The 54,857-nt window shown below is 61.9% G+C and carries 57 protein-coding genes and 4 tRNA genes (2 of these 61 running past the window's edge); 25 read left to right on the top strand and 36 right to left on the bottom strand.

Going from position 1 to position 54,857, the window contains the following annotated elements; genetic code table 11:
* Positions 1–24, bottom strand: partial view of a recombination-associated protein RdgC gene (gene rdgC, locus J4P02_RS13810; RefSeq protein ID WP_426191069.1) — the start only. Its footprint begins 897 nt before the window's first position; 24 of the gene's 921 nt are visible here — the first part of the coding sequence; the start codon lies at positions 22–24; the stop codon falls past the left edge of the window.
* Positions 25–184: 160 nt separating this feature from the next.
* Here rdgC and J4P02_RS13805 point away from each other — a divergent pair.
* From J4P02_RS13805 to J4P02_RS13790, 4 genes are all read left to right on the top strand, one after another.
* Positions 185–260, top strand: a tRNA-Val gene (locus J4P02_RS13805).
* Positions 261–279: 19 nt separating this feature from the next.
* A tRNA-Asp gene (locus tag J4P02_RS13800) sits at positions 280–356 on the top strand.
* Between the two features lie 188 nt (positions 357–544).
* A tRNA-Val gene (locus J4P02_RS13795) sits at positions 545–620 on the top strand.
* 19 nt (positions 621–639) lie between these two features.
* Positions 640–716 (top strand) — tRNA-Asp (locus J4P02_RS13790).
* Positions 717–859: 143 nt separating this feature from the next.
* On the opposite strand, the gene J4P02_RS13785 is transcribed toward J4P02_RS13790, so the two are convergent.
* Complete coding sequence (locus J4P02_RS13785) at positions 860–2,029, bottom strand: catalase family protein (RefSeq protein WP_426191067.1); 1,170 nt, start codon at positions 2,027–2,029, stop codon at positions 860–862.
* Positions 2,026–3,834: a di-heme-cytochrome C peroxidase gene (locus tag J4P02_RS13780; RefSeq protein ID WP_426191065.1), complete on the bottom strand. Its 1,809-nt coding sequence runs from the start codon at positions 3,832–3,834 to the stop codon at positions 2,026–2,028. Before J4P02_RS13780 ends, J4P02_RS13785 begins: the two co-directional genes overlap by 4 nt.
* Before the next feature lie 257 nt (positions 3,835–4,091).
* On the opposite strand from J4P02_RS13780, the gene J4P02_RS13775 reads away from it, so the two are divergent.
* From J4P02_RS13775 to J4P02_RS13755, 5 genes are all read left to right on the top strand, one after another.
* Positions 4,092–4,805, top strand: a complete 714-nt coding sequence (locus J4P02_RS13775; RefSeq protein ID WP_426191063.1) for an FKBP-type peptidyl-prolyl cis-trans isomerase — start codon at positions 4,092–4,094, stop codon at positions 4,803–4,805.
* Positions 4,806–5,096: 291 nt separating this feature from the next.
* Positions 5,097–5,561, top strand: coding sequence for a YkvA family protein (locus J4P02_RS13770; protein WP_426191061.1), 465 nt, complete (start codon positions 5,097–5,099; stop codon positions 5,559–5,561).
* Positions 5,562–5,666: 105 nt separating this feature from the next.
* Positions 5,667–6,008, top strand: a complete 342-nt coding sequence (locus J4P02_RS13765) for a helix-turn-helix domain-containing protein (protein WP_426191059.1) — start codon at positions 5,667–5,669, stop codon at positions 6,006–6,008.
* Positions 6,005–6,376, top strand: coding sequence for a hypothetical protein (locus tag J4P02_RS13760; protein ID WP_043228691.1), 372 nt, complete (start codon positions 6,005–6,007; stop codon positions 6,374–6,376). The genes J4P02_RS13765 and J4P02_RS13760 overlap by 4 nt, the downstream gene beginning before the upstream one ends.
* The gene (locus J4P02_RS13755) at positions 6,377–6,799 is read left to right on the top strand and encodes a sel1 repeat family protein (RefSeq protein WP_426191057.1); all 423 of its coding nucleotides are present in this window, start codon (positions 6,377–6,379) and stop codon (positions 6,797–6,799) included.
* On the opposite strand, the gene J4P02_RS13750 is transcribed toward J4P02_RS13755, so the two are convergent.
* Together J4P02_RS13750 and J4P02_RS13745 are read right to left on the bottom strand one after the other, a co-directional pair.
* The gene (locus J4P02_RS13750; RefSeq protein ID WP_426191055.1) at positions 6,744–8,576 is read right to left on the bottom strand and encodes a bifunctional diguanylate cyclase/phosphodiesterase; all 1,833 of its coding nucleotides are present in this window, start codon (positions 8,574–8,576) and stop codon (positions 6,744–6,746) included. The two genes, J4P02_RS13755 and J4P02_RS13750, sit on opposite strands and share 56 nt — an antisense overlap.
* A gap of 132 nt (positions 8,577–8,708) precedes the next feature.
* Complete coding sequence (locus tag J4P02_RS13745; protein ID WP_426191053.1) at positions 8,709–10,793, bottom strand: carboxy terminal-processing peptidase; 2,085 nt, start codon at positions 10,791–10,793, stop codon at positions 8,709–8,711.
* Between the two features lie 138 nt (positions 10,794–10,931).
* On the opposite strand from J4P02_RS13745, the gene J4P02_RS13740 reads away from it, so the two are divergent.
* Positions 10,932–11,894, top strand: a complete 963-nt coding sequence (locus J4P02_RS13740; protein ID WP_426191051.1) for a zinc-binding dehydrogenase — start codon at positions 10,932–10,934, stop codon at positions 11,892–11,894.
* 76 nt (positions 11,895–11,970) lie between these two features.
* Here the strand turns inward: J4P02_RS13740 and J4P02_RS13735 are convergent, their stop codons facing one another.
* The 6 genes from J4P02_RS13735 to J4P02_RS13710 all read right to left on the bottom strand — a co-directional run bounded on the left by J4P02_RS13735 (position 11,971) and on the right by J4P02_RS13710 (position 17,277).
* Positions 11,971–12,624, bottom strand: coding sequence for an HAD family hydrolase (locus tag J4P02_RS13735; protein WP_426191049.1), 654 nt, complete (start codon positions 12,622–12,624; stop codon positions 11,971–11,973).
* A 40-nt stretch (positions 12,625–12,664) separates the two neighbouring features.
* Positions 12,665–13,654 carry an ABC transporter ATP-binding protein gene (locus J4P02_RS13730; protein ID WP_426191047.1) on the bottom strand — a complete coding sequence of 330 codons (990 nt, stop codon included), beginning with the start codon at positions 13,652–13,654 and terminating at the stop codon, positions 12,665–12,667.
* Positions 13,651–14,451 (bottom strand): ABC transporter permease, encoded by an 801-nt coding sequence (locus J4P02_RS13725; RefSeq protein ID WP_426191045.1) that lies wholly within the window; start codon positions 14,449–14,451, stop codon positions 13,651–13,653. Before J4P02_RS13725 ends, J4P02_RS13730 begins: the two co-directional genes overlap by 4 nt.
* The gene (locus tag J4P02_RS13720) at positions 14,438–15,283 is read right to left on the bottom strand and encodes an ABC transporter permease (protein WP_426191043.1); all 846 of its coding nucleotides are present in this window, start codon (positions 15,281–15,283) and stop codon (positions 14,438–14,440) included. The genes J4P02_RS13725 and J4P02_RS13720 overlap by 14 nt, the downstream gene beginning before the upstream one ends.
* Positions 15,280–16,086 (bottom strand): alkaline phosphatase family protein, encoded by an 807-nt coding sequence (locus tag J4P02_RS13715; protein WP_426191041.1) that lies wholly within the window; start codon positions 16,084–16,086, stop codon positions 15,280–15,282. Before J4P02_RS13715 ends, J4P02_RS13720 begins: the two co-directional genes overlap by 4 nt.
* 123 nt (positions 16,087–16,209) lie before the next feature.
* A complete protein-coding gene (locus tag J4P02_RS13710) occupies positions 16,210–17,277 on the bottom strand; it encodes an ABC transporter substrate-binding protein (RefSeq protein ID WP_426191039.1) in 1,068 nt (355 codons plus the stop codon).
* 363 nt (positions 17,278–17,640) lie between these two features.
* On the opposite strand from J4P02_RS13710, the gene J4P02_RS13705 reads away from it, so the two are divergent.
* Complete coding sequence (locus J4P02_RS13705) at positions 17,641–18,354, top strand: UTRA domain-containing protein (protein WP_426191037.1); 714 nt, start codon at positions 17,641–17,643, stop codon at positions 18,352–18,354.
* A gap of 76 nt (positions 18,355–18,430) precedes the next feature.
* Here the strand turns inward: J4P02_RS13705 and J4P02_RS13700 are convergent, their stop codons facing one another.
* From J4P02_RS13700 to minC, 7 genes are all read right to left on the bottom strand, one after another.
* Entirely contained in the window at positions 18,431–20,587 is a 2,157-nt protein-coding gene (locus J4P02_RS13700; RefSeq protein ID WP_426191035.1) for a mechanosensitive ion channel family protein, read from the bottom strand.
* A gap of 77 nt (positions 20,588–20,664) precedes the next feature.
* On the bottom strand, positions 20,665–20,871 hold the full coding sequence (locus tag J4P02_RS13695) for a hypothetical protein (protein ID WP_426191104.1): 207 nt from the start codon (positions 20,869–20,871) through the stop codon (positions 20,665–20,667).
* Between the two features lie 108 nt (positions 20,872–20,979).
* Entirely contained in the window at positions 20,980–22,269 is a 1,290-nt protein-coding gene (locus J4P02_RS13690; protein ID WP_426191033.1) for a M18 family aminopeptidase, read from the bottom strand.
* Positions 22,270–22,410: 141 nt separating this feature from the next.
* Positions 22,411–23,046 carry an RluA family pseudouridine synthase gene (locus J4P02_RS13685; protein WP_426191031.1) on the bottom strand — a complete coding sequence of 212 codons (636 nt, stop codon included), beginning with the start codon at positions 23,044–23,046 and terminating at the stop codon, positions 22,411–22,413.
* Positions 23,047–23,138: 92 nt separating this feature from the next.
* Positions 23,139–23,393, bottom strand: coding sequence for a cell division topological specificity factor MinE (gene minE, locus J4P02_RS13680; RefSeq protein WP_019693048.1), 255 nt, complete (start codon positions 23,391–23,393; stop codon positions 23,139–23,141).
* Positions 23,393–24,205: a septum site-determining protein MinD gene (minD, locus tag J4P02_RS13675; RefSeq protein ID WP_011062650.1), complete on the bottom strand. Its 813-nt coding sequence runs from the start codon at positions 24,203–24,205 to the stop codon at positions 23,393–23,395. The genes minE and minD overlap by 1 nt, the downstream gene beginning before the upstream one ends.
* A 200-nt stretch (positions 24,206–24,405) precedes the next feature.
* Positions 24,406–25,143, bottom strand: coding sequence for a septum site-determining protein MinC (gene minC, locus J4P02_RS13670; RefSeq protein ID WP_426191028.1), 738 nt, complete (start codon positions 25,141–25,143; stop codon positions 24,406–24,408).
* 122 nt (positions 25,144–25,265) lie between these two features.
* On the opposite strand from minC, the gene J4P02_RS13665 reads away from it, so the two are divergent.
* Both J4P02_RS13665 and J4P02_RS13660 read left to right on the top strand, forming a co-directional pair.
* On the top strand, positions 25,266–26,198 hold the full coding sequence (locus J4P02_RS13665) for a lipid A biosynthesis lauroyl acyltransferase (RefSeq protein WP_426191026.1): 933 nt from the start codon (positions 25,266–25,268) through the stop codon (positions 26,196–26,198).
* Between the two features lie 50 nt (positions 26,199–26,248).
* The gene (locus J4P02_RS13660; RefSeq protein WP_426191024.1) at positions 26,249–27,418 is read left to right on the top strand and encodes a patatin-like phospholipase family protein; all 1,170 of its coding nucleotides are present in this window, start codon (positions 26,249–26,251) and stop codon (positions 27,416–27,418) included.
* A gap of 91 nt (positions 27,419–27,509) precedes the next feature.
* Here the strand turns inward: J4P02_RS13660 and denD are convergent, their stop codons facing one another.
* Positions 27,510–28,508 (bottom strand): D-erythronate dehydrogenase, encoded by a 999-nt coding sequence (denD, locus tag J4P02_RS13655; protein WP_426191022.1) that lies wholly within the window; start codon positions 28,506–28,508, stop codon positions 27,510–27,512.
* 15 nt (positions 28,509–28,523) lie between these two features.
* Entirely contained in the window at positions 28,524–29,834 is a 1,311-nt protein-coding gene (locus J4P02_RS13650) for an MFS transporter (protein ID WP_426191020.1), read from the bottom strand.
* 161 nt (positions 29,835–29,995) lie between these two features.
* Between J4P02_RS13650 and J4P02_RS13645 the strand changes: the two genes are divergently transcribed.
* On the top strand, positions 29,996–30,781 hold the full coding sequence (locus J4P02_RS13645; RefSeq protein WP_426191018.1) for a FadR/GntR family transcriptional regulator: 786 nt from the start codon (positions 29,996–29,998) through the stop codon (positions 30,779–30,781).
* Between the two features lie 56 nt (positions 30,782–30,837).
* On the opposite strand, the gene J4P02_RS13640 is transcribed toward J4P02_RS13645, so the two are convergent.
* The 6 genes from J4P02_RS13640 to puuE all read right to left on the bottom strand — a co-directional run bounded on the left by J4P02_RS13640 (position 30,838) and on the right by puuE (position 37,208).
* The gene (locus J4P02_RS13640; RefSeq protein ID WP_426191016.1) at positions 30,838–31,623 is read right to left on the bottom strand and encodes an outer membrane protein OmpK; all 786 of its coding nucleotides are present in this window, start codon (positions 31,621–31,623) and stop codon (positions 30,838–30,840) included.
* Positions 31,624–32,259: 636 nt separating this feature from the next.
* Positions 32,260–33,618 (bottom strand): nucleobase:cation symporter-2 family protein, encoded by a 1,359-nt coding sequence (locus J4P02_RS13635; protein ID WP_426191014.1) that lies wholly within the window; start codon positions 33,616–33,618, stop codon positions 32,260–32,262.
* 172 nt (positions 33,619–33,790) lie between these two features.
* Positions 33,791–35,104 (bottom strand): urate hydroxylase PuuD, encoded by a 1,314-nt coding sequence (locus J4P02_RS13630; protein WP_426191012.1) that lies wholly within the window; start codon positions 35,102–35,104, stop codon positions 33,791–33,793.
* A gap of 50 nt (positions 35,105–35,154) precedes the next feature.
* Positions 35,155–35,658 (bottom strand): ureidoglycolate lyase, encoded by a 504-nt coding sequence (locus J4P02_RS13625; RefSeq protein ID WP_426191010.1) that lies wholly within the window; start codon positions 35,656–35,658, stop codon positions 35,155–35,157.
* Positions 35,659–35,769: 111 nt separating this feature from the next.
* On the bottom strand, positions 35,770–36,285 hold the full coding sequence (gene uraD / locus J4P02_RS13620; protein ID WP_426191008.1) for a 2-oxo-4-hydroxy-4-carboxy-5-ureidoimidazoline decarboxylase: 516 nt from the start codon (positions 36,283–36,285) through the stop codon (positions 35,770–35,772).
* Positions 36,282–37,208, bottom strand: coding sequence for an allantoinase PuuE (gene puuE / locus J4P02_RS13615; RefSeq protein ID WP_426191006.1), 927 nt, complete (start codon positions 37,206–37,208; stop codon positions 36,282–36,284). Before puuE ends, uraD begins: the two co-directional genes overlap by 4 nt.
* A gap of 427 nt (positions 37,209–37,635) precedes the next feature.
* On the opposite strand from puuE, the gene uraH reads away from it, so the two are divergent.
* The gene (gene uraH / locus J4P02_RS13610; RefSeq protein ID WP_426191004.1) at positions 37,636–37,989 is read left to right on the top strand and encodes a hydroxyisourate hydrolase; all 354 of its coding nucleotides are present in this window, start codon (positions 37,636–37,638) and stop codon (positions 37,987–37,989) included.
* Positions 37,990–38,161: 172 nt separating this feature from the next.
* Here uraH and J4P02_RS13605 read toward each other — a convergent pair whose 3' ends face one another.
* Complete coding sequence (locus tag J4P02_RS13605) at positions 38,162–39,511, bottom strand: NCS2 family permease (protein ID WP_426191002.1); 1,350 nt, start codon at positions 39,509–39,511, stop codon at positions 38,162–38,164.
* Between the two features lie 283 nt (positions 39,512–39,794).
* Positions 39,795–40,238 carry a MarR family transcriptional regulator gene (locus J4P02_RS13600; RefSeq protein ID WP_426191000.1) on the bottom strand — a complete coding sequence of 148 codons (444 nt, stop codon included), beginning with the start codon at positions 40,236–40,238 and terminating at the stop codon, positions 39,795–39,797.
* Between the two features lie 82 nt (positions 40,239–40,320).
* Between J4P02_RS13600 and J4P02_RS13595 the strand changes: the two genes are divergently transcribed.
* The gene (locus J4P02_RS13595; RefSeq protein WP_426190998.1) at positions 40,321–41,487 is read left to right on the top strand and encodes a PLP-dependent aminotransferase family protein; all 1,167 of its coding nucleotides are present in this window, start codon (positions 40,321–40,323) and stop codon (positions 41,485–41,487) included.
* A 10-nt stretch (positions 41,488–41,497) separates the two neighbouring features.
* Positions 41,498–42,100: a glutathione S-transferase family protein gene (locus J4P02_RS13590; RefSeq protein ID WP_426190996.1), complete on the top strand. Its 603-nt coding sequence runs from the start codon at positions 41,498–41,500 to the stop codon at positions 42,098–42,100.
* A 53-nt stretch (positions 42,101–42,153) separates the two neighbouring features.
* On the opposite strand, the gene J4P02_RS13585 is transcribed toward J4P02_RS13590, so the two are convergent.
* The 5 genes from J4P02_RS13585 to J4P02_RS13565 all read right to left on the bottom strand — a co-directional run bounded on the left by J4P02_RS13585 (position 42,154) and on the right by J4P02_RS13565 (position 44,933).
* Positions 42,154–42,525, bottom strand: coding sequence for a glutathione S-transferase N-terminal domain-containing protein (locus J4P02_RS13585; protein ID WP_426190994.1), 372 nt, complete (start codon positions 42,523–42,525; stop codon positions 42,154–42,156).
* Positions 42,526–42,639: 114 nt separating this feature from the next.
* Entirely contained in the window at positions 42,640–43,185 is a 546-nt protein-coding gene (gene folE, locus J4P02_RS13580; RefSeq protein WP_011062625.1) for a GTP cyclohydrolase I FolE, read from the bottom strand.
* Positions 43,186–43,262: 77 nt separating this feature from the next.
* Positions 43,263–43,820 (bottom strand): Smr/MutS family protein, encoded by a 558-nt coding sequence (locus tag J4P02_RS13575; RefSeq protein ID WP_426190992.1) that lies wholly within the window; start codon positions 43,818–43,820, stop codon positions 43,263–43,265.
* Between the two features lie 72 nt (positions 43,821–43,892).
* A complete protein-coding gene (locus J4P02_RS13570) occupies positions 43,893–44,213 on the bottom strand; it encodes a hypothetical protein (protein ID WP_426190990.1) in 321 nt (106 codons plus the stop codon).
* Between the two features lie 129 nt (positions 44,214–44,342).
* Positions 44,343–44,933: a cysteine hydrolase family protein gene (locus tag J4P02_RS13565; RefSeq protein WP_426190988.1), complete on the bottom strand. Its 591-nt coding sequence runs from the start codon at positions 44,931–44,933 to the stop codon at positions 44,343–44,345.
* A 240-nt stretch (positions 44,934–45,173) separates the two neighbouring features.
* Here J4P02_RS13565 and prmB point away from each other — a divergent pair, with 240 nt between their 5' ends.
* On the top strand, positions 45,174–46,082 hold the full coding sequence (gene prmB / locus J4P02_RS13560) for a 50S ribosomal protein L3 N(5)-glutamine methyltransferase (protein ID WP_426190986.1): 909 nt from the start codon (positions 45,174–45,176) through the stop codon (positions 46,080–46,082).
* Between the two features lie 51 nt (positions 46,083–46,133).
* Here the strand turns inward: prmB and J4P02_RS13555 are convergent, their stop codons facing one another.
* Both J4P02_RS13555 and J4P02_RS13550 read right to left on the bottom strand, forming a co-directional pair.
* Positions 46,134–46,925, bottom strand: coding sequence for a hypothetical protein (locus J4P02_RS13555; protein WP_426190984.1), 792 nt, complete (start codon positions 46,923–46,925; stop codon positions 46,134–46,136).
* 98 nt (positions 46,926–47,023) lie between these two features.
* Positions 47,024–47,977, bottom strand: coding sequence for an alpha/beta hydrolase (locus J4P02_RS13550; protein WP_426190982.1), 954 nt, complete (start codon positions 47,975–47,977; stop codon positions 47,024–47,026).
* Positions 47,978–48,118: 141 nt separating this feature from the next.
* Between J4P02_RS13550 and aroC the strand changes: the two genes are divergently transcribed.
* From aroC to J4P02_RS13535, 3 genes are read left to right on the top strand one after another with little or no spacing between them, the layout of a single operon-like run.
* A complete protein-coding gene (gene aroC, locus J4P02_RS13545) occupies positions 48,119–49,210 on the top strand; it encodes a chorismate synthase (protein ID WP_426190980.1) in 1,092 nt (363 codons plus the stop codon).
* Positions 49,211–49,244: 34 nt separating this feature from the next.
* The gene (locus tag J4P02_RS13540) at positions 49,245–50,396 is read left to right on the top strand and encodes an MFS transporter (RefSeq protein ID WP_426190978.1); all 1,152 of its coding nucleotides are present in this window, start codon (positions 49,245–49,247) and stop codon (positions 50,394–50,396) included.
* Positions 50,393–50,938 carry a 1,2-dihydroxy-3-keto-5-methylthiopentene dioxygenase gene (locus tag J4P02_RS13535; RefSeq protein WP_426190976.1) on the top strand — a complete coding sequence of 182 codons (546 nt, stop codon included), beginning with the start codon at positions 50,393–50,395 and terminating at the stop codon, positions 50,936–50,938. The genes J4P02_RS13540 and J4P02_RS13535 overlap by 4 nt, the downstream gene beginning before the upstream one ends.
* 75 nt (positions 50,939–51,013) lie before the next feature.
* Here J4P02_RS13535 and J4P02_RS13530 read toward each other — a convergent pair whose 3' ends face one another.
* Entirely contained in the window at positions 51,014–51,292 is a 279-nt protein-coding gene (locus J4P02_RS13530) for a DUF3509 domain-containing protein (RefSeq protein ID WP_426190974.1), read from the bottom strand.
* A 457-nt stretch (positions 51,293–51,749) separates the two neighbouring features.
* On the opposite strand from J4P02_RS13530, the gene J4P02_RS13525 reads away from it, so the two are divergent.
* The 4 genes from J4P02_RS13525 to J4P02_RS13510 all read left to right on the top strand — a co-directional run.
* Positions 51,750–51,875: a hypothetical protein gene (locus tag J4P02_RS13525; protein WP_426190972.1), complete on the top strand. Its 126-nt coding sequence runs from the start codon at positions 51,750–51,752 to the stop codon at positions 51,873–51,875.
* Between the two features lie 74 nt (positions 51,876–51,949).
* Positions 51,950–53,788 carry a long-chain-acyl-CoA synthetase gene (locus J4P02_RS13520; RefSeq protein WP_426190970.1) on the top strand — a complete coding sequence of 613 codons (1,839 nt, stop codon included), beginning with the start codon at positions 51,950–51,952 and terminating at the stop codon, positions 53,786–53,788.
* 97 nt (positions 53,789–53,885) lie between these two features.
* Positions 53,886–54,404: an ankyrin repeat domain-containing protein gene (locus J4P02_RS13515; protein WP_426190968.1), complete on the top strand. Its 519-nt coding sequence runs from the start codon at positions 53,886–53,888 to the stop codon at positions 54,402–54,404.
* A gap of 97 nt (positions 54,405–54,501) precedes the next feature.
* On the top strand, positions 54,502–54,857 hold the 5' portion of the coding sequence (locus tag J4P02_RS13510) for a hypothetical protein (RefSeq protein WP_426190966.1). 175 nt of this gene lie beyond the right edge of the window; 356 of the gene's 531 nt are visible here — the first part of the coding sequence; it begins with the start codon at positions 54,502–54,504; the stop codon falls past the right edge of the window.

The following is a 54,857-nucleotide window of genomic DNA, read 5'->3' as shown; positions in this document are numbered from 1 at the left end:
GATCAGCAGGTTTTTGAACCACATGGGGTGAATCTCTCCTTTATACAAAGGAGGGCATTATTCTCTGCGCTGCTGTCCAGGCCAACCCTTAGCTAAGCCTTTGGAAGGGCTGAAAAAATTATTATAAAAAGTGCTTGCCAGAGTGTGAGCTGCTCCGTAGAATGCGCGCCACACCGAACGTGAAGGGTGATTAGCTCAGCTGGGAGAGCGTCTGCCTTACAAGCAGAATGTCGGCGGTTCGATCCCGTCATCACCCACCATTCGCATTCAGTGTTACGCGCAGCGGTAGTTCAGTCGGTTAGAATACCGGCCTGTCACGCCGGGGGTCGCGGGTTCGAGTCCCGTCCGCTGCGCCATATTCGGTAACCTGGAATACTGAACGCCAGGTCACCACAGAAAGCCCGCTAGCGCGGGCTTTTTGTTGTAAAGAGTTACGTGGGTTGTGTTGCTTGTCATGGGGATTCAGATTTTTTTGATAAAATTATCAATTAAATCAACATTTTAAGAATTTCTGTGGCATAATGCGCCCCGCAACGAAGGTAAAGGGTGATTAGCTCAGCTGGGAGAGCGTCTGCCTTACAAGCAGAATGTCGGCGGTTCGATCCCGTCATCACCCACCACTTACTTTCAACGCTACGCGCAGCGGTAGTTCAGTCGGTTAGAATACCGGCCTGTCACGCCGGGGGTCGCGGGTTCGAGTCCCGTCCGCTGCGCCATATTCGGTAACCTGGAACACTGAACGCCAGGTCACCACAGAAAGCCCGCAAACGCGGGCTTTTTGCTGTCTGCGATCTGGCTTGCTACAGATCCTGCATCCCTCTTAGAAAGCGGCCCGCAAGCCGCTTTTTTCGTTTCTGTCCTACTGCTCGCCGTTGCGGCTGTGACGATAGTCGCTGACCGCTTCGTACACCGCCTTGCGCAGGCGGTTGATGCCACCGATGGGGCGATGCTCCTCCAGGCCGAACCAAGGGTTGAAGGACTGGTTGTCACAGGCCAGGTTCTGCGCCGGGGTGTCGAAGTCCTGGGCGGGAATCACCACCCTGGCCACAGTGGCAAAGGGGGCGTCGCTTTCTTTCCACTCGATGCTGGTGTCTTCGATCGGCATGAAGCGGTTCGGGTCCTGGCGCTGGATCTGCAGCACGAAACACGCCGGCACCCGGTCCGTGGACAGTTGCTGGCTCAGGGCGCTGCGCAGGAAGTTCGGCAGGTCCTGGTTCTGCGGCGGCAGGCTGTAGGCCGGGCAGCTGTCGGGGTCGGGCATGACCCGGAACTTGGCGTTGGCCTGGCCGAACTTGTAGGGCGACACCGAGAAATAGGTGGTCTGGGTCGGGCTGGCCGGTGCTGGTGCCAGGGTCGACAGGGCGATCAATAGATGGCGAGCCTGCCAGTTGCGCGGGTCCCAGCCGGGAAAGAACGCGCCGACTTTCTTGCCGTCCGCCTGGGCGGCGAAGTTCTGCTGGTATTCGGCGACATCGCTGACGAAGAAATTCGCATGGTTGAACATCACAAAGTCCTGTTCGCGGCGTGCCGACTCTGCCGGTATCAGCTGTTTACCGGGTACATCCAGCAGCTTGATGGCCATGCCGCGGGCGTCACGAATGCGGTCGAACTGCGGATAGGCATTGCCGTTGGACAGGCGCACCAGCGCCTGCCAGGTCTGCCCGGGGCTGGCGAACACGCCCTGGCGCAGCTCTGGCGGCAGGTCCTTGAGCACCTGGACTTGCGCCTTGACGCAGCCGTGGGCCTTGGCATGGGCGTCGCGCAGGTAGCGAGTGCCCTCGCGGTGCTGGTCGACGATGCGAATGGCGGTCTGGATGATGTCCTGGGTGCGCGCCGCTTCATCGGCAGGAATCTGCTCCTGTACCGCCACCGGGCCGCGATGCTGCCAGGCGAACCACGCGCTGCCCAGTGCCCAGCTCGCCAGGCCGATGGCCAGCAGCCAGAGCAGAAGCTTGCCCAGCCAGGCGCCGAGGCGCAGCCAGAGCCTGGCCAGCAGGGAAGGTCGTTTGCTTGCGAGATCGAGTTTCATGGCAGTTGCGACTCCAGCGGTCCGCCCAAGACTTTCAGGTATTCCAGCAGCGCCCAGCGTTCTTGCGGTTGCAGCAAGGGGCCGATCACCCCGTTGCCGCGTTGGCCGGCGCGGAATTCATGGCCGCTGTTGTGGTTGCCGCTGATGCGGGTATCGAATTCAAAGCCATTCTTGAACGCCTCCGGGCGATAGCCCAGGTGCTTGGGGTCGTACTCGAAGGTGCCGCGGTAGAAGGTAATGGCGCGTTCCGACTGGGGGGACAGCAACTGATACAGGTTGGGCACCGAACCGTTATGCAGATAAGGCGGTGTGGCCCACACCCCGGCCAGCGGGCGGGCCTTGTAGGCGCGCAATTCGCGCACGCCGATCGGCAGGCCGTAGCCGTCCAGGCGCGGGCGTTCCTCGGGGCTGACCTTGGCATCGCGGTAGGCGCGCTCTTCGACGAAGGCGGTGATGTAGGCCAGGCCCTTGGCGGCCGAAAGCTGGCGCAGATCCAGTGGTTCGGTGGGGGTCGGGTGCAGCTCGACATTGGACGTGGCCAGCTCGGCGGTATCCCACTTGAGGGCGCTCAAGTCATAGCGCAAGTCGGCGATATTGCTCGCGGAGTTGGGATCGGTACCGATCACCGGTACCGGCAACATTTTCAGTTGCTGCACCGGCCGGCCATTGCTCTGGCTGACCGCAGGCACATGGCAGCCGGCGCAGTGGTTGGCGAACAGCGTGCGTCCCTGGGCGGCCAGGGGCTTGTCGATGGCCCCCAGGAGTTCTTCCGGCCAGGCAGGTGGCTTGAGCCTTTGCAGGGTTTCCTCGATGCGATTGAGGTCGCGAACCCTGACGCTGGAGGGGTAGCGGGCGTCGCCGGTGAGCGGCTGGCCGTTGCCGTCGAACAGATTCAGGGTGGCGCCGACGCCCAGGGCTTCGCCGATATTGCGCGCCATGGGCTGTTGCGCGGAGCCGTTCCACTGCACCCAGTCGAAGGTCCAGATGTCCCACAGCTGCGGGTAGTCCACCGGGGCGTTGGCGATACGGTAGTTCTCTGGGGAAATCGCATCGCCGAAGCTGGCGTTGGCGATGCGCCCGAAGGCATCGGTGCGTCCCGGGCCTTCTTCGGTGGGGTAGAGGCCGCGGTGCGTGTCGTTCCAGGCGACTCGCAGGAAGGTGTCCAGCGAGGCCTTGAAGTCCTTGCGCAATTGCTCGTGCTGCGCCTCGTAGTCGGCGCCCAGCACCTTGCGTGCGAAGCGTTCGAATTTCCACGGGTTGTAATAGGTCATGGACAGGCTGGCCACCAGCGCCTGGCCGAAACTGCCGCCGCGCAGGGTCGGCACGCTGGATGGCAGAACGTGCTGCGCCGAACCGCCGTCGATCCGCAGCGCCTGGTGATTGAAGCGCAGCTCGCCGGTGTGGCAGGCGGCGCAGGTGATGTCCAGGTACTGTTCCGGGCTGCCCGGGTTCTGATGGCGGGCAAAGCCTACCGGCAGGTTGGCGGGATTCTGCGCTGTGGCTTTTTGCCCCGGTTCCACCAGGAAACCGAAGCGTGCCAGGTACTCGGGGGCAGCGAAGGGCTGCTCCGAGAAGGGCAGTTCCAGGGCGCCGAACCAGTCATAGCGCAGGCCTTTGACCTGGGTGCCCTGAGGCGTGAAATAGTAGGTCAGGCGGTCGGCAGCGTCCCATTGCTCGAGGAAATGCACCTGTTCGACGGGGGCATACTCAGGGAGCCTGGGATTGGCGATGTAATACAGAACCACGGCCAGGGTAATACCGATCAGCACAGCGATCAGCAGCAAAACACGGTAGATGAGGCGCAAGATTTACGTCCTTGTCGAATTTGCCTTCCTTATGCCTGAGCCTATCTGGTGCGGCAAGTAGCCATTACTTGCGCTATGGTTATTCGCGCCCTTTCAAGCGGCCTTGGCAGGGCGTATCCCGGAGCATAAAAACGCGTTTAAACACGTGAACTTATCGGACATTTACTACTCTTACGCCGGTAGCCATTGGTCGTGGTCGCCTGATAAGCTCGCGGCTTTATTCGATTGCCCTTTAGGCGCATGAACAAGGAAATAGCATGAAACAGCATCGGTTGGCGGCGGCGGTAGCCCTGGTTAGCCTGGTACTTGCGGGTTGTGATTCGCAGACCAGCGTAGAGCTGAAAACCCCGGCGCAGAAAGCTTCCTACGGTATCGGCCTGAACATGGGCAAGAGTCTTGCCCAAGAAGGCATGGATGACCTGGATTCCAAGGCAGTGGCCCAGGGCATCGAAGATGCCGTCGGCAAGAAAGAACAGAAGCTGAAGGATGAAGAGCTGGTCGAAGCCTTCTCCGCGCTGCAGAAGCGCGCCGAAGAGCGTATGGCCAAGATGAGTGAAGAGTCGGCCGCTGCCGGCAAGAAATTCCTTGAAGAGAACGGCAAGAAATCCGGTGTTACCACCACCGCTTCCGGTCTGCAGTACGAAGTGCTGAAGAAGGCCGACGGTGCTCAGCCCAAGCCGACTGATGTGGTCACCGTGCACTACACCGGTACCCTGACCAACGGCACTGTGTTCGACAGCTCGGTAGAGCGTGGCAGCCCGATCGATCTGCCGGTTAGCGGCGTGATCCCGGGTTGGGTCGAAGGCCTGCAACTGATGCACGTCGGTGAGAAGTACAAGCTGTACATCCCTAGCGACCTGGCCTACGGCGCACAAAGCCCAAGCCCGTCGATCCCGGCCAATTCGGTACTGGTATTCGAGCTGGAACTGCTGGGTATCAAGGACCCAGCCAAGCAGGACGCCGCCAAGTAACCTGTCTCTGCGCCTGAAACAACGCCCCGTTCATACGGGGCGTTGTTGTTTCTGCGGCAGGCTGCTGGTAAAAATTCGAACGGGGGCTATGTTGGGCGGTCAGACTAGGGTGTCGCCAGTGGGTAGTGCTTGAAGGCTGCCAAGTCAATGAAATTATGGGTTTTTTTATGTGAGTAAAAAACGCCCGATCTGAGCCGAGCCCTTGTAAAACGGGGCTTTCAGCTGTGAAAAATAGCTCTGTTCACAAGGTTATCCACAATTTGTGTGGATAACATTTCAGTGGGAGTGATGATGAACGCACCCTGGAGTTTCTCTCGCTTTCTACCCCTGGCAGGCCGTTTGCTCAGTCGTGGCCGTTTGCCTGCTCTGCTGTTCGCCGTGGCCAGTAAAGGGGCCAGCCAGGGCGTTCGCCTGGGCAAGGTAAAGGACGACCTGCGACTGCTGCAGGCCTTGTGCCTGGCCTATTGGCGGGGCGAGTACCGGGCCATCAGCCCCAAGGCACTGCTGTCGGTGGTGGCGGGCCTGATGTATTTCCTCAGCCCGGTGGATGCGATACCGGATTTCATCCCGGTTTTCGGCATGCTCGATGATATCGCCGTACTGGTCTGGCTGATGAAAACCCTGGGCGATGAACTCGATGCTTTCCGTGCCTGGCGCCAGCGCCAGAAGCCGGAACAGCTCAGGGTACTGGAGCGCTTGCCGGATACCCCTGAGCAGCTGCAACTGGAAGGGCCGAAGAAAATCCCGGGTGGTTGATCCGCTCCTTCAACAATCATGCTTCCCGCGACTGCCACCGCTGTTAGGATTACACTTCAAAGGAAAAGTCCGACTCGATAAGCGTCGTTGTCCTACGGGGTAGTAATGGATATTCAGATTATTGAACGCGATGGCGAGCCCGAGTATGCGGTTCTGCCGTGGGCTCAGTATCAAGCTTTATTGACAGCCGCAGGCCTCACTGAACAACCATCGCACGCTGCTGCAACCGCTCCGGCAGCGCCGCCGGCCCAGAGTCTTCCGGGCCTGGATCAATTACGCAATCTGCGCGAAGGGAAGGGTATCGCCATCGAGGCGCTGGCCCGCAAAGTAGGTATCAGTCCGTCTTACCTGGCCCTGATTGAAAGTGGCGAGCGTCTACCCGACGCTGCGATTCGCCGCAGCCTGGCCTGGGAACTGACGGTGCCGGGGTGGAGGGAGCAATCGTGAGTGTAAGGATCAGTCGTCAGCACTGGGATGGGCTGTTGGGTGAGCTGGATCAAGCCCGTCGCCAGCGTCATCTTTTAACCTATCGGGCGCTGCTGGAGCGATTGCAGCTGCCCAGCCCGGCCATGCAAACCTTGACCGCCGCGCTGGAGCATCTGGCGGCCATGGACGCACGGGCCGAACAGCCGTTGCGCAGTTCCCTGGTGATCAGCCAGGGTGCCAGCCGTTTACCGCGTACCGGGTTTTTCGAGTGCGTGGAGCGTCTGGGGCGTTTTTCCGGGCCTTCCGATGGCGTAGCCGCAGCGTCCTGGCATGCCTCGGAAGTGGTGCGAGTGTTCGAGTACGAGTACCCCGAATCAGCGGAGGCTTGAATGTTCTGGCGACTCAAGGCGCGGCTCAGTTACTGGCTGGCGCGACGTTTGTTTCATTGGCCGTGGTTTATCCGCGAGCCCCGTAGCTGGCGCTGGATGGAAGGGCAGTTCGCGCGCATGGCCAACCTGGGGGATGTCGATGCCCAGAGTTTCTACGGGCATATCCTGACCTTCCGCGGACAAGGGCTTGGTGCCCGCGAGGAAGGCCAGCGCCTGTTACGCCTGGCGGCCCTGTCCGGTGACGGCAAGGCGGCCTATCAACTGGGTGTGATCAGCCTCGCCGGCTCGACCAGCAAGGCCCCTGATCCGCTAGAGGCAGCACGTTGGTGGAAGCTCTCGGCGCAGGCCGGGCACCCGCTGGCCAGCCTCAAGCTGGCGCAACTGAACCTACCGGCTGATCCCGCTCCCGGGGCGGTTCTTTGAGCGTTTCGTCCACCAGGCGAGCTGCGGCATCCAGGCTGTCGATCACATGGATGCTGTAGCCCTGGATATTCTTGGCATGGTGCTTGGCCTGGGACGCCAGCTCCGCCAACTGGCTTGAATCCAATTGTCCACAGGCCTGTGGATATAGATGCACCACGCCGATGGAAAGCGACAGCAGGGGGAATTCCTGGCGCACGCCCTGGCGGTTGGGCGCGATAAAACACCCGGCCTCCAAATGTTCGCTGCGATAGAAGCGCCGGCACTGGCTGTGGAAGTCGTCCAGCAGTTGATTCAAGCGCCTGCGCCAGTCCTCCGGCCCCAATACCAGCAGGAAATCATCGCCACCGATATGCCCGACAAAGTCGCGGCTCGGGTCCACCCGATCATTCAGGCACTGGGCCAGGCACAGCAGCACTTCATCGCCACGGCCATAGCCGTAGATATCGTTGAAGGGCTTGAAGCTGTCGATATCCACGTAGCAGATCACCGACTCCCGACCTTGCTGCAACAGCCGGGTCAGGCATTGCTGGATCGGCACGTTGCCCGGTAGCAGGGTCAGTGGATTGGCGTAGCGAGCCTGCTGGATCTTCAGTTCGGTGATCAGCTTGAGCACATCGATAACCCGTCCCAACCCCAGGTATTGACCGTTGAGGGTGATGATGAAGTCCTCTTCGATACGTTGCCGTGCGCGGCTGGTGATCAGCCGGCTGACCTGTTGCAGCGACTGACTCAGCTCGACGGCGAGAAAATCGTCGTTCATCAGGCGGCTGATCGGCTTGCGGGCGAACAAGTCGGTGGCAAAGGGCTTGAGCAGGGCGTCCGAAAGCGAATGGCGGTGAACTATCCCGCAGGGCTGGCCCAGCTCGTCGAGCACCGCCAGGGAGTTGAGGTTGGCTTGTCGGCGAAAGGCTTCCAGCACATTGGCGGTGGGTGTATTGCGGGCCACTGCTGGTTGCTCGTTGAGCAGCGCGCTGAGATCGCTGCCTTCATCAACCAGCGCCACACTGGTGTTGTCATGCTTGGGCATCATCGCTCGGGCGTCCCGGGGCGGTAACTCCTGGGGGCGGCACAGCAGATAGCCCTGGACCAGGTCGACGCCCATCTCGGTGAGCACCGCCAGTTCTTCGTGCATTTCGATGCCTTCGGCGATCACCTGGGCCCGGGAGGCCTTGGCGATTTGCAGGATGGAGCCGACAAATTCGCGCTTGAGCGCATCCTGGTGGATGCCGTCGATGAAATGCCGGTCGATCTTCACATAGTCAGGGCGCAGCTCGGACCACAGGCGCAGGCTGGAGTAGCCGGCGCCCAGGTCGTCCAGGGCGATGGAAAAACCCATGTCGCGGTAGTGATGCAGGGCATTGTGCAACAGCTGGAAGTCATCGATGGGCGTCTGCTCGGTGAGCTCGATCACCACCTGGCTGGGGGGAATGCCGAAGTCCTGCAACAGTTGCAGGGTTCGCCCAGGCTGGTGGGCGGCCTCCAGCAGGGATTCCGGGGAGACGTTGAGGAACAGCTTGCCGGGCAGTTGCTGTTCGCTGAAGCGCTTGCAGGCGCTTTGCCGGCAGGCAATTTCCAGCTCGCTCAGACGCCCGGCCTGGCGCGCCACTGCAAACAGCGCCATCGGCGAGTGCAGCGGGCTGTTGGAAGGGCCGCGGCTCAAGGCCTCGTAACCGAGGATGCGCCGCTGGGAAAGACAAATGATCGGTTGGAACAGGCTGTGCAAACCGCTTTGAGCCAGGATTGAACTCAATGCACTGAGCTGTTCGGTCGTGGTCATGGCGATCTCTGTCGATAAAAAAAGGACCGGGCGCCGCTCCTGATCCAGAAGCGGCGCCCGGTCCTTTATTTCACGACAGAATGATGACTGTTTAATGACGATCCGCAGAGCGATCGAATTAAATTGCCATCATCAGTGCTTGGCCACCGAAGTGTTGAGCTTCAGGTAGTCCAGCAGGATGCGCCCGGTCTCGCTCAGGTAGGCGTCGTCTTCCGGCTTGGTCTTGTCCGGTTCGGCGGCGGCCAGTGCATCCTCGTCCTCTTTCTTCAGCTCCTTGAGCGGTTCCTCGCCCTTGGCCTTGCGCCGGGCGTTTTCCAGCGCCAGTTGCTTGGCTTCGATATCGGCATGCTGGGCACGACGATCGGCTTCGTTGAGGCTCACGGTTTTTTCCGCCATCAGCTTCTGCGCCAGGGCCAGCTTGTCGCGGATAAACACGAACTCCGGATCTTTCGCCGAGCGGGTTTCATGCTCGGCCTTGAGCTGGGCCAGGAACGGCTTGAACGGGTCCATGGCCGGCTTGATGGCCGGGCGGATGGTGTCCCATGGCATGGCTTCGGGCAGGGCGCTTTCGCCGATTTCCTTGGTGTCGATGATCGACGGGTAGCCGATGTCTGGCAGCACGCCCTGATGCTGGGTGCTTTGCCCGGAAACCCGGTAGAACTTGGCCAGGGTCAGTTTCAGCTCGCCATGGTTCAGCGGCTGGATTGTTTGCACCGTGCCCTTGCCGAAGGTCTGGCCGCCGATGATCAGTGCGCGGTGATAGTCCTGCATGGCGCCAGCGAAGATCTCCGAGGCCGAAGCCGAGAGACGATTGACCAGCAACGCCAGCGGGCCCTTGTAGAAGGCGCCAGGGTTTTCATCTTCCAGCACATCGACACGGCCATCGGCGTTGCGCACCAGTACGGTAGGGCCCTTGTCGATGAACAGGCTGGTCAGTTCGGTGGCTTCCTGCAGGGAGCCGCCGCCGTTGTTGCGCAGGTCGATGACCACGCCGTCGACCTTGTCTTTCTGCAGCTCGGTCAGCAGCTTCTTCACATCGCGGGTGGTGCTCTTGTAGTCTGGATCGCCGGCGCGGAAGGCCTTGAAGTCCAGGTAGAAGGCCGGGATCTCGATCACCCCGAGCTTGTAGTCCTTGCCATCCTGCTTGAGGTTGAGGATCGACTTCTTCACTGCCTGGTCTTCGAGCTTCACCGCTTCACGAGTGATGGGCACGATCTTGCTGGTCTGGTCGTTCGGTGCATTGCTGGCCGGGATCACCTCCAGGCGCACCAGGGTGCCTTTCGGACCGCGGATCAGCTTGACCACTTCGTCCAGGCGCCAGCCCACCACGTCGACCATTTCCTTGTCGCCCTGGGCAACGCCGATGATCTTGTCCGCGGGAGCCACTTGCTTGGTCTTGTCCGCCGGGCCGGCCGGCACCAGGCGCACCACCTTGACCTGGTCATTGTCGCTTTGCAGCACAGCGCCGATGCCTTCCAGGGACAGGCTCATGTTGATGTCGAAGTTTTCCGCGTTATCCGGCGACAGATAGTTGGTGTGCGGGTCGTAGGACATGGCGAAGGTGTTGATATAGGCCTGGAAGATGTCCTCGGCCCGGGTCTGGTCCAGGCGCGCCAGCTGGTTCTTGTAGCGCTTGGTCAGGGTTTCCTGGATCTGCTTGGGATCCTTGCCAGCGATCTTCATCCGCAGCACTTCGTCCTTGACGCGTTTGCGCCATAGGTCGTCGAGTTCTGCGGTGGTCTTGAGCCAGGGAGCGTCCTTGCGATCGATCAGCAGGTTTTCCTTGGCGGTGAAGTCGATCTTGTCGACGCCTTTATTGAGCTCCGCCAGGGCGAAATCGAGACGGGATTTGACCCGGTCCAGATAGCGCTTGTAGATGGTGAAGCCGGCGTTCAGGTCGCCGCTCTTGAGGAAGTCGTCAAACTGGGTTTTCCATTTGTCGAATTCCGCGATGTCGCTGGCCAGAAAGTAGCTGCGCGACGGGTCCAGCAGCTTCAGGTAGCTGTCGTAGATGATCACCGAGCGCGCATCGTCCAGCGGTGGCTTGCTGTAGTGGTGGCGCTTGAGCAGTTCAACAACATTGAGGCTGGCAATTACCTCATCGCGATCAGGCTGAAGATTGTCCCAGCTGTTGGCTGCGAACGTATTGGTCGACATCGGCAAGAGGCCGAGACCAATGAAAAGAGCGAGGGCGGTGCTGGGGAACAAATGCTTCATGCTGATTCGACGCGGGGGCAATTGATAACGCATATTAGGCCGTCTTTGAAGTCGCCGGTTCCATAAGGACCGGTCGCATAATGCAAAAAGCCCGGTGCTACCGCTCCGGGCTCAGTCCAGACTCACTATGGAGGCACTGTGAAAGCATTGCAAGGCGTTGAAGGTCAAGTGCAGTGGGTTGAAGAGCCAAGCCCGCCCTGCGATGCGGGGCAGGTGCGTATCCGGGTAGCGGCGGCGGGCCTCAATCGGGCCGACTTGTTGCAGCGTGCGGGGCTCTATCCTCCACCTCCCGGGGCCAGCCAGGTGCTTGGGCTGGAGTGTTCCGGGGTGATCAGCGAAGTCGGGCCAGGTTCGTCGTGGCAGGTAGGTGACCGGGTTTGCGCGCTATTGGCCGGTGGCGGCATGGCCGAGGAAGTGGTGGTGGATGCGCGGCATGTGCTGCCGGTGCCCGAAGGCTTGTCCCTGGTGCAGGCCGCAGCCTTGCCCGAGGTCTACAGCACGGCCTGGCTCAACCTGTTCCAGCTGGCGGCGCTCAAGCCCGGGGAGAAAGTGCTGCTGCACGCCGGTGCCAGTGGCGTCGGTTCGGCAGCAATCCAGCTGTGCAAGGCCTTTGGCAGCCCATGCTGGGTCAGCGTCGGTTCTGCTGATCGCCTGGCGTACTGTGAAAGCCTTGGCGCCCAGGGCGGGGTAGTCCGTACCGATGGCTTGCAAGCACTGCGGGATGTCGGGCCTTTCGATGTGGTCCTGGACCCGGTGGGCGCCAACTATGCGGCCGACAACCTCAAGCTGCTGGCCCTGGATGGTCGCTGGGTGCTGATCGGCCTGATGGGTGGCCGGGAAACCCAGCTCGACCTGGCCCAGGTGCTGGGCAAGCGCATCCAGTTGCTGGGTTCGACCCTGCGCAGCCGCGACGAGCAGTTCAAGGCCGACCTGCTCAGTGACCTGGGGCAGAACGTCTGGCCGCTGTTCAGCGAGGGGCGCCTGAGCCCGCAGCTGGCCATGACCTTCCCGATCGAGGATGCTGAAGCCGCCTTCAACGAGCTGGCCGGCAATCAGGTCTCGGGCAAGCTGGTGCTGGTGATCGACCCCAGCCTCAGTTGACTTATGAAGGAGCCGGCACGTCGGCGAAGCTTTCGAGCTTTTCGCTGGCGAGCCAGCTCCTGCATGGGCGGTCGGGTTACTTCCAGTGGTGGATCGGCCAGCCGGCTTGCTCCGCATGTTCACGCAGCACCGGGTCGGGGTTCACCACTTGGGGGTGGTCGACCTTGAGCAGCAGCGGCAGGTCGTTGCGCGAATCGGAATAGAAGGTCGCGCCCTCCAGGTTCTCTTCCTCGGCATCCAGCCACTCCAGCAAGCGGGTGATCTTGCCCTCACGGTAGGTCAGGGTTCCGACGGTGTGGCCGGTATAGACCCCATGCAGCACTTCCAGCTCGATTCCCAGCACTTCGTCGATGCCCAGGCGTGCGGCAATCGGTGTCACCAGGTGGGTGCCCGAGGCCGAGATCACCAGGATCCGGTCGCCGGCCTTGCGGTGGGCGGCAATGGCCTTGCAGGCTTCGCTGAAAATGATCGGCTCGATCACGTCCTCGACCCAGGGCTCCACCAGGTGGGCCACTTCTTCCGGGGTGCGTCCGGCCATGGGCTCCAGGCTGAAGAGCATGAACTCCTCCATGGCCAGCTTGCCGTGGCTGTAGGCGTCCATCAGTTCGTTGTTGCGGCGCATGAACGACTCGCTGTCGACCCAGCCCAGGCGCCCCATCTGCTCGCTCCAGAGGGTGGCGCAGTCGCCGTGAATCAGGGTTTCGTCCAGATCAAAAATTGCCAGGGCCATCAGTGCAGCTCTCTCTTCAGGATCAATCGCGTGAAAGCCATCAGGCTACCTCACACAGGGCCGCGGGATCGATGGCCAGCGCCAGGCGTTGGCCATCGGCATGCAGGTCGTCGGCCGAGCGGTTGAGTACGTCTACCACCAGTTCCACGCCGCGGGCCTCGACCCGATAGCGGATCACGTTGCCCAGCAGGCTGTGGCTGCGAATCAGTGCGTCGAGCTGGCCGTCCTTCTTCAGCTCTATGGCTTCCGGGCGAATGGCGATGCGGCTGTGCACCGGACGCTGCAACAGCTTGCTGGCGCTGGCCGCGTCCAGCAGGTTGTAATTGCCGATAAAACCCGCGGCGAACACATCCACCGGGGCGGTATAGAGGGTTTCGGCATCGCCGCTCTGGACGATCTTGCCCTGGTTCATCAGGAAGATCCGGTCGGACAGGGTCAGGGCCTCTTCCTGGTCATGGGTGACGAAGATGGTGGTCAGGCCCAGCTCGCGCTGGATAGCGCGGATCTGTTCGCGCAGGTGCTTGCGAATCCGCGCATCGAGGGCCGATAGCGGCTCATCGAGCAACAGCAGGCGTGGCCGGGTCACCAGGGAGCGGGCCAGGGCCACCCGCTGGCACTGGCCGCCTGAAAGCTGGTGCGGGTAGCGACCGGCGAAGTCGTTGAGTTCCACCAGTTGCAGGGCTTCCAGCACTCTTTTACGGCTGTCGTCGGCCCCTACCTTCTGCATGCGCAGGCCGAAGGCCACGTTCTGCTCCACGGTCATGTTGGGGAACAGCGCGTAGCTCTGGAACACCATACCGATCCCGCGTTTCTGCGGGCTCAGGGGCACGATGTCCTGGCCGTCGAGGAGGATCTTGCCGCTGTCCACCGGGGTCAGCCCGGCGATGCAGCGCAGCAGGGTCGACTTGCCGCAGCCGGAGGGGCCCAGCAGGGTGACGAACTCGCCCTTGTGGATCTCGCAGTTGATATCGCTGAACACCGTGGTGCCGGCGTAGTTCTTTTGCAGGTGTTGGACGCTGACGAAGCTCATTGGCTCTTGTCCTTGTTCAAGGTATTGGCGGCCCAGGTCAGAACCAGCACAAAGAAGAAATAGGAGATCACCAGGGCGCTGGTGAAATGGCCGCTGCTGTTGCGCATGTTGTTCAGGTACACCTGCAGGGTTTCATAACGGGTGCCCACCAGGATGTTGGCGAACACGAATTCGCCGAACAGGAAGGAGAACGACAGCAGCAGCGCCACCATCAGGCCCTTGCGCAGGTTCGGCAGCACCACCAGGAAGGCTGCCTGCCAGGTGCTGGCGCCTAGCAGCTGGGCGGCGTCCATCAGGTCCCGCAGGTTGATCGCCTGCAGGTTGTTGGTGATGGCCCGGTACATGAACGGCAGTGCCACGGTGAAATAGCAGCCGATCAGAATCCACGGCGTGCCGACCATGGCCAGGGGCCCGGAACCATAGAGTTGCAGCAGGCCCACCGAAGACACCACCGGCGGCACCGCGAAGGGCAGCAGGATCAGGATGTTCATCAGCGCATCGAGCCTGGGAAAGTGGTAGTGCACCACGAACAGCAGTGGCAGGATCAGCACCACCGACAGCACCAGCGCGCCGACGCACACCAGCAGCGACTGGCCGAAGGCACTGAGAAAGCGCGGGTCGCTCCACAGCTGCACGTACCACTTGAAGGTGAAGCCGCTGGGCAGGATGGTCGCCGACCAACTGCTGGCGATGGAATAGACGAAGGTCCCCAGCAACGGCAGCAGCAGGATGGCGAACAGCAGGTAGGCCACGCAGCGGTGATAGAGGTGGGCGGAGCCGGGTTCAGCGCGCGACATGGTAGCTCCTCTTCAGCAGCAGTTGATGGACGATGGTCACCAGGGTCATCAGGGCCACCAGCACTACCGCCAGGGCGCTGGCCATGTTGGGGTCCAGGGAAATATCCCCGGACACCATGGCGGCGATGCGGATCGGCAGCACGTTGAAATTGCCGGTGGTCAGGGCATACACCGTGGCATAGGCGCCCAGGGCGTTGGCCAGCAGGATCACGAAGGTGCCCAGCAGCGCCGGGGTCAGCACCGGTAGGCCGATATGCCGCCAGAACTGCCAGCCATTGGCCCCCAGCAAGGCCGCGGATTCACGCCAGTCTTCGCGCAGGGCGTCGAAGGCCGGGTACAGCAGCAGCACCCCCAAGGGGATCTGGAAGTAGGTGTAGAGAATGATCAGCCCGGTCTTGGAGTAGAGGTTGAAGTCCTCAATGATCCCCGACTGCTTGAGCATGAGGGTGATGGCGCCGTTGAAGCCCAGCAGGATGATGAAGGCGAAGGCCAGGGGCACGCCAGCAAAGTTGCTGGTCATGTTGGCGAAGGCGTTGACGAAGTTGCGCAGCTTGGAGTCCACCCGGCGCAGCGAGTAGCTGCCGAGTATGGCGATGACGATGCCGAACAGGCTGGACCAGAAACTGATCTCCAGGCTGTACTGGATCGCCTGCAGGTAGAACTTCGAACTGAAGATCCTAGTGAAGTTGGCCAGGCCCCAGCCGAACTCCTCGGATTGCAGGCTGTTGATCAGCACCCACACCAGGGGCGCCAGCTGGAACAGGATAAAGAACAGGGCGAAAGGCACCAGGCACAGGGCTGCCAGCCATTTGCCGCGGGTCACTGAGTTCACTTCAACAGCTCCCGGCAGAAGGGTTTGTCATGGGCCACGCCCAGTAGTTGGCAAACGGTGCCGCACAACTCGGTCTGCTTAGGCACGGCGCCGGGGTCGAGGCTGAAGGCTGCGCCAAACACGAACAGTGGCACTTCGCGCTCCTCGGCCAGCAGGCCATTGTGCGAGCGATCGTTGTTCATGCCGTGGTCGGCGGTCACCAGCACCTGGTAGCCGGCGTCGAGCCAGCCTTGCAGGTAGTCGGCGAGGATGATGTCCGCCGAGCGTGCGCTGTTGCGGTACTGGGCGCTGTCCAGGCCGTGCTTGTGGCCGGCGTCGTCGATATTCATCGGATGCACCAGCAGCAGGTTTGGCTGGTGGCGCAGGCGCAGGTCCTCGGCATCGGCGAACAGGTGGGAATCGGGGTAGTGGTCGTTCCAGTAGAAATGGCCATGCTGGATCGGCAGTTCGGCGTCGCTGGTGTGGCGATCCCGTGGCGCGTTGAAGGGGCTGCGGTTGTAGAGTTCGCTGACCCAGTGATAGGCCGCCGCGGCGGTGCACAGGCCGGCATCGCGGGCGTAGTGGAAGATGCTGCGTTGGGTGGACAGGCGCGAGACCTGGTTGTGCACGATGCCGCTGTCGATTGGCGTGACGCCGGTGAGGATGCATTCGTAGAGCGGGCGGGACAGCGCGGGCAGTTCGCATTGCAGCTTGTACAAGGCAGCGCGACCGGCAGCGACATGGGCTTGCAGGTGCCCCATGGCGTGGCGGGCCACTTCGTGGTTGAGGCCGTCGAGCACCACAAGGATGACGTTGTGCTTCATGAGGTGGAGGACTCCGGGATCAAAGGTGTGGGAAGCGGCTTGCCGGCGAAGGCTCTTGTGCGCTGGTCTGGGTAGCGCGGAGGGGCCATTCGCCGGCAAGCCGGCTCCTACAGGGATGCAGCCTTACTGCATGTTGATGATCACTTCTTCCTGCCACTTCTGCGGCAGGCCCTTGGAGGTTTTCTCCCAGGCGTCGGCGTCCTTGATCGGGGTCACGTGCTTGTACTGTTCGTTAGGCAGCAGGTTGGCCTTGACTTCCGCTGGCAGGGTTACGTGCTCGGCACGGATCGGCCGGGCGTTGCCACGGGCCAGGTTGATCTGCCCGGCGTCGCTGAAGATGTACTCGCGGGCCAGCTTGGCGGCGTTCGGGTGCTTGGCGTACTTGTTGATGATGGTGGTGTAGCCGGAGATCACCGAGCCGTCGGACGGAATCAGTACTTCGTAATCGTCCTTGTTGACCATCTTGTTGCGGTAGCTCAGGCCGTTGAAGTCCCAGACCACGCCCACTTCCACTTCACCCTTCTCCATGGTGGCGATGGTCGGGTTGGCCAGCGACAGACGACCCTGCTTGGCGATCTCGGCGAACATCAGCAGCGCCGGCTGGATGTTCTTCTCGTCGCCACCCTTGGCGATGGCGGCGGCCAGTACGCCGTTGGCGGCCTGGGCAGCGGTGCTCACGTCACCGATGGAAACCTTGTACTTGCCCTTTTCCAGGTCGGCCCAGCTCTTGGGGGCTTCGGAACCGTGCAGCAGCTTCTTGTTGATGATGAAGGCAATGGTGCCGGTGTAGGCCAGGGCCCAATTGCCGTCCTTGTCCTTGGCCCAGTCCGGGACCTGGGCCCAGGTGCTTGGCTTGTAGGGCTGGACCACACCCTGCTTGACCGCAATCGGGCCGAAGGCCGCGCCGACGTCGCCGATATCGGCACTGGCGTTGTCCTTCTCGGCGGCGAACTTGGCGATTTCCTGGGCCGAGCTCATATCGGTGTCGATGTGCTTGAGGCCATAGGTTTTCGCCAGGTCTTCCCAGGTGCCCTTCCAGTTGGCCCAGTCGTCGGGCATGCCGACGCTGTTGACCGCACCTTCCGCCTTGGCGGCGGTTTCCAGGGCTTTCAAATCGTTGTCAGCGGCCATGGCAGAGGTGCACAGGGCGATGGTCGAACCTAAGAGTGAGGCCAGGAAAAGCTGTTTCATCCGAAGCTCCTTTGGGCGTGTTCAACGCTGCGTTGTTATCAACGGTCTTGCGGTGGGTTGGTCTAGGTCAGCAATACCTGAGCCAATCTAAGCCTGTTGGATGACACTTTGATGTCGGCGCCAGCGGCAAAGGCCCGGGTACGGCCTTGGAGGTGCGTTGGCGGAGTAAGCGTAGATCATGGGCAAACACCCGGCAGGCAAGGACCTGGCGGATAATTTGCAGGCCAGTGAACGGGTCGATTACGGGCTTTGTCATCTCTCGTTCATCTGGCTTGCCTAGGCTGGCGAGAGAGCAACAGAGGGCTGGTCAGGTCGTTGAGTCGCCCTGAAACAGTGCTGGTCTAGTCCAGATAGGTAACGTTGATGCGTATTGATGCAACCAAAGCGGTGACAGCCATCGGCCAGGTGCTGCAAGAGCAGATCGCCCATGGCCTGCTGGCGCCGGGCAGCAAGCTGCCGGCCGAGCGCAAGCTCAGCGAGCTGTTCGCCACCACGCGAATCACCGTGCGTGAAGCGTTGCTGCAATTGGAAGCCCAGGGGCAGATCTACCGCGAGGAGCGCCGCGGCTGGTTCGTCTCGCCGCCACGCCTGGCCTACAACCTGATGCAGCGTAGCCACTTCCACGCCATGGTCAGCGCCCAGGGCCGGGTGCCATCCACTGAAGTGATCTCTGCGCGGCTGATGCCGGCGTCGGCGGCGGTCTGTGCCTGGTTGCAGCTGCCGGCGCTGTCCAGCGTGATCCAGATCTGCCGAGCCCGGCGCATTGATCAGCGACTGGTGCTCTATGTGGAGCACTACCTGAACCCCAGGTACTTCCCGAACATTCTCGAGTTCGACCTGAACCAGCCGATCACCGAGCTTTATGCCCGGCATTACGACCTGCATTACGGGCGGGTGCGTTTTGAAATAGTACCGACTTCATTGCCCGCTGAAGCGGCGGCAGCCTTGAAGGTATCGGTGGGCAGCCCCGGGCTGCGTATCGCCCGGGTCAACTATGACCAGCACCAGCGGCTGATCGATTGCGATCTGGAGTTCTGGCGCCACGACGCCATTCATGTGGGTGTGGATGTGCTCTAGGAACGTGCCGCCGGTGCCGGCGAAGGGCTGGGCACGGCTTTAGGGCTTCTTCGCCGGCAAGCCGGCTCCTACCGGGCTATTCCTTTCCGTTGCCGCCGCCGGCGGTGATCACCTGGATGCTCATGCGCGGGGTGGCCAGGTCCAGCCCGGCTTCGTCGAGGTGGCGCTTGAGCGACAGGTTGAAGGCCCGGGACACTTCCCATTGCTTGATCGGCGCGGTCTTGAAGCGGGCGCGGAGAATGGCGCTGCCGGACTCGAAGCTCTCCACCCCCTGGATCTCCAGGGGCGACCAGATATTGCGCCGCTGCAGCGGGTCGGTGCGCATTTTCTGGCCGACATCGCGCATCAGCTTGATCGCGTCGTCGATCTCCATGTTGTAGGGGATCGCCACGCGGAAGATCGCGTAGCCGAACTCCCGGGAGTAGTTCTTGATGCTCTTGATCTCGCTGAACGGGATGGTGTGGACGATGCCGTCGATGTCCCGCAGGCGCACGGTGCGGATAGTCAGGCCCTCGACCGTGCCCAGGTGGCCGCCGACATCCACATAGTCGTCGATGGCCAGGGAGTCCTCGATGATGATGAACAGGCCGGTGATCAAGTCCGCCACCAGCGACTGGGCGCCAAAGCCGATGGCCAGGCCGATGACCCCGGCACCGGCCAGCAGCGGCGTGACGTTCATGCCCATGTTGGCCAGGGCAACGATGCTGGCAATGATGAAAATGGCCACGAACAGCACGTTGCGGATCAACGGCATCATGGTTTGCGCCCGAGCGTTGGCCAGTCCCTTGCGCGAGCGGGTCAGGGCGTGGTGCACCGCGGTGTCGGCGAGAATCCAGATCAGCCAGGCGAACAGCAATGTACCCGCGAGGCTGAACAGCTTGATGCTGACCTCATGGCCGTCGCCTTCGGTGAAACGGATCAGCGACAAGCCCCAGACCCGCAGGCCAAGTTCGATAAAGGCCAACCAGACCGCCAGGTGGGCCAGGGTATAGAAGAAGCTCTTGAGTCGTTCGGAATACAGGGCATGGCGCTTGTGCCCGCGTTGCGGCTTGAGGGCGTGGCGGCGCACCAGGCCGTTGATCACCATGCACAGCACCAGCAGCACGGTGCACAGCAGCGACTGGCGCAGGGCGGTGCTGGTGTCGCCGGCGGAGACAAAGGTGGCGAACAGCGAAATGCCCACCAGCACCAGCGCCGGCAGGTACCAGAAGGTGCCGATGATCTCGATGGTATCGCTCAGGGCCCGGCGGGTCAGGCGTCGGGACAGCGGCTGGTTGCGGATCAGGTGGGCGATCGGCCGACGGAAGCGCAGGATGAACACCCCGGTGGACAGCGCCGCCATGACATTGGCAAAGGTTGCGGCGGTGTGGGCCAGGTGCTGGCCCAGGCTGGCTACCATGCGCGGGTCGCTCAGGGCCTCGCCGAAGGCGGCGAAGCTGCCGATCCACCACAGCGGGCGAAACGCCTGGCGTCGCAGGATATACAGGGCGCGATGGCGATGGGGGCCGTCGAGCACGGAAAACGCCACCACGCAGATCGCCGAGAAACAGGTGCCCACCACCAGGGCATAGGCCAGCACCATGGCCAGTTGCTTGCCCAGGGACGAGGGCAGGGAGTAGGTCAGGTACACGGTGATCAACAGGGCGATCAGCCAGGGGCCGAGCTTGCGCAAGGCAAAGCGCAGCAGGTCCCAGGTCTTGGGGTGCTGCGGCAGCTCGTCGGTCAGGCCGAAGCGCAGGCGCACCCGGTGGCTGAGCCAGATCAGCGCCGCCGCCAGTAGGCTCCAGACCATGAGGATCAGGGCGAAGGCGAAGATGATCGGCAACCATTGGCTGGCCGGCAGCATCAGCGCCGAGAGTTCTTCCTGGGCCTGGTCGAACTCGTCGCTCCAGCGGGTGAGCGGGCTGTCGGCGCCGGAAAACTGCTTCTCCAGGTTCGACAAGGTGCCGCCGATCAGCCCCAGCACCCCTTCCTCGGCAGCCGGCTGGGCCTTTTTCGTGACATCCCGCAGCTTCTTCAGGTCGGCCAGCAACTTGGCCCGCTGCTGGTCGTTCTCCAGGGACTTGATCACTTCGTCCAATGACTGCCCCAAGGGTTCCTCGGCCTGCGGCTGCGCCTTGCTCTGATTGCCCAGCAAGCCCGGCAGGCCCACTGCCTGGGCATTGGCCAGGGGCAGGAGGGTCAGCAGGCAAACGAGCAGGGTGCAGGGCAGGGCGAAGAAACGAGCGAACACTGGGCGGTCAACCTTGGAAATGCGGATCGACCGAGTGTACGAGGCCCCCCCATTCAATGCGAGGGCATGGGGCGGATTTATTCCGCGAGCTTGGCCAGGATCTTGTAGACCACGGTGCCGAGGATCAGCAGCATGCCGACCCACATGCTGAACACGCCGAGGTTCTTGTCCCGGAAGTTGAAGCCGATGGCCAGGAGGATCATGCCCGAGAGGATCGGGATGAGCATGGAGTGGAATGAAGACATCGAGATCATGGCGACGGCCTTGTCAGGAAGGATACTCATAAGTCTAGGTCGCTTTGTCGCGACCCGGGTTGATATGCATCAGCGCCCGCCGGTGCGACCCGTGCCACGCCGGCGGCGTAACGGCGCCGGCGGCGTGGCGGGGGCCAATCAGGGCAATTCGTGGCTGGCGTAGAAGGCGCTGAGCACCTTGACCAGGTGGGCCAGGTCGTGGCTGCCGCAGAGTTCGCGGATCGAGTGCATGGCGAAGGTCGGCAGGCCGATATCCACGGTGCGCACCCCCAGGTGGCTGGCGGTGATCGGGCCGATGGTGGAGCCGCAACCCATGTCGCTGCGCACCACGAAGCTTTGCACCGGCACTTCTTCGGCCATGCACAGATGGCGGAAGAAGCCGGCGGTTTCGCTGTTGGTGGCGTAGCGCTGGTTGCTGTTGACCTTGATCACCGGGCCGGCATTGAGCTTGGGGCCGTGGTTGGCGTCGTGCTTGTCGGCGTAGTTGGGGTGCACGCCGTGGGCGTTGTCGGCGGAAATCAGCAGGGATTTCTGGATCGTGCGCACCAACTCGTCGCCCTCGGGCAGCAGGCGTTGCAGGGTCTGTTCGAGCATCGGGCCGTCGGCGCCACAGGCCGAGCAGGAGCCCACTTCCTCGTGGTCGTTGCACACCAGCACGCAGGTTTCCTCGCTGTCGGCCGTCAGCAGGGCCTGCAGCCCGGCGTAGCACGACAGCAGGTTGTCCAGGCGCGCGCCGGCGATGAAGTCGCCGTGCAGGCCAATGACCGCAGCGCTCTGGGTGTCGTAGAAGCTCAGCTCGTAGTCCAGCACCACATCGGCGTTCAGGCCGTGTTCGCGGGCCAACTGGTCGGTGAGCACGGCGCGGAAGTCCACCCGCTCGTCACCGGCAAACTGGGCGAGGATCGGCGGCAGCTCGTTCTGCGCATTGATCGCCCAGCCCTGGTTGGCTTCACGGTTGAGGTGAATGGCCAGGTTGGGAATGATCGCGATCGGTGCCTTGAAGTCGATCAGCTGGCTTTCCACCTTGCCGTCGCGGCGGAAGGTCACGCGGCCGGCCAGGGACAGGTCGCGGTCGAACCAGGGTGCCAGCAGTGCGCCGCCGTAGACTTCCACCCCCAGTTGCCAGAAACCCTGGCGTTGCAGTTCCGGTTGCGGCTTGACCCGCAGGCAGGGGCTGTCGGTGTGGGCGCCGACCATGCGGATGCCGCTTTGCAGCGGCGAATGCCGGCCCAGCTTGACGGCGACAATCGAGGAATCGTTACGGGTGACGTAGTAGCGGCCGTTGGCCTCGGTGGTCCAGGGCTCGCGTTCGTCGAGGCGCTGGTAACCCGCCGCTTCCAGGCGCTGAACAAGGCTGGCAGTGGCGTGGAAAGGGGTAGGGGAGGCCTTGAGGAAGTCGATCAGGCCTTGGTTCAACTCTTCGCGCATAAGTAGCTCCAGACAGCAGTGGCGCGAGTTTAACGTATAGGCGTGCCTTGTAGGAGCTGGCTTGCCAGCGAAGGCTGCAATGAGCCGGGCACGCCTCTCGGTGCGCCATCGCCGGCAAGCCGGCCCTTGCAGCTGATGGCTTCAGAACGGCGCCGGGCAGTTGAAGCGCAAGCGCTCGCCGCTCTGCGGGTGGGTGAAGCTGAGCATGCTGGCGTGCAGGCACAGGCGCGGCCAGGCAGCGAGGGCTGCGGCGTGGGCATACAGGCCATCGCCCAGCAGCGGATGACCGATGGACAGCATATGCACGCGCAATTGATGGGAGCGGCCGGTGATGGGGGTCAGCTCGACCCGGCACCAGTCGCCGCAGCGCTCCAGCACTTTCCAGAAGGTCAGGGCGTGCTTGCCGTGCTCATGGTCCACCACATGCCGAGGCTTGGTCGGCGGGTCGTAGCGCAAGGGCAGGTCGATGCTGCCGCTGTCCAGTTCCGGCTGGCCCCAGCAGAGTGCGGTGTAGGCCTTTTCAGTTTCACGATCATGAAACTGTCGTGACAGCTCGCGATGGGTGTCCGGGTCCCGAGCCAGAAGAATGATGCCTGAGGTTTCCCAATCCAGGCGGTGCACGATCAGCGCCTCGGGGTAACCGTTTTCCTGCAGGCGGGTGATCAGGCAGTCCTTGTTGTCATCGGCGCGGCCGGGGACGGAAAGCAGCAGGGTAGGTTTGTTCACCACCAGGACGGCGGCGTCCTGGTGCAGGATGTGAATATTCGACAACGGCATTAAAACAGCCTCGTAACAAACGCCAACGGCGGCTCGCCGGCCTCGATGCAGTGCATGAGGCCAGCGAGCCGCCGTGGCTCCTGCAGGACCGATCAGCGATCGGGCAGGGTGATATTGAGTTCCAGGATCGAGCAGCTGCCCTGGTTTTCCAGAGCGACGTGCACGTCGTCGGACCCGATATTGACGTACTTGCGGATCACTTCCACCAGTTCCTTCTGCAAGGCCGGCAAGTAATCAGGGGTGCTGCGCTGGCCGCGTTCATGCGCCACGATGATCTGTAGACGCTCTTTCGCTACCGACGCGGTACTGACCTTTTTGTTGGCACGAAAGAAGTCAAAAAGATTCATTATCTACCTCCAAACAGGCGCTCGAAGAATCCCTTCTTCTCGACATCAAGGAACCGGTGTTCCACGGTTTTGCCCAGCAGGCGGTCAACCGCATCGCTGTAGGCCTGGCCCGCATCGCTCTGGTCATCGAGAATCACCGGCACGCCCTGGTTGGAGGCCTTGAGCACTGCCTGGGATTCCGGGATGACGCCCAGCAGGGTCACCGCAAGAATTTCTTTGACGTCTTCAACGCCGAGCATTTCGCCGTTGCTCACGCGCTCCGGGTTGTAGCGGGTCAGCAGCAGGTGTTCCTTGATCGCGTCTTCGCCTTTTTCGGCGCGACGGGATTTGCTCGCCAACAGGCCGAGCATGCGGTCGGAGTCGCGTACCGAAGACACTTCCGGGTTGGTCACGACAATCGCTTCGTCAGCGAAGTACATGGCCAGGTGCGCGCCTTTCTCGATACCGGCCGGGGAGTCGCAGACCACGAACTCGAAGGTTTCCTTGAGTTCCATCAGGACTTTTTCCACGCCTTCCAGGGTCAGCGCGTCTTTGTCGCGGGTCTGGCTGGCAGCCAGTACGTAGAGGTTTTCCAGGCGCTTGTCTTTGATCAGGGCTTGCTGCAGGTTGGCTTCGCCATTGACCACGTTGACGAAGTCGTACACCACGCGACGCTCGCAGCCCATGATCAGGTCGAGGTTACGCAGGCCGACGTCGAAGTCGACGATCACTGTTTTGTGGCCGCGCAGAGCGAGGCCGGTACCGATAGCGGCGCTGGTGGTGGTTTTACCCACACCACCCTTGCCGGATGTAACCACGAGAATCTTGGCCAAGGTGTTTCACCCCTAAGGAAAAAGGACTTTTAGCCCCTGAAAAACATCTCTATGAAAACTACTGCAGTCGGACAGCCTTGGCTGGAGTTCGGTCAGCGGCAGGATTTACCTCGGTAAACACTGCTGATTGCCAATTTCCTACTTCGTTTGAGCCGTTATCGCTAGGTTTTAGAGATGTTTGGAAAATGCGGCAGTATCCGTTAAAGACGTGTGATGTTCAACACGTCACCCGACAGGCTGACCTGGACTCCCGAGCCCCACAGCGGATCGCGTCGCAGGTCCTCGGAAACCTTGTATTGGCCGGCGATGGAGATCAGTTCAGCGCTCAATTGCTGACAGAAGATCCGCGCCTTGGTGTCGCCCTTGACGCCTGCCAGGGCCCGGCCGCGCATTGGGCCGTATACATGGATATTGCCATCGGCGAGAAGTTCCGCGCCCGGGCTGACCGAAGACACCACCACCAGATCGCCACCCTGGGCATAGATCTGCTGTCCGCCGCGTACTGGCGAGGTGATGATGCGGGTCGGTTTGACCGCGGGCTCCGGGGGCTTTTCCGGCACTTTCTTGACTTCGCTTTCCGGCGGTTCGAGCGGCCGCTCACGGGCGCCGGACGGCGGCAGCACCGGCAGATCGACGGCAATCGCCGCGGCAATGTCCTCGATGCGGCTGGCGCGAATCGCCAGGGTCCGCAGGCCGTGATGGCGGCAGACGCGCATCAGCCCGGGCAGGTCCACTGAGCCCTCGGCAGCCGGCAGCTTGTCCAGCGCCAGCACAAGCGGTGCATTACTGAAGAAATTCGGGGCCTGGGCGACTTTCGCCGCCAGTTGGCGATCCAGGCCTTCCAGGTCGTTGCGGGCCAGTTCCAGGACCGTGATGGCGAGCATGCTGCCCTTTAACTGGAACACAGGGTCTTGGTCTAGCGATTCGGTTTGGCTCATGGTTTGCAGAAGGCGGCTTGTCACTGAAAGTGCCGAGACTTATAACGAGATCGCCCGCGGGCCGCAAGCCAGGTCGAACCGATGTAGAATGCGCGACCTTGTTGTCTGTCCCGGAATCTGTAATGGATCGCCCGCGTTTTCGAGCTGCATTTCTTTCCCCCCGTTTCTGGCCGCTGTGGCTGGGCCTTGGGCTGCTGTGGCTGATCGTCCAGTTGCCCTATCCCGTGCTCCTGCAAGTCGGTCGTGCCCTGGGCGCGCTGATGTACCGGGTGGCCGGCGCCCGGCGCGCCATTGCCCAACGTAACCTGGAGTTGTGTTTCCCGGAGAAATCCGCCGCAGAGCGCAAGCGCCTGCTCAAGGAAAACTTCGCCTCCACCGGCATCGCCTTTTTCGAGATGGCCATGAGCTGGTGGTGGTCCAAGCCGCGCCTGGCGCGCCTGGCCCATATCGAGGGCCTGGAGCACCTCAAGCAGGCCCAGCGTGAAGGGCGAGGGGTGATCCTGATGGCCGCGCATTTCACCACCCTGGAGATCGGCGCAGCACTGCTCGGCCAGCAGCACACCATCGACGGCATGTACCGCGAGCACAAGAACCCGCTGTTCGACTTCATTCAGCGCTGTGGCCGCGAGCGGCACAACCTGGACTCCCTGGCGGTAGAGCGCGACGACGTGCGCGGCATGCTCAAGCTGCTGCGCTCCGGCCGAGCGATCTGGTATGCACCGGATCAGGACTACGGCATCAAGCAAAGCATCTTCGTGCCGCTGTTCGGCATCCAGGCAGCGACCGTCACTGCTACCAGCAAGTTCGCTCGCCTGGGCAAGGCGCTGGTGGTGCCCTTCACCCAGGAGCGCCTGGCCGACGGCAAAGGTTATCGCCTGGTGATCCACGCACCCTTGACGGACTTTCCCGGTGCCAGCGAAGAACAAGATTGCCTGCGCATCAACCAATGGGTAGAAACGGCGTTGCGCGCCTGCCCCGAGCAGTACCTTTGGGCCCATCGACGCTTCAAGAGCCGGCCACCGGGCGAGCCCAGGCTCTATAGCAAGCGCGGTTGACCCCCAGGCATTGACCAGCGGCCCCAGGGCGCCATGGATGGAGTGAGTGGATGAGTGCGGCAGAACCTGTCACGGGGTTGATTCTTTCCGGTGGTGGTGCCCGAGCGGCCTACCAGGTGGGCGTGCTGGCGGCGATTGCCGAGCTCTCGGGCCCGGGGGCGCGCAATCCGTTCCCGGTGATTGTCGGCACCTCTGCCGGAGCCATCAATGCCGTCAGCCTGGCCAGTGGCGCGGCGGATTTTTCCGCGGCAATCGAACGCCTCACGGCCTTTTGGCGCAATTTCAGCAGCGACCAAGTGATGCGCAGCGACTGGTCCGGGGTGATTCGCCAGGCCAGCCGTTTCGTTGGCCACAGCCTGCTGGGTCTGGGCGCCCAGGTGCCAGTGGCACTGATCAACAGCTCGCCGTTGCGCGATCTGCTCAACCAGCACATGCACCTTTCGGGCATTCGCCAGGCCATTGCCCAGGGGCAATTGCACGCGGTGGCGGTGACTGCCTTCGGTTATGAGTCCGGCCAGGCCGTGACCTTCTATGAAGGCGGCGGGGTGATCGAGCCTTGGTTGCGCCATCGACGGATTGGCGTGCCCACGCACCTGACGGTGGACCACCTGCTGGCCAGTTCGGCGATCCCGCTGCTATTTGCGCCGGTGAAGCTCGACCAGGAGTACTTTGGTGACGGTGCAGTACGCCAGTCGGCGCCCATCAGCCCGGCCTTGCACCTGGGGGCCAGCCGGGTGCTGGTGGTGGGGGTCAGCGGCAACCCTCGGGGCAATGATCCGGACAGCAGCCTGCAACGCGCCTATACCGGGCAGGAGCCGACCCTGGCGCAGATCGGTGGCCATATGCTCAACAGCACCTTTATCGACAGCCTGGAAAGCGATATCGAACTGCTGGAGCGACTCAACCATTTCAGTAGGCTGCTGCCCGGCAGTGCGGCCGACCGCCATCTGGGCATCGCACCGGTGGACGTACTGGTGATTGCCCCGAGCCAGCCGATCGACGAAATTGCCGCGCGCCATCGGCAGGAGCTGCCGGCGGCCCTGCGGCTGTTCCTGCGTGGGCCCGGCGCGACCCGCACCAGCGGCGCGGGGGTGCTGAGCTATCTGCTGTTCGAGGCATCCTATTGCAATGAGCTGATCGAACTGGGGCGCAGCGATGCCCTGGCCAAGCGCGAGGAGCTGGCACGCTTCCTTGGGCTGTCGGGAATGCCGCAGGCCTGAAGTAACTGAGGGCGATATTCGCTTGGTGCCCTTGCTCCTTTGGCCGCCTCTTGCAGATATTCGGGGCTGTACTTTTTTCAGCGTAATTTCACTACAAAGGTTTCGTGTCGCTCGGATGATGGTGGTGATCGTCGCAGATGAACTGCCGGATCACGCTGGCAAAATCCGCGTCTGCGGTGAAGCCCAGTTGCATTGCATAAGGCGCGCTGAAGGCTCCCGGCCAGGAGCCGACGATGCGTTCGATGGTCGCATCCGGTCGCAGTTGAACCTGCCGGGCCACCGCGTCACCGGCGACTTCCCGCAGTGCATCGAGCATCTGTTCCACCGTCTGTGACAGACCGGGCATGTTGATCACCCGGCCCTGGTCCAAGCTCGCGGCGGCCAGTTCATGGCCGTGAATCAGGTTGGCAATGGCCTGGGCCGGGGACATCAGCCAGAGCCGGGTGCTCAACGGGACCGGGCAGACATTAGGCTGGCCGTTGAGCGACTCACGGATGATCCCGCTGGCAAAGCTCGATGCCGCCAGGTTCGGCTTACCCGGGCGCACCACGATGGTGGGCATGCGCAGGCTGCGGCCGTCGACGAAGCCGCGCCGGCTATAGTCGGCGAGCAACAAATCGTTCATGGCTTTCTGGGTGCCATAGGAGCTCTGTGGAGCCCATACCTGATCGTCGCCGACGATGTCCGGCAATTGCCCGCCGAAGACCGCTACCGAACTGGTCATTACCCATTTGGGGCAGGTGCCCAGTTGCCTCGCTCGCTCCAGGAGGCTTTGAGTCGCGCTGAAATTGACCCGCATACCCAGTTCGAAATCCCGTTCCGCCTGGCTGGAGACCACCGCGGCCAGGTGAAAGATGCTCTGGGTGTCGGCGTCTAGCAGGTGTGCAAGGACCTGGGGATCGGTGATGTCCCCAGCCTTGACCAGGACCCGCGGGTCATCGAGGCCTTGCACAGGTTCCCGATCGAATGCGGTTATCCGCTTGATGGGGCGCCGTTGGCCGTGACGGTCGGTCAGTGAGCCGCGTTCGAGCAGCGTGTCGATCAGGCGACGGCCGAGAAAGCCGGCAGCGCCGGTGACAAGAATATTCATGAGTGACTCCAGCTATTAGCGATTGACCAGTTTTCCGGGGATTTTGAAGACCAGCAGGGCTCCGACGAACAGCGCACTGGCCATCACGTACATGCCGATCGTGGTGCTCTGGGTCAGGTCCTTGAGAAAGCCCATCAGGTAGGGCGAAACGAAACCGGCGAGGTTGCCCCAGGAGTTGATCAGGGCAATCCCGGCCGCAGCCGCGGTACCGCCGAGAAAGGCGGTGGGCAGGCTCCAGAACAGTGGCAGGGTGCTGAAGGCGCCCATGGCGCCCAGGGTCAGGCCGATCATCGACACCGTGAAATTGTCGCTCCAGGTGGCAGAAATCATCAGTCCAACCCCGCCCAGCACGGCGGTCAGCGCCAGGTGCCAGCGACGTTCGCGCAACCGATCGGCGCTGCGGGAGATCAGCACCATGGTCAGTGCCGCCGCCGCGTAGGGAATCGCGGTGAGCATGCCAACCTGGAATACATCGCTGACTCCGGCCTGGCGAATCAGCGAAGGCAGCCAGAAACCGACGGTGTAGAAGCCGGCGATCATGCAGAAATAGATAGCGGTCAGCAGCCAGATCCGTGGTTGTCCGAACACTTGTCGGACGCTGTGTACCTGGTGGTTACCGGTCTCGGCCGCGATCCTCGCCTGCAGCAGGCTCTTCTGTTCGCGAGTCAGCCAGCCAGCGTCGGCGATCCGGTCGCTAAGGCAATAGATCACCAGGCCGCCGACCAGGACCGAGGGCAAACCTTCGAGAAAGAACATCCATTGCCAGCCAGCGAAGCCCTGATGGCCATTGAGGGCGCTCATGATCCAGCCGGACAGCGGTGCGCCAATCAACCCCGACAGTGGCACGGCAGTGGCGAACAGCGCGTACATCTTGCCGCGACGATTTGCGGGGAACCAATACGACAGATAGAGGATGACCCCCGGATAGAACCCGGCCTCGGCGATGCCCAGCAAAAAGCGCATGACATAGAAGGAGGTGGGAGTGCTGACGAAGGCCATGCACGAGGAAATGACGCCCCAGCTGATCATGATGCGCGCGATCCACAGGCGTGCACCGACCCGATGCAGGATCAGGTTGCTGGGAATCTCCACCAGGAAATAGGCAATGAAGAAAATCCCGGCGCCCAGGCCATAGACCGCTTCGGAAAACTGCAGGTCTTCGGACATCTGCAACTTGGCGAAGCCGACGTTGACCCGGTCCAGGTAGGCCACCAGATAGCACAGCAACAGCAGCGGCAGGATGCGCCAGGCGACTTTGCGGTAGGCCAGGTCCTCGAAGGAGGCGGTGGCTGTTGGAGAGGCGGTTTGTGACAGTGATTCAGGCATGTCTTTACCCATCCTTGTTTCTTGTATTTGGGTGATTTTGTTTTTATCGGACTTGCTGACATGGCTTAGATAACATAATACATCATACGAATTCAACGGTTGGGCACCGGGCAGGACGGCGTGCCTGAAATGCAGTACCGTTAGCCCATTTGATTATCGAGATGCCCATGTCCATGCCTGATTACTCTTCCCCTGCCGTCGACTCCCTGGCGACGCTCAAGGATTCGGCCAAGGGCACGCTGGCAGATCAGGTCACCGCAGCACTCAAGGCACATATCGCCAATGGCGAGGTTCTGCCGGGCGCGCGCCTGCCCACCGAGCCTGTGCTTTGCGAGCGCTTTGGCGTTAGCCGCACGGTGATCCGCGAGGCGATATCGCGTTTGAAGTCGGCGGGGCTGGTCGAGGTGCGCCAGGGCAGCGGCACGGTGGTCTGCGAGGGCGCACATATCAAGGCGTTCACCATCGACCTGGATGTGCGTGGCTCGATCGAGGCGGTGCTCAGGGTCACCGAATTGCGTCGCGGCATCGAAGGCGAGGCGGCGGCGCTGGCGGCGCAGCGTCATACGCCCCAGCAACTGCAGGCGATCCATCAGGCGCTGTTGGCCATCGATAGCGCCGAACTGGCAGGTCAGGACGGCGTGGAACAGGACCTGGCGTTCCATTTGTCGATTTCCCAGGCCACCGGCAATCCGCTGTATCCCTCCCTGCATGAATTCATTGCGCAATTCATCAAGGAAGCGATCCGCATCACCCGCTCCAATGAGGAACGGCGCAAGGATCTTGCGCGTACGGTGCGTGCCGAGCATCTGGCGGTCTACGCGGCGATTGCGGCGCGGGATATTGAAGGGGCGAGGCAAGCGGCGCTGGGCCACATTCACAACGCGGTGGAGCGGCTCAAGAGTGCCGATCCGGCATTCTGGCGGGATTCCGGTTCGCGCATCGGCTGATGGCGAATGCCGCCAGCTCCCCGACATAGAGGGGAGCTGGCGGCATCAGGCGACTATCAGAAGTGGTACTTGACCAACAGACTGGCGGTGTCCTGGTTGGTTTCGAAGTTGCGCGAATCCTCGATACCGTACTTGTTCTTCCAGTAGTCGTACTCGAAACCGACGTACAGCTGCTTGGCGCCCCAGTTCAGTGCCTTGCCCAGGTCGTACTTGACCTGCGGGTTGAAGTGCAGGTTGGCGTGGTAGGTGCCCTTGGCGTTGCGGTCGTTGTCCACCACCCAGTCCATGTAGCCGTCGATCAGGATGTCCGAGCTGCCCACGGGAATGGTGTAGGACCAGACCGGGGTGATCTGCCAGACGTTGTCACCCGGGCGGCTGCCTTCGGTGTGGCGCTGGTAGAAGTTCAACTGGAAGTAGTCGAAACCGGGTACGGCCAGGTCGAAACCGGGACCTATCAGGTAGGACTCGTTGTCGCCCTCGCCGAACTCATAGGTCATGGCCAGCAGCACGTCCTTGATCGGGCCGAACTCCAGCTTCTGGTCGAAGATCTTGCCGAACGACAGGCGCGGGGTGAACTCGCCGTAGTAGGTGTCCGGGCCGACGTTGCCGTCTTCCTTGCCGTTGTAGAAGATCCGGTCGAGGAAGAAGAAGTTGTCGCCGTATTTCCAGGCGTCGGCGTGTTCGAAGGTCACCGTCTGTTGAATCTGCGGGTTGACTTCGAAGTTCTTGCCATACAAGTAAGTCAGGCTGTTGTTCTGCCATTGCAACAGGTCGCCAGCCACGGCCTGCCCCCCCACCAGCACACTGGCGGCCAACATCAGGCTCTTGCACATCGGTTTCATTCGGTTGCTCCCAAAGTAGGTAGTTCCACGTTTTTTTGGCTTGGCGCTCTGGTGTGGCGCCTTTTTCGTTGCTGTAAAAACCATCCGATCGGTCAGCTTTATTGCTGTTAGCAAGAGCTGAGCCAAGGCCGAAAAAAAGCAAAAAACTCCCGTCCGGCTGCAGCGATACAGTCGGTCGAGAGCTTTTCAGCACAGATTTTCTACGCCTTGTTACCTGCCTGGGCCGGGATAAGTTGGCTTTCGGGTCAGGTTTTTCATCCGGGCTTTTTTTTACCCCGGAGCTGCGCGGCCGCGGAGAATACTGGCTCCCACGGCAGGGCTCAAGTGCTCCGCTACGGCGCACTTGCAACCAGTTTGGGGCGGGCATGTCGGCCATCTCAGGCAGGCATCCGCAATGCAGGGCAATAGACGGGCATTGACTGGCGGCAGTCAGGGCGATGGTGTGGCGTTAATGGCCATCGAGCGGCCACCGCCAGGTGGGCCTGGGCAGGCTGCATAGGTGTTGCTCCCTGTTTATTTTTATTTTCAAGGCGCAGCGTCTAGTGGGCAGCGTCGTTCCATGGCGGACGAGCGCTGCGATCAAGGGGGAACAGTGGAACAAGGGCAGGGCGCCGAATCGGCAGCCCTGCTGCTGGATCAATGCTGATGCGCGTGGTGTGGGTCATTGGCCGCGCGCTCGCTGCCGCCGAGGATGTTGAACAGCAGGTTCAATACCAGCGCACTCAAGGTCGCCATGGCGATGCCACTGTGGGTGATGGGGCTCATCCACAGGGGCAGGTGGCCGAAGAACTCCGGGCGCACGACGGGAATCAGGCCCATGCCGATGCTCACGGCCACCAGCAATTGATTGCGCCGGTCGGCGATATCGGCTTCCTGGAGGATCTTGATCCCGGTGGCGGCCACCATGCCGAACATGGCGATGGCCGCGCCACCCAGCACCGCCGGGGGAATCGAGGCCACCAGGAACGCCGCCTTGGGCAGCAGGCTGAGGACGATCAGCAGGCCGCCGGCCACTAGGGTCACCGAACGGCAGCGCACTCCGGTCATCTGCACCAGGCCGATGTTCTGGGCGAAGGAGGAGTGGGTGAAGGTGTTGAGGAAACCGGCGAAGAACGAGGCCCCGGCGTCGCACAGCAGGCCGCGGCGCAGCATGCGTGGGGTGACCTCCTGGCCGGTGATCTTGCCCAGGGCCAGGAACATCCCGGTGGACTCGACGAAGATGATCACCACCACCAGGCACATGGACAGGATCGGCGCCAGGTGGAACTGCGGCATGCCGAAGTGCAGCGGTGTAACGATCTGCAGCCAGGGCGCCTGGGCCATGCCGCCCAGGTCGACCATGCCGATCAGGCCGCAGAGGATATAGCCCAGGCCCATGCCGATCAGTACCGAGATATTCACCCAGAAACCGCGCATGAAGCGGTGGATCAGCAGGATGGTGCCCAGCACCAGGGCGGCGATGGTCAGGTAGATGGGGGAGCCGAATTGCGCCGCGGTGCTGCCACCGCCGGCCCAGTTCACGGCCACGGGAAACAGCGAAAGACCGATCGAGGTGATCACCGTGCCGGTGACCAGGGGCGGGAAGAAGCGCACCACCTTGGACATGAAGGGCGCGATCAGCATGCCGAAGAAACCGGCGGCGATGGTCGCGCCGAAAATCCCCTGCATGCCGATGCCGGGCATTCCGGCCATGGCCACCATGCTGCCCACGGCGGCGAAACTGGCGCCCATCATCACCGGCATGCGAATGCCCATGGGGCCGATGCCCATTGACTGGACGATGGTGGCGATCCCCGCCACCAGCAGGTCGGCGTTGATCAGGAAGGCGATTTCTTCACGACTCAGGCCAGCGGCCTGTCCGATGATCAGTGGTACGGCAATGGCACCGCCGTACATCAGCAGAACGTGTTGCAGACCGACCAGGATCAGTTGCAAGAAGGGCAAGCGGACAATGGCGGGCGCATCGGGGACGCACTGTTCGGATGAATCGGACATGCAACACCTCGGATGTTCTTATTCTTGTGATTTAGCCGCTGCGTCTTGGCGCGCAACGTTTGTGCAACAGGCGAATCTTGAGCGGCGGACGGCAAGCAAGCCCGCCCCTACAGATGAGTCCGCTTCTGTAGGAGCGAGCTTGCTCGCGAAACAGCCTGGGGACAGGCATTGATCAGTTGGTTTGGGCTCCCTGGGCAATCCAGGCGCCAATCAGTTCACGCTCCTGCTGGGTCATCTGGGTGATGTTGCCCAGGGGCATGATCTGGCTCGCGACGGCCTGGGCCTGGATCCGCGCGGCCTGCAGGCGGATCTGTTCAGGGGTATCGAACATCACCCCGGCCGGTGCCGTGCTGAACAGCGGGCTGGTGGGTTTGGCCGAGTGACAGACCGAGCAACGCTCCTGGATCACGCTGTGCACTTTGTCGAACGACGGGCCAGCGTTGCTGGCCTGTGCCGGGGCGCTTGCCGGTGCCGCCGGTGCTGCTGCAGCGGCCACTGCTGCCGGCTTGGCGCCGCCGCCCTGGGCGGTTTCCGGCAATGGCTGGTATTCGATCTGGCCCGGGGCCTTGGCGACTTCCGGGGCGCTGGGCGCAGGTGTAGGGCCGGTGACATAGGCCAGGCAGATCATGCCCAGGGCGGCCACGGGCAGGGTCCAGGCGTACTTGTGGCTGTCGTGCCGGGTGTTGAAGTAGTGCCGCACCAACACCGCCAGCACCGCGATTCCGGCCAGGATCAGCCAGTTGTACTGGCTGCCGTAGGTGCTCGGGAAGTGGTTGCTGATCATGATGAACAGCACCGGCAGGGTGAAGTAGTTGTTGTGGCGCGAGCGCAGCAGGCCCTTGGCCGGCAGGGTCGGGTCCGGGGTGCGGTTTTCCGCGATCGCCGCCACCAGTGCGCGCTGGGCCGGCATGATGATGCGGAACACGTTGCCCACCATGATGGTGCCGATGATCGCGCCCACATGCAGGTAGGCGCCACGGCCGCTGAACACCTTGCTGAAGCCGTAGGCCGCGCCGATCAGCAGCACGAACAGGATGAAGCCGAGCAGGGCGGGCTTCTTGCCCAGGGGCGAATCGCAGAGGAAGTCGTAGACGAACCAGCCGGCGATCAACGCGCCAATGCCGATGGCCACGCCTTCAGGGCCGGTCAGGCCACTGCCGGGGGCAACCAGGTAGAGCATCGGGTTGTAGTAGAACACCAGGCACAGCAGGGCAATCCCCGACATCCAGGTGAAGTAGGCTTCCCACTTGAACCAGTGCAGGTTCTCCGGCATCGAGGGCGGTGCCAGCTTGTATTTCTCCAGGTGGTAGATACCGCCGCCGTGAATCGCCCAGAGGTCGCCGGACAGGCCGTCCTTGGGGTTGACGCGATTGAGGTTGTTCTCCAGCCAGACGAAGTAGAACGATGCGCCGATCCAGGCCACACCAGTGATCATATGTACCCAACGCACGCTCAGGTTGAGCCATTCCAACAGATGTGCTTCCACAGTCTTTACCTCTTGCCTGTCACCCTGTCGTCGAGTGATCAGACCTTCTCTTATTGGTGGGGGGCGAGGATCAGACGCTCATCCTCTTTGAAGAAATGCTCATCGCAGTTGTTGCCTGTGCCACTGCGATCAACCACCAGGAAGTCATCCCGCTTTTCGATCGTCAGCACCGGGTGGTGCCAAACGCCGCGATGGTAATTGATGCCCTGCCTGCCATTGCTGACGAAGGCGCGGACCAAGCCTGATACAGGTGCATCGCCAAGCGGCGCGACCACGATCAGAAAGGGGTTGCCGAGCAGCGGGATAAAAGCCTGGCTGCCCAGCGGATGGCGTTCCAGCATGCGGATGGTCAGGGGCATTTCCAGCGCGTCGGCGCGGAAGATGCTGATGATCGCCTGGTCCTCCGGCTGGGCGGTTTCAACCGTCGCCAGGCGGTGGAAGCGCATGGTCGAACCATTGTTGATCATGAAGTGGTCGCTGCCGTCGGTTTCGATCACGTCACCAAAAGGGGCGAAGGCTTCTTTGCTCAGGGGCTCAATCACTAGTGTGCGCATGCTGTTCTTCTTATCTTGAGTTCGTTGTTGTCGGTGGCGCTGGCGTTGCCGGTGGATTCGCTGCGCCAGGCTTCACACAAGGTTCCGGACACCGGGCTTTCCCGGGCCCGGTTACAGGGTTTGCAAACGGAACAACGCAATCTTGTTGATCTGCTCCAGGGCGCACTTGAACTCGGCGTCCACCGAGTTGTGGATGCGGCTTTCGAACGCCGCGAGGATCTGGTGCCGGTTGCTGCCCTTCACCGCCATGATGAAGGGAAACTTGAACTTGGCCTTGTAGGCATCGTTGAGCTCGGTGAAGCGCTGGAACTCTTCGGCCGTGCATTGATGGATGCCGGCGCCGGCCTGCTCATGGGTGCTGGCTTCGGTCAACTCGCCCCGGACCGCGGCCTTGCCTGCCAGGTCCGGGTGGGCGTTGATCAGGGCCAACTGGCTGGCGTGATCGGCGCTCAGGAGAATGTCGCTCATGCGCTGATGCAGGGTTTCGATCTGGTCGACGGAGGCGTCCAGGCCCAGTTCGTAGGCTTTTTCCGCCACCCAGGGCGAATGTTCGTAGATGTCGGCAAAGGCCTTGATAAAGGCTTCGCGGCTCAGGCTCGAAGGCTTGAGGCTGTGGAACGCAGTCATTGTGCCGCTCCCTGGTACGGATGGGTTTGCTGCCAGTGACGGGCGATGTCCACCCGGCGGGTGAACCAGACCTGCTCATGGCCCTTGACGTATTCGATGAAGCGCTTGAGCGACGCCAGGCGCGCCGGGCGACCGATCAGCCGGCAGTGCAGGCCGATGGAAAGCATCTTCGGTGCCTCGGCGCCTTCGGCGTAGAGCACATCGAAAGCATCCTTGAGGTAGTGGAAGAAGTCGTCGCCCTTGTTGAAGCCCTGCACCTGGGTGAAGCGCATGTCGTTGGTGTCCAGGGTGTAGGGGATTACCAGGTGCGGCTTGCCGGTGGGGTTGTTGGGTTCCCAGTAGGGCAGGTCGTCGTCGTAGGTGTCGCAGTCATAGAGGAAGCCGCCTTCCTCCATCACCAGGCGTCGGGTGTTCGGGCCGGTGCGGCCGGTGTACCAGCCCAGGGGGCGTTCACCGGTGATTTCCGTGAGGATGCGGATCGCTTCGAGCATATGCTCGCGTTCCTGAGCCTCGTTCATGTACTGGTAGTCGATCCAGCGGTAGCCGTGGCTGCAGATTTCGTGGCCGGCCTCGACCATGGCGCGGATCACGTCCGGATGGCGCTGGGCAGCCATGGCCACGGCGAAAATGGTCAGCGGAATGTCGAATTCCTTGAACAGCTTGAGAATCCGCCAGACCCCGGCGCGGCTGCCATACTCGTACAGCGATTCCATGCTCATGTTGCGCTCGCCCTGCAGCGGTTGCGCCGAGACCATTTCCGAGAGAAAGGCTTCCGACTCCTTGTCGCCATGCAGGATGTTGCGCTCGCCGCCTTCCTCGTAGTTGAGCACGAAGGACAGGGCGACCCGGGCATTGCCCGGCCAGTGAGGGTGAGGAGGGTTGGAGCCGTAACCGATCAGGTCGCGTGGGTAGTCAGCGCTCACTGCAGTCTTCCTTCTTATTCGTGATGAACGGTGGCGTGGCGGGACCTGAAGCCGGGAAGCCAGGCGAGCGTCACTGCGATGGGCTGATTGTATACAAAATTATTTGCACTTTGTAAGCCTGTTTTTTTGCATTTTTGTGCTTTTGTCGCTATGCCCGCTACCTGCAAGAAACTTGCCTGGATGGTCAGCTAATGGATGGCAAGTCGTCTGCTGGCAAGGCGTTGAGCTCAATCGGTAAGCAGCGGGATGCAGCAGTGTCATACGCAATTATGGCGATTATTATTGTGTACAATTTTTTTGAAAAATGTCTTAATCGTGCTCGCGCCGCAGCCTTTCATCTGTCGAAACGCAGCGGCCCCCTTTTCTATCACTGACTCCGGGAGGCGCGGGGCCTGCACGCCCAAGTGGCTACAGGCACGCAGAAGCAATGGGACGTTTGACTACACACGTGTTGGATGCCGCACATGGCTGCCCAGGCAGCGCGATCAAGGTCGAGCTGTATCGAGTGCAAGGGCAGGAGTTGGAGCTGGTTGCCAGCACCCTGACCAACAGCGATGGTCGCTGCGATGCGCCGCTGCTGCAGGGTGACGACTACCGTTCCGGGGTCTACCAGTTGCACTTCCACGCCGGCGACTACTACCGCGCCCGGGGCGTGCAACTGCCTCAACCGGCCTTCCTCGATGTGGTGGTGCTGCGTTTTGGCATCAGCGCCGAGCAGGAGCATTACCACGTGCCATTGCTGATTTCGCCTTACAGCTATTCGACCTACAGAGGAAGCTAGGACTACCCCCAAGAATCCTGCGCACATAGCTTCTTTGGTCTTTGCCCGCTCACACTGCGGGCTTTTTTATGCCTGGGGTAAAAGCTTCGCCGGCAAGCCGGCTCCTACCTGTTTCTGTAGGAGCCGGCTGCCGGCGAAAGGCCTTCAGGCAATCCGGATGGGGCAGGCAGGCCTAGAGGAAGACGAACTTGGCAATGAAGATCGCGCACAGCACATAGAGGCTGATGGAGATTTCCCGGTGCTTGCCTGTGCCGGCCTTGAGCACCACGTAGGTGATAAAGCCCAGGGCGATGCCGTCGGCGACGGAAAAGGTCAGGGGCATCATGATCGCCGTGACGATCGCCGGAATGCTGTCGGTGGCTTCGTCCCAGTTGATATGGGCCATGCCGCCCATCATCAGCATCGCCACATAGATCAGGGCGCCGGCGGTGGCGTAGGCCGGAATCATTCCCGCCAGCGGGGCGAAGAACATCGCGGCAATAAACAGTACGCCCACCGTGACCGCGGTCAGGCCGGTGCGGCCACCGGCGGCAACGCCCGCGGCGCTTTCCACATAGCTGGTGACCGGCGGCACGCCGACCACTGCGCCAAACACGCTGGAAGCGCTATCGGCCTTGAGCGCCCGGGACAGGTTTTCGATGCGGCCGTCGGGGTTCACCAGGCCGGCGCGCTGGGCCACGCCCATCAGGGTGCCGGCGGTATCGAACATGTGTACGAAGAGGAAGGCCAGGACCACGCTGATCATGCTGACGTTGAATACACCGGCGACGTCCATGGCCATCCAGGTCGGTGCCAGGCTCGGTGGGGTGGAGAGGATGCCGTTGTAGTGCACCAGGCCCAGGCCCCAGCCGGCCAGGGTCACGGCGATGATGCTGATCAGGATCGCGCCGAATACCCGGTGATAGCTGAGTACCGCAATCATCAGAAAGCAGATCGCCGCCAGCAGCGGGCCGGGTTCGCGCAGGGAGCCGAGCTTGATCAGGGTGGCCGGGCTATCGACGATGATGCCCGCGGTTTTCAGGCCGATCAGCCCCAGGAACAGCCCGACCCCGGCGCCCATGGCATAGCGCAGGCTGACCGGAATGCTGTTAAGCAGCCACTCGCGGACCCGCGACAGGGTCAGGATCATGAACAGCACCCCGGAGACGAACACTGCACCCAGGGCGGTTTCCCAGGAGTAGCCCATGGTGCCGACCACGGTGTAGGTGAAGAAGGCGTTGAGCCCCATGCCCGGGGCCAGGCCCACCGGCCAGTTGGCGTACAGCCCCATCAGCAGGCAGCCCAGGGCCGCGGCGATGCAGGTGGCGACGAAGGCGGCGCCGTGATCGATGCCGGCGTCGGCCATGATGTTGGGGTTGACGAAGATGATGTAGGCCATGGTGATGAAGGTGGTCAGGCCGGCGATCAGTTCGGTCTTCACGGTGGTGCCATGCAGCCTGAGTTTGAAGATGCGCTCCAGCCAGCCGCTGTGCAGCGAGGGCGAGAGGTCCAGCGGCGAGGTTTCGGATTTGCGGCTTTCCACAGCGAGTACTCCTCAAGAGTTTTATTGTTTTTTCCAGAACCGGGCACGCGAGGGTGGGCTGCGGCTCTGTGAGGCAGGTAAGGCTTGCGGGGTTTATTGACCTGCGGGTCAAGAACTCGCACGGGCGAATTATGCTTTTGTATACAAAGAAAGCAAATAATGTTTTGAGGTTTGTGTGCGAAAAATCTGAGGGCGTAGCTATATCGTGCTCAGCTTCGTGTACGAAGCGAGCTGTATCAGAGCGAGAGATAGGCGCCGGCGAAGCAGTCGCCCAGGGCGACTGTCAGTCTTCGGCAGGTTTTCCGGCCAGCGCCTGGTTCACTGCCAGCCAGCCATTGACCGCACTTTCCCCGGCCTCGGCGAAAGCCCGCTGCAGCAGCTTGACCTGCTCGCGACGCAGCGACTGTTCAAAACGGGCACCGTCGTCGGTGAGTTGCAGCAAGCGTTTGCGCTTGTCGCTGGCGGGGGCGACGCTGTTCACCAGGTGCATCTCCATCAGCTGGCGCAGGGGCATGTTCAACGCCTGTTTGCTGACGCCCAGCAGGCTCAGCAACTCTTTCACGCTCAGCCCCGGGTAACGGGCGATAAAGAACACGATGCGCTGGTGGACGCGGTTCAAGCCGCGACGCTCGAGCATTTCGTCGGCCTTGGCGGTAAATGCCTGATAGCCGAAGAAGAAGGCTTCCATGGCGGTTTGCTGTGCGGTCTGATTTTCAAGGTCAAGCATATTGACGTATCTGCGAGAGTCGGCGTAATTTCGGTCAAGCAGTTTGACGTATTCCTTCCAACCTTCGCTAGCGGTGATCTGCATGGCCTTCTCCGAACGTGTGTCGCGTCTCAAAAGCTCCCTGATCCGTGAAATCCTGGCGGCTGCCCAGCGCCCGGAGGTGATGTCGTTCGCCGGGGGGCTGCCGGCCGAGGTGATGCTGCCCAAGGTGCAATGGCAGGACATGCCGCTGTCCATGGGCCAATACGGCATGAGCGAAGGCGAGCCGCAATTGCGCGAGGCCTTGGCGGCCGAGGCGCGCAAGCTGGGCCTGGCCTGCGAGGCAAGCCAGGTGCTGGTGGTCAGCGGCTCCCAGCAGACCCTGGACCTGGCGGCCAAGCTGTATATCGACAAGGGCACCGAGATCATGCTCGAAGCCCCGACCTATCTGGCCGCGCTGCAGATCTTCCAGCTGTTCGGCGCCGATTGCCTGACGCTGCCGCTGGAGGCCGATGGCCCGGACCTGACGCAGATGCGTGCCCGCCTGGAGCAGCATCGCCCGGCCTTCGTCTATTTGATCCCGACCTTCCAGAACCCTTCGGCGGTGCGCTACAGCGAGGCCAAGCGCGAAGCCGTTGCAGCCTTGCTGGACGAGTTCGGCGTGACCCTGATCGAGGACGAGCCCTACCGCGAGCTGAACTTCGATGGCGGCGCTGCCACGCCTATTGTCAGCCGCTTGAAAAAGGCCAGTTGGATCTACACCGGTACCCTGTCGAAAACCCTGCTTCCGGGGTTGCGCGTGGGCTACCTGATTGCCAGTCCGGATCTGTTTCCGCATCTTTTGCGCTTGAAGCAATCGGCCGACCTGCACACCAACCGCGTGGGCCAGTGGCAGGCCATGCAGTGGATCGGCAGCGTCGAGTATCAGCAGCATCTGGCGCAATTGCGGGATTTCTACCGCCAGCGTCGCGATGCCTTTCAGGCCGCGTTGCTCACCCATTTCGCCGATCTGGCGGATTGGCAGGTACCTCAGGGTGGATTGTTTTTCTGGTTGAGCTTGAAACAGCCCCTGGACACCCGCACTTTGCTCAAGTCGGCGTTGGAGCACGACGTCACATTCATGCCCGGTGAGCCGTTCTTTGCCGATCCGGAACACAACCATGGGTATCTGCGGTTGAATTTCAGCCATATCGATCCAGCGCGGCTGGACGAAGGCCTCAAGCGGCTGGCCACCGTGATACGTCAAGCACAGGCTGCACAGGCAGCCTAAGGGGAGGGCCATGTACAAGGTTTACGGCGATTACCGTTCGGGCAACTGCTACAAGATCAAGCTGATGCTCAATCTGCTGGGGCTGCCTTACGAATGGCAGGCGGTGGATATTCTCGGGGGCGACACCCAGACCGAAGCCTTCCTGGCGAAGAACCCCAACGGCAAGATTCCGGTGTTGGAGCTGGAGGACGGCACTTGCCTATGGGAGTCCAACGCGATTCTCAATTTCCTCGCCGATGGCAGTGAGTTCCTGCCCAGCGAACCGCGCTTGCGGACCCAGGTGTTGCAATGGCAGTTCTTCGAGCAATACAGCCACGAACCCTATATTGCCGTGGCACGTTTTATCCAAGTGTACGAAGGCTTGCCCGAAGAGCGCCGCGAGGAATACCTCAAGCTGCACAAGCGCGGCTACAAGGCACTGGATGTGATGGAGAAACAGCTGAGCCGCACGCCTTACCTGGTGGGCGAGCATTACTCGATTGCCGATATCGCGCTCTATGCCTACACCCATGTGGCTGATGAAGGGGGCTTCGATCTTTCGCGCTACCCGGGCATTCAGGCCTGGATGCAGCGGGTGCAGAGTCATCCACGGCATGTGGCGATGTTCGACTGAATCCGTGTTGCGGTAGGTAACCGGCCCGGGACCTAAGGGCCCCGGGGCAGGTTTCAGGCGGCAGAGAAACGTTGGTTCAGATAGTCGATGATCACCTTGGATTCATACATCCAGGTGGTCTGGCCGTTCTCTTCGATGCGCAGGCACGGCACCTTGATCTTGCCTCCTTGTTCCAGCAGGGCTTGGCGATCCTGCTCATTGTTCTTGGCGTCGCGCAGGCTCACCGGCACATTCAGGCGATGCAGGGTGCGGCGGGTCTTCACGCAGAACGGGCAGGCGTGGAACTGATACAGGGCCAGGCCCTTGGCGGCTTCCGTCACTTGTGCCTGAGCGGCGGCGCTGCGCTGCTGCTTGCGTGGACGGGTGATGAAATCGATGAAAATGATGAGCTGGCCCAAGCCGACTCGCAGTGCTTTGACGATCACGGTAATGCCTCTTGCCCATGAATGAAGGGGCGGCAGCTTACCTGATTTTCAGCGGACGAAAAAAAACCGGCGATCAACGCCGGTTTTTTATGGCCGCTCTGGCGTTCCCGACTGTCACTTGATCAGGCTGAGGAACTCGCTGCGGGTGGCGGCATTTTCGCGGAATTCGCCCAGCATCACCGAAGTGATCATCGACGAGTTCTGCTTCTCCACGCCGCGCATCATCATGCACATGTGCTTGGCCTCGATCACCACGGCAACTCCCAGGGCACCGGTCACTTGCTGGACCGCGTCGGCGATCTGCCGGCTGAGGTTTTCCTGGATCTGCAGGCGGCGGGCATACATGTCGACGATCCGCGCGACCTTCGACAGGCCCAGCACCTTGCCGCTGGGAATGTAGGCCACATGGGCCTTGCCGATAAATGGCAGCAGGTGGTGTTCGCACAACGAGTAGAGCTCGATGTCCTTGACCAGCACCATTTCGCTGTTGTCGGAGCTGAACAAGGCACCGTTGGTGACCTCTTCCAGGGTTTGGGCATAACCGCGGCAAAGGTACTGCATGGCTTTGGCGGCACGCTTGGGCGTGTCGAGCAGGCCCTCGCGGGAAACGTCCTCGCCCAGTTGGCCGAGGATCGCGGTGTAATTCTGTTCCAGGGACATGAAACTACCTGTGGGATTTTACGCAAAGGGCAAGGGTACGGTGGCGGACACGACGCTGCAAGCACGACGCAGCGGCTTTATTCGTCTCGGCCTTCCATCATGGTGCGCTTGAGCATCACGTACAGCGCCCCGGTGCCGCCATGTTTGGCCTGGCAGGAGGTGAAGCCCAGTACCTGTGGATGCTGGCGCAGCCAGGTGTTGACGTGGCTCTTGATCATTGGCCGCTTGCCGTCCAGGCGCACGGCCTTGCCGTGGGTCACGCGCACGCAGCGGATTTCGAAACGGGTGGCTTCGGCGAGAAATGCCCAGAGGGTTTCCCGGGCCTTTTCCACGGTCATGCCATGCAGGTCGAGGCTGCCTTCAAAAGGAATCTGGCCGATCTTCAGCTTGCGCATCTGGCTTTCCTGGACCCCGTCGCGAGCCCACATCAGCTCATCTTCGGGCCCTACGTCGATCACGAACTGATCGGACAGGCCATCCACCGCGGTGGTGTCGCTGCGCACGGTGGCCGCTTGGCGCAGTTTGGCAATCTGCGCCCGGTCGGCCTTGGGCTTGCCGGTGTCGGCACGGTCGTGCTTGATCGGCTTGACGCCGCGGATCTCGTTCTTGAACAGGGAAAAATCGTCGTCTTGCATGTCAGCCTCCGCGAAGGGCGGCTAGTTTACCCAACTCGGCGCAGCTTCAGGCGGGCAAATCGCATTGGCTGCCTAGTCGTGTTTCTTCATCAGGTGTGGCGCCATGTTCAGGGCCAGTGGCTGGCGCATGCGGCGCCGACAGCGACGCCATAGGCGCACCCCGATATACAGCAGCACCAGGCCCAGCAGCAGGACTATCGCCGATGCCGCCAGGTTGGCATTGAGCTCGCCCAGCATGGGTGCCCGTCCCAGCAGGCTCGCGGTGCCGGCCATGGCCAACAGCACCCCCAGGGTCGCCAGCACGGCCGAGAATCCAGCCCCCAGGCGCAGGCGCCAGTTACGCGGGCTCTTGGGCCGCAACCGGCGTGCGTCAAAACCATCGGATATCTTCATTCCGACCTTCCTCAATGGGTATCGGCCCTTCGACCGAGAGTTGCCCGGGTGGTTCCTGAGGCTAGGGTATTTGCTGCAAATGCGAGGCGTTTATGGATGAGCGGCCCGTCAGCCGCTCACCAGGGCGAGTCAGACCAGGCTAGCGGTCAGGGCGAGGGTGGCGAAGTTGTCGGCCATGATTGCCATTTCGGTCTGCTGAACATGCTCGGCGCTGAGGATGCCCCCCTTGTAGGGCAGGTCGCGGGTGGCGCAGGCGTCTTCCACCAAGGTGCAGCGGAAACCCAGGTTCTTGGCCGCGCGAACGGTGGTGCTGACGCTGGAGTGGCTCATGAAGCCGGCGACGATCAGGTCCAGGGCACCGAGGTCTTGCAGGCGTTTTTCCAGCGGGGTGCCATGGAAGGCGCTGGGCAGCAGTTTGCCGATGATGGTTTCGTCACCCTCGGGCTCAAGGCCGGGAATGAATTCGCCACGTTCGCCCTGTGGGTCGAACAGGCCGCCAACGGTGCCGAGGTGGCGTACATGGACGATAGGCCGGCCAGCCGCGCGGGCAGCGACCAGCAGTTGGCGGATGTTGGCTACGGCTGCATCCATGCCGGACAGGGCCAGGGGACCGCTGAGGTACTCTTTCTGGGCGTCGATGATCACAAGGGTCGCGTGGCTCAAATTGGCCGCTGCATAACCACGACCGCTGAGTTGAAACATCGTCTTTGGAACGGACATTCTGGGGCTCCTGTGAGTGGGGCTTTTGCGACATTGTCCTCTGGCGGAGCGCTTCTGTGAATCGCTACTAACGTAAGGTGCGCCGTTGTTGGCCTGCAGCCTTGTCAAGAGGGGCAAGGTGTTGGCCTTCCTGGACAGGAAAACTACTTCGGCAGGATCGGCCGGTGGCGGTTTTTCATTCGTCGTCGGCCGGCGTTTTGGCTGGTAGAATCGTCGGTCGTTTTTTCAGGAGTCTGTCCCGTGATCACTTCCCGCCTGCGCACCTTGCGCGACCATATCCGCTGGGCTGTCAGTCGCTTTCATGGGGAGGATCTGTTCTTCGGCCATGGTACCGACAATGCCTGGGATGAAGCCCGGCAACTGGTGCTGGGGGCCTTGCACCTGCCCTGGGAAATTGCCGACAGCTATCTGGACTGCGCCCTGGAGGACGATGAACTGGTGCACCTGCAGCACCTGCTCAAGCGGCGTATCGAAGAGCGCGTACCGACCGCCTACCTGCTGGGCGAGGCTTGGTTCTGTGGGCTGTCGTTCATCGTCGATGAGCGGGTGCTGATTCCTCGTTCACCCATTGGCGAACTGATCGAAAAACGTTTCGAGCCCTGGCTGGGCACCGAACCTACGCGGATTCTCGACCTGTGCACCGGTTCCGGCTGCATCGGTATCGCGTGTGCCTACGAATTCCGCGAGGCCGAAGTGGTGCTGGCCGACCTGTCCTTCGAAGCCCTGGAAGTGGCCAACCAGAACATCGAGCGCCATGGCGTCGAGGAGCGGGTATTCACCGTGCAGGGCGATGGCTTCGACGGGTTGCCGGGCCAGCGTTTCGACCTGATCGTGTCCAACCCGCCCTATGTTGATGCCGAAGATTTTGCCGACATGCCGGACGAGTACCAGCACGAGCCTGAGCTGGGCCTGGCCTGTGGCGAGGATGGCCTGAACCTGGTGCGACGGATGCTCGCCGAAGCGGCTGACCATCTGACCGAGAAGGGCTTGTTGATTGTCGAAGTGGGCAATAGCCAGGTGCACGTCGAGGCGCTGTACCCGCAAGTGGATTTTGCCTGGCTGGACTTCGAGCGTGGCGGCCATGGCGTGTTCATGCTCACGGCGGAACAATGCCGCGAGCATCAGGCGTTGTTCGCAGCACGCGTCTGAGGTGAAGGCCGGCCCGCGCAACGCGGGCCGCTGGCGCTGAGGGATTGCGACTTAGCGGTGTGTCGCAATCCAGATCAGCAGCCCCGCCTGGAACACCGAGAAGGCTACCAGGCAGGTGATGGTGAATCGCAGGCCGGTGTCCTCGCGCTTGTACTTGGTAACCTTCTCTTCCTGCTGGCGCAGTTTGCCTTCCAGCTCTTCCAGGTTCTGCTCCGCTTGCTGGAGCATCTGCGCGGCTTCGAGGATTTCCACGAACTGCAGCTTCTCGGTGTTCCACTGGCTCAGCAGTTCACCGACCTGGACTTCCTTGACGCTGCCCTTGAGGTGCTGGGCATCGGCGTACACCACATCGAAACCCTGGGTGCGCAGCACATGATCGCGACGCAGTCGGGTGGCTTCGTTGAGGGCATCCTTGTTGGCCAGGTCAAAACCGTCAATCCGGTAGTGCGACCACTTCTTCTGTGCCCACTGCGCGGCCTGGGCCATCAGGAAACGCCCGATGCCGCGGTTCAGCGGTTCGATCTGCAGGCCGCCTTCGGGTTCGAAATGCACGCAGCGAGTCTCGTGGTCGACCCACACATCCAGGTGATTCTGCTCCTTGCGCACACGCTGGCCGGGCAGGCTGATGGTCATGCGTAGCAGGCTGCGTTGTTTGTTGTTGCGTTCGGCATAACCGAACTCGACAAAGCGCAAGGGGCGTCCGCCAGTGGCACGATCGGTCTGCAGGGGGGCCAGGCGAAGCATCTTGTGATGTTCGGCCTGGACCTCAGCCCAAGGCAGCGGCGCCGCTTGCGGGGCGGCGGCTTCCTGCTCGGCGGCGGGTGAATTCGGGGTATCAGTCATAACGGCAAGTCCTGTCCAATCGCTGCGCGCCGACAGCAATCGAACGGCCGGCAAAGGCTTATCGGCCGTTTTTCTTAGGACTGGAGGGTAAAAGCGGCCTAACGGGTGTGAAGTCCGTCAATAAAACCGATGATCGCGTGCCCCAGCTCGGCTGCCAGAGGCAATTGCGGGTCCTTGTAGGACGCCAACTGGCGCTTGAGATCGTTGGGGACGATACGCAGCACATGGTTCATGCCCTCGATCAGGGTCAGTTGTGCATCGGCCTTGGCGGCCTTGAGGGCTTTGGCGTCGTCGACGTTGACCTGGATGTCGTTGCTGCCCTGGATGATCAGCGCCGGCATCCGCAGGCGGGCGAATGCCGCAGCCGGGTCTGCGCGAAACAGGCTGATCAGGTAGGGCTGCACGCTGGGCCGGAAGATCATCTGTAACTGTGGTGGGACGTCGTTGTCGAGTTTGCCGGCCTTGAGGCTGTCCAGCAGTTGATTGCTGCGGGCCATCAGTGCCGGTGGCAGGCGATAGCTCAATTGCTGGCGCAGTACCTGATCCACTGGCCGGGCGGTGCCGGAAATCGAAATCACCCCGGCCGCATCCAGCTGAGGCGCCGCCAGGCTGGCGATCAGCGCGCCCTCGCTGTGCCCCAGCACGATCAATGGGCCCAGGCGCGAGTCGGCCTTGAGCTTCTGGCCCCAGGCCACGGCGTCGGCCACATAGGCCTCGAGGCTCAGGTTGCGTTCATCCGGGGTGGCGGCGAGGCTGGCGGCCACCCCGCGCTTGTCGTAGCGCACACTGGCGATATTGTGCTTGGCCAGGATCCAGGCCAGGCGCTTGAGGCTGTCATTGCGCCCGCCATCGGGGTTGTTGCCATCGCGATCGGTAGGGCCCGAGCCGGAAATGATCAGCACCACCGGCACCGGCTGTTCGGATTTGGGCAGCAGCAGCGAGCCGAACAATTCGCCATGGCCGGTGTCGAGGCTGATGGGGCGTTGCAGGACGGTCGCCTGGGCAAGGCCGGTGAACAGGAAAAGACTCAAGAGAAGAACTCGCAGCATCATCACGCCATTATCAACAGGGTGCCGGTTGGACTCGGGCCGGGGCCGAAGGTTCGAGGATGAACTAGTTGGGTAGCCTGCGTATACTGGCGCGCTCAGTAATCCAGACTGAGTTATTTCGGCTGATTTCACGGAGCGCCCTGCATGTCCGGCAATACCTACGGCAAGCTGTTCACTGTCACCACCGCGGGCGAAAGCCATGGCCCGGCGTTGGTCGCCATTGTCGACGGCTGCCCGCCGGGTCTCGAGCTGTCCGTGCAAGACCTGCAGCGTGACCTGGACCGTCGCAAGCCCGGCACCAGCCGCCATACCACCCAGCGCCAGGAGCCCGACGAGGTCGAGATCCTCTCTGGGGTGTTCGAGGGCAAGACCACCGGTTGCTCCATTGGCTTGCTGATCCGCAATACCGACCAGAAGTCCAAGGACTACTCGGCGATCAAGGACCTGTTCCGCCCGGCTCATGCCGACTACAGCTACCACCACAAGTACGGCATTCGCGACTACCGTGGCGGCGGTCGCAGTTCGGCGCGGGAAACCGCCATGCGGGTGGCGGCCGGGGCCATCGCCAAGAAGTACCTGGCCACTCAGGGCATTGTGATTCGCGGCTACATGAGCCAGCTGGGGCCGATCGAGATTCCCTTCAAGACCTGGGACTCGGTGGAGCAGAACGCTTTCTTCAGCCCCGATCCGGACAAGGTTCCCGAGCTTGAAGCCTATATGGACCAGCTGCGCCGGGATCAGGATTCGGTGGGCGCGAAGATCACCGTGGTTGCCGAAGGCGTGATGCCAGGCCTGGGCGAGCCGATCTTCGATCGCCTGGATGCCGAGCTGGCCCATGCCCTGATGAGCATCAACGCGGTCAAGGGCGTGGAGATCGGCGCCGGTTTCGCCTGTGTCGCCCAGCGTGGCACCGAGCACCGTGACGAACTGACCCCAGAGGGTTTCCTCAGCAACAATGCCGGCGGCATTCTCGGCGGCATTTCCTCGGGACAACCGATCGTTGCCCACCTGGCGCTCAAGCCGACGTCCAGCATCACCACCCCGGGCCGTTCCATCGATATCGACGGCAACCCGGTGGAGGTGATTACCAAGGGTCGCCACGATCCTTGCGTGGGCATCCGCGCCACGCCGATCGCCGAGGCGATGATGGCCATAGTGCTGATGGATCACCTGCTGCGCCATCGCGGCCAGAATGCCGACGTGCGCGTCGGCACGCCGGTGCTGGGCCAGCTGTAATGGCGCGCCTGCCAGTCGCCGTGGTCTGAGGGCCGTGGCGGCCTTGCCGTACTGGCGGCTTTCCAGTTTCTACCTGTTCTATTTCGCCCTGCTGGGGTCGACGGCGCCGTTCCTGGCGCTGTACTTCGATCACCTGGGGTTTTCCAGTGCGCGGATCGGCGAACTGGTGGCCATCCCCATGCTCATGCGCTGCGTTGCCCCCAATCTTTGGGGCTGGCTCGGCGACTACAGTGGTCGGCGCTTGGCGATCGTGCGCTTCGGAGCCCTCTGCACCCTGCTCAGCTTCTCGCTGATCTTCGTCAGCAAGAGCTATGCCTGGCTGGCGATGGTCATGGCCCTGCATGCGTTTTTCTGGCACGCGGTGCTGCCGCAGTTCGAAGTCATCACCCTGGCGCATTTGCAGGGGCAGGCCTCGCGCTACAGTCAGATCCGTCTCTGGGGTTCAATCGGCTTCATCTTGACCGTGGTGGCCCTGGGGCGTCTGTTTGAGTGGCTGAGCCTGGATATCTACCCGGCGGCGCTGGTGGCGATCATGGGCGGTATCGTGCTCAGCAGCCTGTGGGTGCCCAATGCCCAGCCGGTGGCCCATGGGCCGCGCCTGTCGGCCGAGGGCTTTATCAAGCAGCTGCGTGGGCCAGGGGTGCTGGCCTTCTATTTGTGCGTGGCTCTGATGCAGTTGAGCCACGGCCCTTACTACACCTTTCTGACGCTGCACCTGGAACGCCTGGGCTACACCCGCGGCCTGATCGGCATGCTCTGGGCCCTGGGAGTAGTGGCCGAGGTGCTGATGTTCCTGGGCATGAGCTGGATTCTCTCGCGGTTTTCCGTGCGCCGGGTATTGCTGGCGAGCTTTCTTCTGGCGGCGTTGCGCTGGCTGCTGTTGGGCAGCCTGGCCGAACACCTGTGGGTACTGCTGTTGGCGCAGGTACTGCACGCCGCGACCTTCGGCAGCTTTCACGCCGCGGCGATTCATTTCGTGCAACGCAGTTTCGGGGCGCGCCAGCAAGGCCAGGGGCAGGCGCTGTACGCCGCCCTGGCCGGCACCGGTGGCGCCCTGGGGGCCTTGTATTCCGGCTATAGCTGGAATGCCCTGGGCGCCACATTGACCTTTAGTATTGCCAGCGTCGCAGCCTTGGCCGCAGCCGTTATCATTGCCACCCGCATGCAAGAGGAGTTGCCGTCATGAGCAGCCTGTCCGTCTATCACGTATCCAGTCCGGAGCTGCCGAACAAGGTACTGACCCATTTCGAGGATATCGCTGCCACCCTGGCCGAGCAGGGCATTCGCTTCGAGCGCTGGCCCGCCACCACCCGCCTTCAGCCGGGGGCCAGTCAGGAAGAGGTGATCAGCGCTTACCAGCAAGAGATCGATCGACTGATGACCGATCTGGGCTATGCCGGCGTGGAAGTGCTGAGCCTGGCCCCTGATCATCCGCAGAAAGACCAGCAGCGCGCCGGCTTTCTTGCTGAACAGCGTCAGGCCGGGGATGAAATACGGCTGTTTGTCGCCGGTCGCGGCCTGCTATCCCTGCATATCGATGACTATGTCTATGCGCTGCTGTGTGAGAGGCACGACCTGCTTGCACTACCGGCTGGCACCGCCCACTGGTTCGACATGGGTGAGCAGCCACAGTTGGTGGCCATCCGCCTGTTCAAGACCCCCCAGAGTCCTGTGGCCAACTTGACCGGCGACGCTATCGCCAGCCAGTTCCCGCCTCTGGAAGACTGAGCACCAGACTCAATGCAAACGGGCCGGGCCCACGCAAGGTGGGACCGGCCCCAGCAGTTGCTGCACCCAGACGTTTTACGCGCTGTGGTAGGTCGGCAAGGCAAAGCGGTTCTGGCTTTGCAGCATGGAAATCTGCGGCAACTCACTGGCCTGTTCTGCCAGGTCTCGACGAATCGCACTGATGACCCAGGAAAGCTGGTCACCGGCATGCAACTGCGCGTAGGAAATCGAGCGCTTGAACTCTTTGCCTTCACTGTTGCGCAGGGTGAGCAGGATGCCGCCGTCGGGGCGGGGCAGGGTGGTCACTTCGAAGTTGGAGAACAGGGAGGAAAATTTTTCTTGGATCAGGCTCATGTCTATCAGCTCCGTCAGTTCTTGAAGGTCTGCTGATAGGTGCAGTGATTGTGCCATCAGTGCTGAATTTTAAATTCCTTATAAATCAATGAGTTATAAATATTGATAATTGATGGTTTCGTGCAAATTGCATGAATGGCCATCGTGCATCCTGCATTTTGCAGGTTGCTGCCCAGGCGCCGGAGTGGCTGGATGCTGCGCTGAACGCAGGTCGCAATTGGGTTTTCAATTGGGCTGGCGGGGCTGTCCAGGGTTGTGCGGAGCCTGGCTGGAGGAGATACAAAACTTTGCAAAAACTCCGTGTACAGGCTTGCGAGGGCTGACGTATTTTCCAGTCAGTCACGTTGTTTCCAGCCTGTGCCAAGGCTGTTTGAAATGGCGTTTTGCGACATGGAACGTGTTGCGGCGCGATCGTTGATCCTGCCCGACGGATAATAAGAATATTAGGACGCCCTCCATGAACTGTCCCAGTGCAAGCCTGCCGGTGCTGCTGGCAGCACCCTATGTGTTTTCCACCCCTCCTGGCCCTGCCCACAACCTTTGCCTGTCCGCCACCGGCCCGCGGTTCCGCGCCCCGGGTTGAACCTTGTGCTGCTGGTTACCCACGCCCGGCCTGCAAGGATCGGGAACAGACTTTTGTCGTTGTAGGGAGCTGCCATGAACAAGCACAAGAGCGACATGATCACCTGGGGCATGATGCTGCGTAAGGTGCCGTCCATTGCCAGGGCATTGCCACGGGTGGTGCGCGGCATGCGGGCGGGGAATATCGACAAGCCCGATCAGCCCTGCGGCCTGGGTTGGAGTTTCGAGCAGGCGACCCTGCGCAATCCCGATGGCCCGGCCCTGCTGTACGGCAACCGGGTGCTCAGCTACGCCCAGGTCAACCAGTGGGCCAGTCGCATCGCCGCCTACCTGCATGCCCAGGGAATTGGCAAGGGCGATGTCCTGGCGATCTTTATCGAGAATCGGCCGGAGCTGCTGGTGACGGTGCTGGCGGTGGCCAAGCTCGGCGGTATCTGCGCGATGCTCAACACCGCGCAAACCCAGGGTGTGCTGGTGCACAGCCTGGAATTGGTCAAGCCGGCGGCGATCATGGTTGGAGGCGAGTTGCTGGGGGCCTACACGGCGGTGCGCGATCAAGTGGACATTGCCCCCGAGCGCACCTGGTTCGTGGCCGATCAGGACACCTTCGCCGATCCCGGTATCAGCCCCGAAGGGTTGCGGAACCTGATGAGCGAAAGTGCCGGTTACCCGCAGGACAACCTGGCACAGACCCAGCGCATCTTCTTCGACGACCCCTGCTTCTATATCTACACCTCCGGCACCACGGGCTTGCCCAAGGCGGGGATCTTCAAGCATGGGCGCTGGATGCGCACCTCTGCGGGCTTCGGCACCATCGCCCTGGATATGCAGCCCAGCGACGTGCTGTATTGCACCTTGCCGCTGTATCACGCCACCGGGCTCTGCGTGTGCTGGGGTTCGGCCATCACTGGCGCTTCGGGGTTCGCCATTCGCCGCAAGTTCAGCGCCAGCCAGTTCTGGGACGACGTGCGGCGCTTCAAGGCAACCACCTTGGGTTATGTGGGGGAGCTGTGCCGTTACCTGATCGATCAGCCGAGCTGCATCCAGGATACCCAGCACGGGGTCTTGAAGATGATCGGCAATGGCCTGCGCCCGGGCGTCTGGAGCCAGTTCAAGCAGCGCTTCGGCGTGTCCCATGTGTGTGAGCTGTATGCCGCCAGCGACGGCAATATCGGTTTCAGCAACATCCTCAACTTCGACAATACCGTGGGCTTTTCCCTGATCCCCTGGGCGTTGGTCGAGTACGCCCACGACACCGGGGCGCCGCTGCGCAACAGCCAGGGTTTCATGCAGAAAGTGGCCAAGGGCGGCCAGGGGCTGCTGCTGGCGAAGATCGACGACAAGGCGCCACTGGACGGTTACACCGACCCGGAGAAGAACCTCAAGGTGATCCTCAAGGACGTGTTCGAAAAGGGCGACAGCTACTTCAACACCGGAGATTTGCTGCGGGACATCGGCTTTGGCCATGTGCAGTTCGTTGATCGCCTGGGCGACACCTATCGCTGGAAAGGCGAAAACGTCTCCACCACCGAGGTGGAGAACATTCTTCTGCAGCACCCGCAGATTGCCGAAGTGGTGGCCTATGGCGTCGAGATCAACAACACCAATGGCCGTGCCGGCATGGTCGCGATCACCCCGATGGAATCCCTGGCGACCCTGGATTTTGCCGATGTGCTGCAGTTCGCCCGGCAGCAACTGCCGGCATACGCGGTGCCGCTGTTCCTGCGGATCAAGGTGAAGATGGACACTACCGGCACCTTCAAGTACCAGAAAAGCCGGCTCAAGGAGCAAGCCTTCGACCCCGAAGGCAGCGCTGACGATCCGCTCTATGCCTGGTTGCCCGGGTCGGATACCTATGTGCGCCTGACCCCGCAGCTTTATGCCCAGATCCAGGGCGGAAGCCTGCGTTATTGAATCTGTCTATGGCGGCGCTTGGCAGAAAAAAAGTGACAGGCTACTGGCGGCTTGGGGAAACTAGCGGCTTTCCGATTGGCTGAACCTGGAGTTTCCGATGACCGACAAAAGCCGCCAGATGACCGAAGACGAGGCTGCCCAGTTTGTCGAGCAGGTATTCGAAGTCGCCCGCCAGGGCGATGCACAGATGCTCGACAAGCTGGCCAGCAATGGCCTGCCGGTCAACCTGCGCAACCACAAGGGCGACACCCTGCTGATGCTGGCGGCCTATTACGGGCATGTGGAGGCGGTGCAGGTGCTGCTCAAGCGCGGGGCCGATCCCGAGCTGCGCAATGACAATGGCCAGAGCCCGATTGCCGGCGCCGCCTTCAAGGGCGACCTGGCGGTGGTCAAGGCCCTGGTGGAAGGGGGCGCTCAAGTGGAAGGCGCATCCTTCGACGGCCGTACCGCACTGATGATGGCGGCCATGTTCAACCGCAGCGAAATCGTCACCTACCTGATCAGCCAGGGCGCCGACCCCAAGGCTCGCGATGCCAATGGCGTCAGCGCCCTGGAGGCCGCCAAGACCATGGGCGCCGCCGACACCAGCGCGCAGCTGGAAAAGCTCCTGGGCTGATTCGACTCGCAGGCTGGGCGAGGGCGGGTAACCCGGGTATCGCTGATTTCAGGTATCCTGCGCGCCCTCGAAACCTCCTTGCCTTCAGGATGCACCCATGAACACCGCCCTTGTCGAACTCATCAGCAAAATCAGCTCCGGGTGCATGGCTGACGCCGAGATTCAGCGCATCGCCGATGAAGCGGCCCAGGCCTATGCCGATCCCCAGGGGTTCCTGGCGGCCAATCCGGACATCAATTACGACGACAGTTTCCCCATTCCCCTGGGCGAATGGGTGGTGGTGGGCAGCCTGCCGGATACCGTGCTGTTCCAGGCTGATACCTATGTCGAGCTGTTCAGCCAGATTGTCGACTCCTTCGGCAAGGACGTGTCCTTCAACATCAAGCCCAAGCAGTTGGCCAAGACCGAGGCGCTTACCGCACTGAACCGCATGCAGATCCAGATGGGCAGCAT

The sequence above is a fragment of the Pseudomonas sp. NFXW11 genome (genome assembly GCF_049887815.1).
Classification (GTDB): domain Bacteria; phylum Pseudomonadota; class Gammaproteobacteria; order Pseudomonadales; family Pseudomonadaceae; genus Aquipseudomonas.
This window is presented reverse-complemented; position numbering and strand designations above follow the sequence as displayed.

What these genes read in the sequence shown, in the direction of transcription:
- denD (WP_426191022.1), bottom strand. Translation starts at nt 28,508, where the DNA reads ATGAATATTCTTGTCACCGGCGCTGCCGGCTTTCTCGGCCGTCGCCTG.
- J4P02_RS13640 (WP_426191016.1), bottom strand. Translation starts at nt 31,623, where the DNA reads ATGAAACCGATGTGCAAGAGCCTGATGTTGGCCGCCAGTGTGCTGGTG.
- J4P02_RS13530 (WP_426190974.1), bottom strand. Translation starts at nt 51,292, where the DNA reads ATGAGCCTGATCCAAGAAAAATTTTCCTCCCTGTTCTCCAACTTCGAA.
- J4P02_RS13590 (WP_426190996.1), top strand. Translation starts at nt 41,498, where the DNA reads ATGTACAAGGTTTACGGCGATTACCGTTCGGGCAACTGCTACAAGATC.
- J4P02_RS13650 (WP_426191020.1), bottom strand. Translation starts at nt 29,834, where the DNA reads ATGCCTGAATCACTGTCACAAACCGCCTCTCCAACAGCCACCGCCTCC.
- J4P02_RS13555 (WP_426190984.1), bottom strand. Translation starts at nt 46,925, where the DNA reads ATGACTGATACCCCGAATTCACCCGCCGCCGAGCAGGAAGCCGCCGCC.
- J4P02_RS13665 (WP_426191026.1), top strand. Translation starts at nt 25,266, where the DNA reads ATGGATCGCCCGCGTTTTCGAGCTGCATTTCTTTCCCCCCGTTTCTGG.
- J4P02_RS13730 (WP_426191047.1), bottom strand. Translation starts at nt 13,654, where the DNA reads ATGAGCTTCGTCAGCGTCCAACACCTGCAAAAGAACTACGCCGGCACC.
- folE (WP_011062625.1), bottom strand. Translation starts at nt 43,185, where the DNA reads ATGTCCCTGGAACAGAATTACACCGCGATCCTCGGCCAACTGGGCGAG.
- aroC (WP_426190980.1), top strand. Translation starts at nt 48,119, where the DNA reads ATGTCCGGCAATACCTACGGCAAGCTGTTCACTGTCACCACCGCGGGC.
- J4P02_RS13725 (WP_426191045.1), bottom strand. Translation starts at nt 14,451, where the DNA reads ATGTCGCGCGCTGAACCCGGCTCCGCCCACCTCTATCACCGCTGCGTG.
- J4P02_RS13660 (WP_426191024.1), top strand. Translation starts at nt 26,249, where the DNA reads ATGAGTGCGGCAGAACCTGTCACGGGGTTGATTCTTTCCGGTGGTGGT.
- J4P02_RS13565 (WP_426190988.1), bottom strand. Translation starts at nt 44,933, where the DNA reads ATGTCCGTTCCAAAGACGATGTTTCAACTCAGCGGTCGTGGTTATGCA.
- J4P02_RS13520 (WP_426190970.1), top strand. Translation starts at nt 51,950, where the DNA reads ATGAACAAGCACAAGAGCGACATGATCACCTGGGGCATGATGCTGCGT.
- J4P02_RS13595 (WP_426190998.1), top strand. Translation starts at nt 40,321, where the DNA reads ATGGCCTTCTCCGAACGTGTGTCGCGTCTCAAAAGCTCCCTGATCCGT.
- minC (WP_426191028.1), bottom strand. Translation starts at nt 25,143, where the DNA reads ATGAGCCAAACCGAATCGCTAGACCAAGACCCTGTGTTCCAGTTAAAG.
- J4P02_RS13525 (WP_426190972.1), top strand. Translation starts at nt 51,750, where the DNA reads ATGAACTGTCCCAGTGCAAGCCTGCCGGTGCTGCTGGCAGCACCCTAT.
- uraH (WP_426191004.1), top strand. Translation starts at nt 37,636, where the DNA reads ATGGGACGTTTGACTACACACGTGTTGGATGCCGCACATGGCTGCCCA.
- J4P02_RS13745 (WP_426191053.1), bottom strand. Translation starts at nt 10,793, where the DNA reads ATGAAGCATTTGTTCCCCAGCACCGCCCTCGCTCTTTTCATTGGTCTC.
- uraD (WP_426191008.1), bottom strand. Translation starts at nt 36,285, where the DNA reads ATGACTGCGTTCCACAGCCTCAAGCCTTCGAGCCTGAGCCGCGAAGCC.
- J4P02_RS13765 (WP_426191059.1), top strand. Translation starts at nt 5,667, where the DNA reads ATGGATATTCAGATTATTGAACGCGATGGCGAGCCCGAGTATGCGGTT.
- J4P02_RS13535 (WP_426190976.1), top strand. Translation starts at nt 50,393, where the DNA reads ATGAGCAGCCTGTCCGTCTATCACGTATCCAGTCCGGAGCTGCCGAAC.
- J4P02_RS13735 (WP_426191049.1), bottom strand. Translation starts at nt 12,624, where the DNA reads ATGGCCCTGGCAATTTTTGATCTGGACGAAACCCTGATTCACGGCGAC.
- J4P02_RS13600 (WP_426191000.1), bottom strand. Translation starts at nt 40,238, where the DNA reads ATGCTTGACCTTGAAAATCAGACCGCACAGCAAACCGCCATGGAAGCC.
- J4P02_RS13705 (WP_426191037.1), top strand. Translation starts at nt 17,641, where the DNA reads ATGCGTATTGATGCAACCAAAGCGGTGACAGCCATCGGCCAGGTGCTG.
- J4P02_RS13715 (WP_426191041.1), bottom strand. Translation starts at nt 16,086, where the DNA reads ATGAAGCACAACGTCATCCTTGTGGTGCTCGACGGCCTCAACCACGAA.
- J4P02_RS13750 (WP_426191055.1), bottom strand. Translation starts at nt 8,576, where the DNA reads ATGACCACGACCGAACAGCTCAGTGCATTGAGTTCAATCCTGGCTCAA.
- J4P02_RS13755 (WP_426191057.1), top strand. Translation starts at nt 6,377, where the DNA reads ATGTTCTGGCGACTCAAGGCGCGGCTCAGTTACTGGCTGGCGCGACGT.
- J4P02_RS13690 (WP_426191033.1), bottom strand. Translation starts at nt 22,269, where the DNA reads ATGCGCGAAGAGTTGAACCAAGGCCTGATCGACTTCCTCAAGGCCTCC.
- J4P02_RS13635 (WP_426191014.1), bottom strand. Translation starts at nt 33,618, where the DNA reads ATGTCCGATTCATCCGAACAGTGCGTCCCCGATGCGCCCGCCATTGTC.
- J4P02_RS13515 (WP_426190968.1), top strand. Translation starts at nt 53,886, where the DNA reads ATGACCGACAAAAGCCGCCAGATGACCGAAGACGAGGCTGCCCAGTTT.
- J4P02_RS13695 (WP_426191104.1), bottom strand. Translation starts at nt 20,871, where the DNA reads ATGAGTATCCTTCCTGACAAGGCCGTCGCCATGATCTCGATGTCTTCA.
- J4P02_RS13570 (WP_426190990.1), bottom strand. Translation starts at nt 44,213, where the DNA reads ATGAAGATATCCGATGGTTTTGACGCACGCCGGTTGCGGCCCAAGAGC.
- J4P02_RS13785 (WP_426191067.1), bottom strand. Translation starts at nt 2,029, where the DNA reads ATGAAACTCGATCTCGCAAGCAAACGACCTTCCCTGCTGGCCAGGCTC.
- J4P02_RS13550 (WP_426190982.1), bottom strand. Translation starts at nt 47,977, where the DNA reads ATGATGCTGCGAGTTCTTCTCTTGAGTCTTTTCCTGTTCACCGGCCTT.
- J4P02_RS13710 (WP_426191039.1), bottom strand. Translation starts at nt 17,277, where the DNA reads ATGAAACAGCTTTTCCTGGCCTCACTCTTAGGTTCGACCATCGCCCTG.
- J4P02_RS13625 (WP_426191010.1), bottom strand. Translation starts at nt 35,658, where the DNA reads ATGCGCACACTAGTGATTGAGCCCCTGAGCAAAGAAGCCTTCGCCCCT.
- J4P02_RS13770 (WP_426191061.1), top strand. Translation starts at nt 5,097, where the DNA reads ATGAACGCACCCTGGAGTTTCTCTCGCTTTCTACCCCTGGCAGGCCGT.
- J4P02_RS13685 (WP_426191031.1), bottom strand. Translation starts at nt 23,046, where the DNA reads ATGCCGTTGTCGAATATTCACATCCTGCACCAGGACGCCGCCGTCCTG.
- J4P02_RS13775 (WP_426191063.1), top strand. Translation starts at nt 4,092, where the DNA reads ATGAAACAGCATCGGTTGGCGGCGGCGGTAGCCCTGGTTAGCCTGGTA.
- minE (WP_019693048.1), bottom strand. Translation starts at nt 23,393, where the DNA reads ATGAATCTTTTTGACTTCTTTCGTGCCAACAAAAAGGTCAGTACCGCG.
- J4P02_RS13575 (WP_426190992.1), bottom strand. Translation starts at nt 43,820, where the DNA reads ATGCAAGACGACGATTTTTCCCTGTTCAAGAACGAGATCCGCGGCGTC.
- J4P02_RS13645 (WP_426191018.1), top strand. Translation starts at nt 29,996, where the DNA reads ATGCCCATGTCCATGCCTGATTACTCTTCCCCTGCCGTCGACTCCCTG.